Source organism: Planktotalea sp. (assembly GCF_050633725.1).
Classification (GTDB): domain Bacteria; phylum Pseudomonadota; class Alphaproteobacteria; order Rhodobacterales; family Rhodobacteraceae; genus Planktotalea.
Genome location: NZ_JBOEHB010000014.1, coordinates 1 through 45,659 on the forward strand (window position 1 = coordinate 1; position 45,659 = coordinate 45,659).

Here is a 45,659-nt window from a genome sequence, read left to right on the forward strand (position 1 = left end):
CTTCGGACAGGAACACATATTTACCATGCAGCTCCATGCCCGGCTCATAAGAATCGCCCGGCGTTCCATCAGCGTTTTTGCCAAACTCGCCCGCGACGACGCCTTTCAAAGCACCGTTGTCATCATAAACCAGCTCAGAACACGCCATGCCGGGGAAAATCTCCACCTCTAGCGCTTCAGCTTGCTCAGCCATCCAGCGACAGACATTGCCCATCGACACAATGTAGTTGCCGTGGTTGTTCATCAACGGTGGTAGCACAAAGTTCGGAATGCGAACCTGACCCGCTTCGCCGAGCATGTAGAAATTGTCTTCTTTCACAGGCACATTCAGCGGCGCGCCCTTGTCTTTCCAATCCGGAATCAAACGATCAAGACCAGATGGATCCAGAACAGCGCCGGACAAAATATGCGCGCCCACTTCCGAGCCTTTTTCCAGCACGACAACCTGCAAGTCGGCGTCCAATTGTTTCAAACGGATCGCAGCAGAAAGTCCTGCGGGGCCCGCGCCCACAATTACTACGTCATATTCCATCGCCTCACGTGTCATTTCGGACATGGTGGCTCCTTTTTCTGTGCTAGAAATTCTGTTCCGCAGAGGCGTAGCAAGGCCATGCAGAGAGGGTCAATCGCAACTCAGCGTAAATTGTGCCTTTTAGGCAGAAAAACCAACCTTCTCGCCTGATTATTGCATAATGCGCATCATCACTTGCAATTCCCTGCTTGCTCGGGGCAATCTGAGTGCTGAAAACTTTGATATCCACAGCGCCGGTTTGACCGGCGTTTTCTGTCTCACAACAGAGTAAACTAGACGGGGTTTACCCATGGAAAAGATACCGATGACCAAATCGGGGCACACAGCGATTGAGGTCGAGCTAAAAAACCTCAAAACCGTTGAGCGCCCAGCCATTATTGCAGCCATCGCAGAAGCGCGAGAGCACGGCGATCTCTCCGAGAACGCTGAATACCACTCTGCGCGCGAAAAACACAGCTTCATCGAAGGACGTGTAAAGCAACTTGAGGGCATTTTGTCTTTGGCCGCGGTCATTGATCCCACGACGCTAAACGGCCCGATCAAGTTCGGCGCGACAATCACTATGGTTGATGAAGACACCGACGAAGAAAAGACTTGGCAGATTGTGGGCGAACACGAGGCCAATGTGGAAGCTGGCTTGCTAAACATCAAATCGCCAATTGCGCGCGCTTTGATCGGCAAAGAAGAAGGTGATAGCGTCGAAGTGCGTGCGCCTGGCGGCAACAAGTCATATGAAATTCTGACGATCGAATATATCTAGGTCACCAAGTGACAAGAGCGAAAGTAGTGAGCATGGCTGACGGCTCTGACGGAAAATCAACCCCCTTGGGCATCTATGATCGCCCAGCGAAATCCCCGATCACGGGGATTGAAATGATCGCAATTGCGCTAAGCGCTTTGTGGTTAATCGGGGCGGCTGTCTTTTTCCTGACATTGCCAAGCGATGCTGCACCTGAGGGAACAGGCGGCCTTCGCTTTTTGATGACGATGCTCGCCATTTTCATGCCCGTTGCGATGATCTGGGTTGCCGCAACCGCTGCACGCTCCAGCCGAGTGATGCGCGAAGAAAGCCAACGCCTGCAAGCGGCCATTGATGGCATTCGCCAAGCCTATGTTGCCCAAAGCCAAGGCCGCAGCCTCGCGGGCGAGCCATCTGTGACACGCAAGCTTGATGAAATTGCCGCCGCCCAGCGCAAGACCGAGACGACCCTCGCGACCTTCTCGACCAAGCGTGACACGTCGCCCATTCGCAAACCTGCTCCAATCGAGCCTGAACATGGCGATCCAAACGAGCAACCAAGCCTCGCGCTTGGCACTCAAGCCGAAGAAATGGCACCGCCACTTGAGCGCGAAGCCTTGATCCGTGCGTTAAATTTCCCTGAAGACGCCGAAGATAAGGCAGGTTTTGATGCGCTGCGCAAAGCTCTGCAAGATCGCAAGGCGGCGCAATTGATCCAAGCGGCGCAAGATGTGCTAACGCTGCTCAGCCAAGACGGCATTTACATGGACGATCTGCGCCCCGATGCCGCGCGCCCCGAGATTTGGCGCAGCTTTGCCGCGGGCGAGCGTGGCCGCTCTATCGCAGCGCTTGGCGGCATTCGGGACCGCTCGTCCCTTGCCCTCTCCGCCGCGCGGATGAAGCAGGACACGATTTTCCGCGACGCAGCCCACCACTTCCTTCGCAGGTTCGACAAAAGCTTTTCCGAATTTGAAGAAATCGCATCCGATTCTGAAATCGCCGCACTCTCAGCCACCAGAACGGCCCGCGCGTTTATGCTTCTTGGTCGCGTTGCTGGCACATTTGACTAACCCTTAGAACGACCCATAAGGGATGTAGCGCACGGGCATTCCAAGCGTCACGTCTAAAGCGCCATCTGGTAATTCAACCAGACCTTCAGCCCAACTCAGTCCACTGATCCGCCCCGATCCTTCGGAGGCGAAAACTTCGACCTTTCCACCGCGAATACGCGCGCGCAAAAACTCGCGCCGCCCCGGTTTCTTTCGTTTTTCGAATCCAGCGGGCACCAAAAATCCTGTCGGTTCTGACCAGCCCGCCCCTGCCAGCAGGTTCAACGCAGGGCGCGCAAAAACCAAGGTGCAAACCAGCGCCGCAACAGGGTTTCCGGGCAAGCCAAAGATCGGCGTGCCGTCCCAGATGCCAAGCGCGAGGGGACGGCCCGGTTTCAATGCGATCCGCCACAGCGCGAGCGAGCCAGTCTCAGCCAAAAGCGCCGACATATGATCTTCATCGCCCGCTGACGCGCCACCCGACGTCAAAATCGCATCACAGCCCGCAGCGCCCTCGTCCAGCATTGCGCGCAGTTTCGCGCGATCATCAGGCGCGCGGCCAAGGTCAACCGCTTCAAATCCCCATGCGCGCAGCTGCGCCAGTAGCATAGGGCGGTTGGCATCATAAATTTGCCCATCCATAGCGGGGGTGCCAGCCTCAACCAGCTCATCTCCCGTCGAAAGAACCCCGACGCGCAAAGGCTCATAGACCTGCACCTCGCCCACGCCAACCGCGCTTAGAATAGCTATGTCCGCAGGCGTCAAAACGCGCCCTACTTGCAACACCGCCTCGCCGGTCTCGACATCTTCGCCCGCGCGCCGCGTGTTACTGTTCGGTTTGATTGGCCCGTTAAACGCAATGCGCGCACCGTCCGTGTTCACGTCTTCTTCCAAGACCACCGTATCTACACCTTTCGGAAGCGTGGCACCGGTCAAAACCCGCAGAGCAAACCCATGTGCGACAGCGCCCTCAAAAGGAACCCCCGCCGCCGAGCGCCCTTCAACAAGCGGCAATTCATGTGGCGGCGTGCCTAAAGCCGCATGCGCAAATCCATAGCCATCCACAGCTGTATTCGGCTCAGGCGGGTTAGATCGCAGCGCATGCACATCCTGCGCCAAAATCAATCCAGAAGCTGCGTTGACAGAGTTCACCCTAGTCGCGGCAACGGGCTGTAACTTCTCCCGTAGCGTTGCCAAAGCCACATCCACGGGCGTCCAGTCCACGCCACTTGGCAAGGCAAAACAATCGTTGCTTAGCGTCGGCGCCACCAGTTTCGCACCGCTGTCATGGGCCATTGTGCTCATCGCGTCACTCCACTGGCCTCGAAAGCCCCAAGTCATTCAACAGAAAATCGGCAATCTGTGCAGTGTCATCCAGATCAAACACAGGCCGATCCACATCAAGCGGGCTATCCGCCGCAAAGGCACGCACGGTCTCATCCGCAATCAACGCGTTGCCCGTCTCCGCGCGATGCGCTTCGATCTTGGGATGTTTGTCGCGCTTGTACCCTTCAATCAAAACCAGATCGACAGGGGCCAGCTTGGCCAATAACTCAGCCAACGTCGGCTCATCTTCGCCCGTCAGTTCATGCATCAAAGCAAAGCGATTGCGCGAGGCCAATAGCACCTCCCGCGCCCCCGCCGCCCGATGACGAAAGCTGTCTTTTCCGGGGTGATCCACGTCAAAACTATGATGCGCGTGTTTCACGGTCGACACAGAAAACCCGCGCGAGGTGATCTCTTCGACCAAACGCTCCATCAGCCCTGTCTTCCCCGCGTTCTTCCAGCCGACAACTCCGTAGATATTCATAATAGTTCCTCGGCGCGCGCCAAATCTTCGGGCGTATTGACGTTAAAGAAAGGATCAAAGGGCGCGTTCGAAAACAACGCATCACGCCCGCCATGCCCATCGCTCCACTGCACAACCTTGCGCACACCGCCCGTCAACGCTGCGCGTAAATCATCGCGCAGTGCGACAGGCCACAAACCAAACGTCGGATGTCGATTGCGCCTGCGTTTCGGATCAGGCGTCGCAGCCAAAACCAAAGGATGGCGTATTCCATCCGCTTCCTGCATCAGCACCGGCACCAGATCGCAAGGAAAAAACGGTGTGTCAGCGGCAGCCGTCACAATGCTCTCCGCGCCCTGTTCTGCGGCCCAATCAAGTCCTGCAAGAACACCCGCCAAAGGCCCGACAAACCCGTCAATACTATCTGCTATGACAGGCAGGCCAAACGACGCGAACCGTGCGCCATCGCCATTTGCATTCAGAGCAATACCGGCAACCTGTGGCTCAAGCCGCGCGATAACCCGCGCAAGCAGGCTTTGCCCGCCAAGCATCAACTGCCCCTTGTCGCCGCCGCCCATGCGCCGCGCTTGCCCGCCTGCAAGGATAACTCCAAGTGGTTGCTTCATGCCGCACCCTTCCGGCCCGCGCGCTTCGGCTCGTCCTTCACCGCAGATAAATCAGCGTCCCAAACAATCCGCTCAGCCCCCGCAAGACACTGAAACCGCTGCCCGCGCAAACGCCCGATCAACGTCATGCCAACTTGCTGGGCAATCTCAACGCCCCAAGCCGTAAAGCCAGAACGCGACGCAAGCACAGGAATGCCCATATGCGCGCATTTTATCACCATTTCAGAGGTCAAACGCCCAGTGGTATACAGGATCTTATCCTCAGCACTGGCACCATTTTGAAGCATCCAACCCGAGATTTTATCAACCGCATTATGACGCCCCACATCTTCCATATACACCAAGGGCTGATCTTCGCAGCACAGCACCGTGCCATGAATGGCGCCCGCGCTTAAGTATAACGATGGCGTTTTGTTGATCTTCGCCGACAACGCATAAAGCCAACTCGTGCGAAGCTCTGCCAGCGGCAAGCGCTTGCCCTCAAGCCCTTCCATCATATCACCAAAAACCGTGCCAACTGCGCAGCCAGAGGTGCGGGTCTTCTTCTTCAGCTTTTCCTCATGATCCGTTGCGCGCTCTGTGCGCACGACAACCACATCAAGCTCTTCATCAAAATCTATTCGCGTAACAGCGCCTGCGCCCTCCAGCATCCCTTGATTGCGCAAAAATCCCAGCGCGAGATACTCTGGATAATCCCCAATCGTCATCGCAGTGACGATTTCTTGAGAATTCAAATAGATCGTCAAAGGACGCTCTTCGACGACGTTTTGCTCAAGTCGCGCGCCGGTTTGATCAATTCCGACAACCTGCCGCGTCAAGCGCGATCCCGTCATATCCGGAGCGATAAGATAGCCTGTCACGTCGCGTTTCCCTCTTTTCGACCCTTGGCGAGATTGCAAAACCCCATAGCGCGCGATAGCTGCACTTCATGTGCAAGATGTAAAGGCAGACGATGGCAACTTCCAAGGTCAAAACCGCCTATCGCCAAGGTTTTCGGGATGGATCACCTTTTGTTTTGGTGATCGTGCCGTTTGCGACCCTGTTTGGCGTTCTCGCTACCGAAGCTGGCTTGAACGTCTTTGAAACCCTGTCTTTTTCCGTTGTCGTCATCGCAGGTGCAGCCCAGTTCACGGCCTTGCAACTGATGCTAGAAGACGCGCCGACGCTGATCGTTCTGGCCTCAGCTCTTGCGGTCAATCTGCGCATGGCGATGTATTCCGCATCTCTTACGCCGCATATCGGCGGCGCACCGCTCTGGCAAAGGGCGCTTGCCGCCTATTTCACAGTCGATCAAAGCTACGCTGTTTCGATCACCAAATTCGAAGACAGTCCGGAAATGGGTACCGCCGAAAAAATAGCCTACTTTTTCGGAACAGTGACCCCTGTTTGCCCACTCTGGTGGGTTTTCACCCTCGTCGGCGCGCTGATTGGCGAAGCGATCCCCGCCTCTTTCGCGCTCGACTTTGCTGTTCCAATTACATTTCTTGCGATTATCGCACCCGCGCTGCGCACATCTGCGCATGTTGGAGCAGCGATCAGCGCCGCCGTGCTTTCGCTCTTTCTGTTCAGTGTTCCCTATAACCTTGGAATCCTGCTCGCTGGCATCGGTGGAATGATGGTGGGCGCGCGCATAGAAGCGGCGAAGGAGGCCAAAAATGATTGATCGCACAGAACTCTGGATCGTTATCATTGGCCTCGGCGTCGGAAGTTTTGCACTTCGTTTTGCCTTCACAGGCCTCGTTGGCGATCGCCAATTGCCAAACTGGCTCATGCGCCATCTAAGATACACAGCCGTTGGCATTCTTCCCGCAATCATCGCCCCTGCGGTGCTTTGGCCTGCCGCAACAGGCGGCGCATATGATGCCCCGCGCATCGGTGCCGCAGTAGTCACGCTTGCGATTGGTCTCATTTGGAAAAACGTCGTCGGCGCGATCATCGGCGGCGTTGCCACGCTCTATACCCTGCAATACCTCATCAACTAAGCATTAAGGTTAACGCCCCCCTTCTTTGGTCCTTAAATATCTCGGGGGTCTGGGGGCTGGCCCCCAGTCTTGACTGTGATCCGGGAACTATCCCCAACCTATACTACGCAACCAGCGTTTCCGCTTTCTTGAGATCAACAGAAACCAACTGGCTCACGCCTTGCTCCGCCATCGTTACCCCGAACAAACGATCCATACGCGCCATGGTCACAGCGTGGTGCGTAATGATCAAAAACCGTGTGTCGGTGCGGCGGCACATCTCGTCCAACAGGTCGCAAAAACGCGTCACATTGGCATCATCAAGCGGCGCGTCCACCTCATCGAGAACACAGATCGGCGCGGGGTTGGCCAAGAAGACAGCAAAGATCAGCGCCATCGCTGTCAAAGTCTGCTCACCACCTGACAAAAGCGATAGGGTCGACAATTTCTTACCGGGAGGCTGACACATGATCTCCAGACCCGCCTCAAGCGGATCATCACTTTCCACCAACACAAGGTTCGCCTCACCGCCGCCAAACAAATGCGTAAAGAGCAAGGAAAAGTTGCTGTTCACCTGCTCGAACGCAGTCAACAAACGCTCGCGCCCTTCTCGGTTCAGACTTGCGATGCCACCGCGCAACGTTTTGATCGCTTCTTCCAGATCTGCCTTTTCACCAAAAAGCGCATCATGCTCGACCTGCACATCCTTGCTGTCTTCCTCAGCGCGCAAATTCACCGCGCCCAAAGCATCGCGCTGACGCTTCAAACGGTTCACATCCGCTTCAATCGCCCCCGACTCTGGCATCTGATCTACGTCGACCTGCAATGCCTCAAGCAAATCAGCAGGGCTTGTCTCCATTTCTTCGGCAATCCGCTCGGCTGCATAGGTCACCGTGCCGCGCGCTGCATCTGCGCGCGCTTCTGAACTGGCTCGCGCTTCACGCGCCTCTGATGCCGCGCGCTCCGCATCACGCTCGGCTTGCTCTGCATCACGCTGAGCGCTCTCAGCCACCGCCAAAGCGTCACTCGCTGCATTGCGCCGCGTCTCTGCATCGCCAATCGCGCCGCTTAGCTCTTCACGTTTTTCCGCAATTTCAGCGGGGGCCGCGCTTGCTTCACCCAGATCAATCTCGGACGCCGACTTGCGATCCGCCAATTCCGCAATCCGCTTTTCTGCGGTTTCCAAACGATGCCGCCAGCCGCTGACTTCCTTCGTCACCTCTTGCGAGCGCTTCAATCGCGCATCGCCCTCGCGTCGCAGCTCATCATGGTTTGATCGCCGCGACATCATCGTGATCCGCGACGCTTCAACGGTCATCTTAATGTCTTCAACCGCTGCGCGCTCCGCTTCCAGATCGCCCAACTCCGCAACGGCCCGCTCGGCCTCTTGCACCTGCGTGCGCGCGGCCAACGCGTCTTCTTCATGGCGCGTCACGGCCAATCCCAGACTCTCGAGCTTGCCCTCGGCCAAATTGCGATCCGCCTCTGCGCGCGACAGCGCGCGGGCAGCCTCATTCACCAAACGATCCGCTTCTTTGCGTGCATCTCGCGCGTCTCGATCCGCCCGCGTCAGCTCCGCCAAACGCGCGGTCAACGCATCATGCGCGCGCTGCGCAGCATCCACCCGCGTACTCGCACGCTCCATTTCCTGCTTGAGCACTTCCAAACGGTTAAGCTGCTCCAAGCGAAGCGCCGCCGCCGACGGCGCATCCTCCGCCCAGGCGCGATACCCGTCCCAACGCCACAGATCCCCTTCAAGCGACACCAGCCGCTGACCGGGCTTCAGCGCCCCCTGCAAACGCTGCCCGTCATCCGCATCAACAAGCCCGATTTGCGACGCGCGGCGCTCCAGAACATCAGGCACAGACACATGGCGCGCCAAAGACGTCACACCATCAGGCAAGGGCTGTCGCCCCTCATAGCTCGGCAAAATCCGCCAACCTGACGGTCCATCGCTCTCGACTTCTGGCGCGCGCAGATCATCTGCTAACGCCGCGCCCAGCGCCTTTTCAAAGCCCTGCTCCACCTGCAAGCGATCCAAAATCTGACCGCCCTCGGCCGTGTCACGCTGAAGCAACTTCGCCAAAGCGGTCACTTCCGCGCGCAGCGCATTCGCTTCGCCCTCGGCCTCAGAGCGTTCCGCCCGCGCATCCGCTTCTCGCGCTTGTGTCTCCGCACGGGCAGTTTCCGCCGCCGTCAACGCCGCCTCGGCACGCTCTGCCGTTGCGATCGCTTCGCTTTCCTTACCAACCGCGAGCTGCATATCACTCTCAGCTTTGCCCAACGCCAAACGGCTGTGCTCCACCGCTTCGCGCGCGCTCAAAGCTTCGCCTTCGCTGCGTTCAAGCATTTTACGCGAATCCGTCAACACGCGATACGCCGACTGATGCCGCGCCGCCAGACGTGCCACATCTTCGGTGCGCTCGGCCAAATCCGCCTCGCGATCTTGCAACATCGCCGCGGCTGACCGCGCCTCTTCCGCCGCTGCCTCTAGACGCTCTTCTTGGCCTTCCGAAGCCTTCGCGAGTTCCCGCGCTTCCCAGTCCAGACGTTCGATTGTCTCACCGGCGTCACGGTTCAACGCGCCTTCGCGCTCCATATCTTTGTCCAGCTGAACAATCCGCTTTTGCAGCGTCTCAATCGTTTGAAGCGCGCGCGCCTCTTGATCATTCAGCGTGTCGCGCTGCACCTGCAAGCGTTGCAAAACAGCCGCCGCAATCGCTTCTTCTTCACGCAATGGCGGCAGAGCCCCCTCGCGTTCGACCCGCAGCTTGCCCGCTTGTCGCGCGGCAGCCTCCGCCTGAGCGGTCGCAGATGTGCGCGCGCGCAATTCTTCCTCAGCACTCAACCGCGCATCATCGGCCTCGCGCCAACGACGATACAAAAGCAAACCCTCGGCTTGACGCAACTCATCGCCAATCGCGCGATACCGCGCCGCTTGGCGTGCTTGACGCGCAAGCTGGGACAATTGAGCGGCCAATTGCTCAATCACATCATCCACGCGGCCTAAATTCGTCTCAGCCGCTTTCAGCTTCAACTCCGCCTCATGGCGACGCTGATACAGCCCCGAAATACCCGCCGCTTCTTCCAGAATACGGCGGCGGTTCTTCGGCTTGGCGTTAATCAACTCAGCAATCTGGCCCTGCCGCACCAGCGCAGGGGAATGCGCACCAGTCGAGGCATCGGCAAACAGCATTTGCACATCGCGCGCGCGAACGTCTTTACCGTTGGTCTTATAGGCACTGCCCACATCACGGGTGATCCGCCGCACAATGTCCAATGTGTCCAGATCGTTAAACCCCGCAGGCGCGAGCCGTTCAGAGTTATCAATCAACAAACTGACTTCGGCAAAGTTGCGCGCGGGGCGCGTGGCAGCGCCTGCAAAGATCACATCTTCCATGCCGCCGCCGCGCATCGCCGTGGGGCGGTTTTCCCCCATCACCCAGCGCAGCGCCTCAAGCAAATTGGATTTACCGCAGCCGTTCGGGCCAACAACACCCGTCAAACCATCAGCAATAATAAGGTCCGTGGGATCCACGAAACTCTTAAAACCCTGCAATTTGAGTTTGGAAAAGCGCACGTTTGGCTGCTCTTTTTGTTGATTCTTTGGCTTTTGACTGTGCTTAGCCACATCAAGCCTGTCAACGCGAGCAGCGCTCTATATGGGCCACCTCAGCGAGTTATCCACAAGATATTGAGTGAATCGTTCAATTATGGCGCGAAAACCTGCTTCGCTTTGTCCACATCGCGTGTCGCAATCGGCCTTGACCAGAACGATGATTCAGGGCCATCTAAGGACATGCATGGTACCCGCGCATCGGCGCAAAGCGTCAGCGGGTCAAATGGGAATGTGGAAATGGTGACCCAAACAGGGGCCAAAAGCCACAGCCGCCCCCGCGACTGTAAGCGGCGAGCGTGTTGGCACCAAGTCACTGGATCGCATGATCTGGGAAGACGCCAAAACGCCGTGACCCGCGAGCCAGGAGACCAGCCTTGCATGTGAAGGACCCATTTTCGCCGTCGGGTGTGACGGCACAAGGAGAAGAAACATGACGACACAAACACAATCCATCGTACGCGCAGACAGCTCTGCTCTTGGCCTCGCAATCGCGGTTCTGACAGGTGTTTTCCTGCTGGTCGCGTCTGGCATGGCGCAAGCGACAGTTCTGCACGACGCGGCGCACGATCAGCGTCACGCAATGGCGTTTCCCTGCCACTAAGGCAGCGGCTTAACACCCCATGACCAAAAATTTACTGTCCAGCGCGGTGCTCGCTGGCGTTGTAGCAGGGCTGATCGCCGCCTTGCTGCAATTTTATTTTGTGATCCCGACTTTGCTGGAGGGAGAGCTTTATGAATCCGGTGCGCGGGTTCATTTCGCAACCGATGGATCGACCCAATCTGACAAGGGTGCGCCTTCGCTCGGCGGTGATTTCACCCGCCATGCGATGACCGTTGCGTTCAATCTGGTGACATTCACCGGATATGGTTTGATCCTTCTGGCCTTGATGCTGTTTGCCCATGAAAAGGGCCACGCGCTGACACCGCGCACTGGCATTCTCTGGGGTCTTGCAGGTTTTGTCGCGGTGCAACTTGCCCCCGCCATTGGCCTGCCGCCTGAATTGCCCGGCACCCCCGCCGCAGAAGTCGCACCGCGCCAGATGTGGTGGGCTCTGACCATCATCGTCACCGCTGTTGGCCTTGCGCTCATGGCGTTTGGGCGCGGACCTATCGCCTTGCTGAGCATCCCCTTAATCGCCGCGCCGCACATCATCGGCGCGCCGCATCTGGATACCTATTTCGGCATCGCACCGCCTGAACTCTCGGCGCATTTCGTCACGCTTAGTCTTGGCGTTGCGCTCGCAGGGTGGACCGCGCTTGGCTTCCTCTGCGCATGGTTCTGGACCAAGGCAAATGACGCTTAGCGCCTCAACGCGGCACACGCCCCGTCAGGCAGTGCCGCAAGCGACCAGCGGGGCGGGCATCTGTGATGGTGCCCCCCTCGGCCTCTGCATAAAGGCGCACCAAAGCCGCCGCATCGTCCAAATCCTGCGCAGGATCGAGCGAATGGAACAGATAAACGTCCCGCCCCTCGCCCCGCAGCGCCAAGGAGACAGGGCGATCGCACTGATTCATGCACGAGGTCGTCTCAACACTCACGCCGCTCGGCACCAAAGCGCGCAAGGCCTCGGCAAAGGCTTCCCCTTGCGGCGACTCGCCCGGCGCGGCACATGTATCGCAAATAATGACACGGGGTCCCATCAACGGCCCTTCCTCGCATACGCTTCCAAATCGGAGTTCTCACATGCCTGCTAAAATTCCTGCCACTGTCATCACTGGTTTTCTCGGCGCGGGCAAGACCACGCTGATCCGTCACATGCTAGAAAACGCCGAAGGAAAGCGCATCGCGCTGATCATCAACGAATTCGGTGATCTTGGCGTGGATGGCGACATCCTCAAGGGCTGCGGCGATGAAACCTGCACCGAAGATGATATCATGGAGCTGTCAAACGGTTGCATCTGCTGCACCGTCGCCGATGATTTCGTGCCCACGATGGAAAAGCTGCTCGCGCGCGAGTACAAGCCGGATCATATCGTCATCGAAACATCTGGCCTCGCCCTGCCCCAACCCCTGATCCGCGCGTTCAATTGGCCCGAAATTTCCACCCAAGTCACCGTCGATGGCGTTGTGACTGTGGTGGATGGCAAAGCCGTTGCCGAAGGCCGTTTTGCCCATAACGTTGCCGCAGTGGATGCCCAGCGCAAGCTTGACGAAAACCTCGATCACGAAACGCCGCTGTCTGAACTCTTCGAAGACCAAATCGCCTGCGCAGATATGATCGTCGTCAACAAATCCGACCTCTTGGGCGAGAGCGAAAGCTCTGAGTTGGCCACCAAACTCAAGTCCGAGTCCCGCGACGGTGTACAAGTGGTCAAAGCCTCCATGGGCGCGCTGCCCGTTGATGTTCTGCTCGGCCAAGGTATCGGCGCAGAGGGCGACATGGACGCCCGTCACGAGGTGCATCACCACCATCATCACGACGAGGATGACCACCACCACGATGATCACGAGGATGATCATCACCATCACCATGACCACGATCACGACGCCTTCGAGAGCTTCGTTGTGGAGCGCGGTGAAATCACCGACGCCACCGCCTTCGCCCAGCAAGTCGCAGACACCATCCGCGCCCACGACATCCTGCGCCTGAAAGGCTTCGCCGCCGTGGCTGGCAAACCCATGCGCCTCACGCTGCAAGCCGTCGGCCCCCGCGTGGACACCTATTTCGACAAACCCTTCGGCAGCGATCCCCGCATCACGCGCCTTGTTGTGATCGGCCAATCTGGCCTCGACCACGCCGCCATCACAAAAGGATTGCAAGCCTAATGCTGATCATTGAACCTACCTCACCCCGCGCCACTGGCGTGCAGAACCTGCTAGAGCAAAGCCACGCGCTCATGCTCTCGCTCTTTGATCCTGAATCCTGCCATTTCCTCGACCTCGACGCGCTGGAGGCGGATAACATCCACCTCTTCGCCGCGCGCGAGGGGGAACAGATCCTCGGTACAGGCGCGCTCGCGATCAAGGACGGCTATGGAGAGGTGAAATCCATGTTCACCGCAGACGCCGCCCGCGGCAAGGGCATCGCCGCCGCCCTGCTGCGCCAGATCGAAGACACGGCGCGTGAGCAAGAGCTGACCCAGCTCAAACTCGAAACAGGCGACACACTGCACGCCGCGCACCGCCTATACGAGCGGCACGGCTTCACCTTTTGCGGCCCTTTCGGAGACTACAAAGAGGCCCCCGAAAGCCTGTTCATGGAAAAAGCTCTGACAGACGACAGCCAGTGATCTTACTTCTTCGCCTCAGCGTTCTTTTTCATCTGCGCGACCATCTCTTCTTTGGTCAAACGCTTCTTGCCGCGCGCACGGCGGGGCGCGTGACCCTTATGATCGTCATGCTTGTTATACGTATTGCTGCCAAAATTCGGCGCGTCTGGGTTCTTGCTGGTCATAGCTCATTCCTTTTGCTTGCCCCCGCAATGCACCAAGCGCGACCTGCGCACAACTGATAGGTTTCTTTCATGCACCTGCTCGCCGCCACGCCTGGTTCCATTGACGACGGCAAAGAACCTGTTGATTTGGGCCAAACCCCTGCGGATGTGGTGATCATTTCGGCGGCAGATACGGAACTCGCCGCGCTCTCTGATGCGCGCGCGCAGATCGAGACGCCCCTAACGCTGCGCCTTGCCTCCATGATGCACCTGATGCACCCCATGTCGGTCGATCTGCACATCGACGAATGCGCCAGCAAATCGCGCCTTGTGATCGCGCGCGTCCTTGGCGGCGTGGGATACTGGAAATACGGGGCAGAGCAATACGCGGCGCAAATGCACGAGGCGGGTGTTCCCCTCGCCCTGCTCCCCGGTGACGACAAACCCGACGAGGAATTGCGCCGCCTCAGCACCGTAAGCGACGAAGACTATGACGCGCTTTGGGCCTATTGCGTTGAAGGCGGTCCGGACAATGCGCAGAACCTGCTGCGCTATGCGAAATCCATGCTGGATGGCGGCGAAAATCCCAGCGCTGCTGCGCCGCTCTTGCGCGCTGGCGTCTATTGGCCGGGCGCGGGCATTTCCAACCTCGACGCCGCGCGCGCGGATTGGACAGACGGCGCGCCTGTTGTGCCGATCATTTTCTATCGTGCCTTGGTGCAGGGCGCGGGCCTGCATCCGATCAACCGCCTGACGCGCGCCTTGCTGAAAGAGGGTCTCAACCCCCTCCCGCTGTTCGTGGCTTCGCTCAAAGATCCCGTCAGCGTCGCAACGCTTCAGCAGGTCTTCACTGACGCGCCGCCCGCTGTCATCCTGAACTGCACATCCTTCGCCGTCGGCTCGCCCCACGCGGGCGATAACGCGCCGAGCAACCCGCTCACCATGCCCGCCGCCAATGACGCGCCAATCTTCCAAACCGTGCTCTCCGCCTCTACCGAAGAAGCATGGGCGAGCGGTCTCACAGGCCTCTCTGGCCGCGACATCGCGATGAACGTGGCCTTACCAGAAGTTGATGGACGAATCCTTTCCAGAGCGGTCTCTTTCAAGGGCGAAGCATATTTCGATGAGGCCACCGAATGCCCCATCGCGACCTATCGCGCGCAGGGGGATCGAATCGGTTTCGTCGCGAAACTTGCCGCCAATTGGGCCAATTTGCGGGTGATTTCCCCTGAAAATCGTCAAGTTTCCTTGGTTCTGGCGAACTACCCCAACAAAGACGGCCGCCTCGCCAATGGCGTCGGCCTCGACACGCCCGCCGCCACCGTGAACGCGCTACATGCGCTCAAAGACAACGGTTACGGCGTGGTTAATAACCCGAGCAACAGCGATGCGCTTATGGCAGAGGTTATGGCGGGTCCAACCAACTGGCTGACGGACCGCGCTGGCACGGAAGGCGGTGAACTCCTACCGCTCGACCTCTACAAACAGCATTTCGCGACGCTACCCCTTGATGTCAGGGATCAGATCACCGACCGCTGGGGCGCGCCTGAGAATGACCCGTTTCTTACGCCTGAGGGGTTCAAGCTCTCGATCCTGAAATTTGGCAACGCGACTGTCGGCATCCAGCCCGCACGCGGCTATAACATTGATCCGACCGACACCTATCACTCCCCCGATCTCGCCCCTCCGCACAATTATCTCGCCTTCTACATTTGGCTGCGTCACGTGCAGGGCTGCCACGCGATTGTGCATATGGGCAAGCACGGCAACCTCGAATGGCTTCCAGGCAAAGCGATTGCTTTGTCCCAAGACTGCATGCCCGAAGCCGTCTTCGGTCCGACACCGCATATCTATCCGTTCATCGTGAATGACCCCGGTGAAGGCACCCAAGCCAAACGCCGCGCGCAGGCGGTGATTATCGACCATCTGACTCCGCCTTTGGCGCGGGCGGAAACCTATGGGCCTTTGAAAGACCTAGAGGCTTTGGTGGATGAATACTATGAAGCCGCTGGCGTTGATCCGCGCCGCATCGACTACCTACGCCGCGAAATCCTGAGCATGACTTCCTCAACGGGTCTCGACAAAGATGCAGGGCTGACCGGCACCGACGAAGACAGTGATCTGGCCAAGCTTGACTCCTATCTGTGCGAGCTGAAAGAAGCCCAAATCAGAGACGGGCTGCATATCTTTGGCACCTCCCCTGTGGACGATCTGGAACGCGACTTGGCAATTGCTTTGGTCCGTGTCCCACGTGGGAATGGAACGGGTGGCGATGCCTCTTTGATCCGCGCTTTAGCGGAAGATTGCGGCGTTGATATTGACCCGCTCGATTGCGAAATGGGCGCAGCTTACAACGGCCCACGGCACAAGTTTCTCGAAAGCATGGGCCCCGACACATGGCGCTCAAACGGCGACACGGTTGAGCGTTTGGAATTGCTTGCCCAACACGCAATTCAATGGAGTGAAACGCCGGAGCATTTCTCGGCCACCGCCCTCGTTTTGGAAACGCTGCACGCTGAAGTCCTACCCAATCTGCGCTCTTGCGGTCCCTCCGAAATGAACGGTCTTCTCAAGGCTCTAGATGGCAAGTTCGTCGCCCCCGCCCCTTCTGGCGCTCCGACCCGTGGACGCCTTGACGTGCTACCCACAGGGCGCAACTTCTTCTCCGTCGATAGCCGCGCGGTTCCGACGCCAACCGCTTGGGCCCTGGGTTGGAAATCCGCCAATCTGCTGATCGAAAAGCACTTGCAAACCCACGGGGATTGGCCCCGCACGATGCTGCTCACCGCATGGGGCACCGCCAACATGCGCACGGGCGGTGATGATATTGCACAGGCCCTTGCCCTCATGGGGGTCAAGCCGAAATGGGACAGTGCCAACCGCCGTGTCACTGGCTTTGAAGTGCTCCCTGAAGGCGTTCTTGGTCGCCCCCGCGTGGATGTCACCCTGCGTATCTCGGGCTTCTTCCGCGACGCGTTTCCTCAGCTTATCTCGCTGGTCGATAGCGCCGCAAAGGCTGTCATGGCCTTAGATGAATCCGCCGATCAAAACCCCGGTGCCGCACGTGCCAAAAGTGAGGGAAATACCTCCCGCGTGTTCGGCTCCAAACCCGGTGCCTATGGCGCGGGCCTTCAAGCGATGATTGACGAACGGCTCTGGGCAGATAAGGCTGATCTTGCTGAAGCCTACCTCGAATGGGGCAGCTATGCTTATGGCGCAGGGAGCGAAGGAAAGCGGGATCGCAAAGGTTTTGAAACGCGTCTGAAACAGACCGAAGCCATTGTGCAAAACCAAGACAACCGCGAACACGATCTGCTCGACAGCGACGATTATTACCAGTTCGAAGGCGGCGCTGCTGCTGCGGTATCCACCCTGCAAGGCCATGATCGTCCGATCTATCACAACGATCATTCGCGCCCTGAACGACCCGTCATTCGCACGCTGGACGAAGAAATCGGCCGCGTGGTGCGCAGCCGCGTGGTGAACCCCAAATGGATCGACGGCGTCAAACGCCACGGCTATAAAGGTGCCTTCGAGATGGCCGCGACGGTTGATTATCTCTTCGCCTTTGCCGCCACCACCGGCGCGGTGCAGAACCATCATTTCGACCTCGTGGAATCGGCCTTCCTTGAGGACGACGACACCCGCGAGTTCATCGAAGAGCACAACGCACCAGCCCTGCAAGAGATGGCAGAGCGATTCCAAGAGGCAATAGATCGCGGGCTTTGGACGCCACGGTCAAACTCTGCCCGTGCGCGGATTGCAGGCCTTTTGGCCCAGTAACCTCCTGAAAATCCGAATTTACGTCGCGTTCAATGCAGTGCGCGCATAGCTGAGGTGCGTCTTTCGCACTTCACATTCCATTTTTTGCATGTATTTATATTCATAATATTGAATATGAATTACTGCGAAAGGAAATCCCATGCAGACCCGTTCCTCAGTCGCGTCGCAAAGCTACGCGCCGCTCTACTTCCTCGCCTCCCTCGGTGCCGGCGGTCTTAGCGTTACGTTCTTCATGTTCCTGATGTTCTGGGTGCCGCATCCCGGCCGCCCCGTCCCGATCTTCAGTGACATCATGAGCGCCTTCCAAACGGGTAGCTTCGCAATGCAAACTGCGATCGTCATCGCGGTTGTCGGCATCGCAGGCTTTACCATCCTGAACCTCAAGTCCCTGATCTGGAACCTGAAAGAATTCTCTGCCTTCAAGAAATCCGAAGGCTATGCGAAATTCGCGAAATCCAACGCAGCCTCTACACAATTGGCGATGCCACTCGCGCTTGCCATGACCGTGAATGCGCTGTTCATCGTTGGCCTCGTTTTCGTGCCGGGCCTTTGGGGCATCATTGAATACCTCTTCCCAATCGCACTTGTTGTCTTTGCATTAATCGCTGGCCTTGCTTTGCGCATGATCGGCAGCTTCATCGGTAACGTGATCGCCGACGGTAGCTTTGACGAAACAGCGAACGGATCTTTCGCACAGGCGCTTCCCGGTTTTGCCCTCGCAATGACTGCGGTTGGCATGTCCGCCCCTGCCGCAATGAGCATGGTCAAAACAACCGTCGCCACGTCTTTGGTGATGTCCACAATCATCGGCGTGATCGCAGCGATCTACGCAACTCTGGCGATCTTTGCTGGTATCCTCGGCATGATCCGTCACGGCGCGGCGCGTGAAGTTGCCCCGACGCTGATGATCACCGTGCCTTTGATGACTGTTCTTGGCATCATGATGCTGCGTCAGAACCACGGCCTTCACACGCTCTTTGACGTGCATGGCGCACCTGCGGAAACAATGATGCTGACAGCCAAATTGCTGGGTGTTCAGTTTGCCTTCCTCGGTCTTGGCCTCGCGGTTCTCAAGATACAGGGCTACTGGAATGACTTCGTGATCGGCGAGAAAACATCCGTTGGTTCCTACGCCTTGGTTTGCCCCTTTGTTGCGCTCTCTGTGATGGGCCACTTCTTCATCAACAAGGGTCTTGTTGCGGCGGATGTAATCACCAAGTTCGGCACCGCGTATTGGGCCTTCACTGCAGTTGCCATCGCAATGCAATTGATCGCAATCGCCATGGTCTTCCGCCTGAACCGCCAGCACTTTAGCGCAGCTCCTGTGAACGCGGTTCCAGCTGAGTAATCTAAGTTTCTATAAATGAGGAAAAGGGCGTTTGAGTTGATCAAGCGCCCTTTTTTCTTTCCCGCTTCTTGCCTATGGTCATCCAAACCTAGCGCGAAAGAGGCACCACATGAGCGATTCAGAACGTCACGCGATGAAGATGGCCAAGAAGAAGGCCGCACGCGACAAGATCATGGCGACCAAGACCGATGAAAAGGGTCTGATCATTGTTCATACGGGCAAAGGGAAGGGCAAAAGCTCTGCCGCGTTCGGGATGATTTTCCGCCACATCGCGCATGATATGAAATGCGGCGTTGTGCAGTTCATCAAGGGCGGGATGAGCACGGGCGAGCGTGATCTGATCCTCGGCAAGTTCTCAGACATTTGTTCATTCCACACGATGGGCGAAGGATTTACGTGGGAAACGCAGGACCGCGACCGCGACACTGAGATGGCGCAGGCCGCTTGGGAAAAGGCCAAAGAGCTGATCCGCGACGAGAGCAACAAAATGGTGCTGCTGGACGAGATCAACATCGCGCTGCGCTATGATTACATCGACGTGAACGAGGTGGTTGAGTTCTTGGCTACCGAGAAGCCGCATATGACCCATGTTGTATTAACGGGCCGCAATGCCAAAGAAGAGCTGATCGAGATCGCCGATCTGGTGACCGAGATGGAGCTGGTGAAACATCCGTTCCGCTCAGGGATTAAGGCGCAGATTGGGGTGGAGTTTTAAGTGCCCAAAACCCGCCTTCTCACTGAATTCGGCCAAGGCGCGAGCCTGAGGCGGCAGGACTACACGCAGGCCGCGAAGCGTGCTCTCCAAGATGCACTTTGGCACAATTCTATCAATCTGGCAGAGCTGTTTGGCAAAGACAAAGACGCGATGTTGATTGATGTGGAGGTGGGCGTGCAGCAGCCGGATCAACTCGACACAGAGGCGCTGAAATCTATCTTTCCCTATGGGCAGATCACCATCAACCCAGCCAAAGGCGGCCTTGATGTGCCGCGCCCTGATGGCAAGCCCACGGTGATTGCAACGGTGGCGATCAATGTTTCCCTCGATTTGGAGCCAGCGATATGAGCGAAGCAACAGATCAACGTTTCATTATCGAAATGGGCAGTGGCAACGATCAGTACGGGATGGATTACACCAAAGCCGCCGCCCGCGCGATTGAGGATGCGATACGACATTCCTCCATCCCCATGCTCGCCGCGCGCAATATCCCCCACACAGATATGCGCGTGCAGGTGACGATCGGCGTGCAAGAGCCCGAAAAGCTCAACACCGAAGCGCTCAAATCCGCGCTTCCGCGTGGCACGGCGACGATCACAGCCACCCACGGGGGCCTAAACGTCGAAAACCCCGACACAGGCGATACTATCGTGATCGCCACCGCCGCCGTTGAGGCCTTCTTGCCCAAACAGGCCTAACTTCATTTTCCTGAATAAACTCCGGGGGTGCGGGGGCTGGCCCCCGCCCGTCGCTTGATGTCACGGGCATGCGGTCATATAACTTGACCAATCTCAGATGAAAGCGCGCGATGCCCTTCCGACCTGTCGAACCCGAAAAGCTCTCTACGGCTGTCATTCACCAAATCGAAGGGCTGATCCTGCGCGGCATTCTGCGCCCCGGCGAGCGCCTTCCGTCAGAGCGTGAACTGTCCGAACGGCTCGGCGTATCGCGCCCGTCGTTACGCGAAGCGATTGCGAGCTTGCAAGACGACGGGCTACTGAGCAGCAAAGCAGGCGCAGGCGTGTTCGTGGCGGATGTTCTTGGCTCTGCCTTTTCCCCTGCCCTCACCCGCCTGTTTGCGCGCAACGACGAAGCGGTTTTTGACTACCTTTCCTTCCGCCGCGACATGGAAGGGCTCGCGGCAGAGCGCGCGGCGCGGCTTGGCTCGGACACTGATTTGCAAGTCATTGATGCAGTCTATCGCAAGATGCAAAGCGCCCACGACAAGATCGCGCCCGAGGCAGAAGCGCAGCTTGATGCGGAGTTCCATCTCGCCATTATTGAGGCCAGCCATAACGTAATTATGCTACACATGATGCGCTCCATGTATCAGCTCTTGCGCGAGGGTGTTTTTTACAACCGCCAGATCATGTTCAAACAGCGCACAACGCGCGACACGCTTCTCGAGCAGCACGCGAAAATCAACGACGCTTTGCAGGCGCGCGACCCGATTGGCGCGCGCGCGGCTGTCGTTGCCCATCTCGGCTATGTCGAGCAAAGCCTGCGCGACGACATCAAGGCGCAATCCAACGAGGCTATCGCGCGCCAGCGCTTTGAGCATGAACAATCAAGGGGATCAAAATGAAAACAGCCATCGTCACAGGCGCCGCGCGCGGCATTGGCCTCGCCACGACCAAGCAATTCCTTGCCAAAGGCTGGCGCGTTGTGATGGTGGATTGGGATGCCGATGAGTTGGGGATAGCGTCCAAAGACCTCTCGGACGTGCTCGCCCTGCCATATGACATTTCCCAACCTGATCAGGTGGAGAAGACCATCGCTGAAACGCTTGCCGCATTCGGCCAGATCGATGCGCTGGTCAACAATGCCGGTATCGCCGATTTCGGCCCTATCGCAGAGACAGACTTCGCCCGCTGGCGCGCCGTTATGGCGATCAACCTCGATGGCACTTTCTTGATGAGTCAGGCGGCAACCGATGCGCTCAAAGCCAGCAAAGGCGCGATTGTGAACATCGCCTCGATTTCTGGCCTGCGCGCTTCGACCCTGCGCGTGGCCTATGGCACCTCCAAGGCCGCAGTGATCCATTTGACCAAACAGCAAGCGGCGGAACTTGGCGAATATGGCATTCGCGCCAACTGCGTCTGCCCCGGCCCCGTGCGCACGAAACTGGCGATGGCCGTGCATACGCAAGAGATCATCGACGCCTATCACGACGCGATCCCGTTGAACCGCTATGGCTCAGAGGACGAGATTGCCTCGGTGATTACGTTCTTGTGCTCGGATGAGGCGAGCTATGTGACAGGGCAAGTGATTGCATCTGATGGTGGGTTTGAGAGTACAGGGGTTGGGTTGCCTGCGCTGAGGGGGTAAATCTCGCAATAAATGGTTCAGATATGATACAACGATATTATCAAACGATGGCGCGGATTTTTTCGGGGCTGATAGTCATCGCCATGCTAGCTTGGTTTCTTTGGCCTCGCGGATCGGCACTACTTGATCGTGAAGAAGCGCTGTTTGCTTTCCTAATTGCACTCGGTGTTTGGATTATGACTGAAGTCAAAGAAAGCGACGAGGTGATCTACCGCGCTGCGACAAAGAACGACATACGTCTAGCACGCGAGTTAGTGTCCTATGCTTCGGACAAATTAAAACATGTCTTAAAAGACCACGATTTTCATAGCTCGATCGAAAAGCGATACCTTTCAGAGGTATTCGCCTTTGATCATGAATACAAAATAGGCATAGTGTTTTTCCAAGACAAACGGGTCGCGCCGCTTCTAGATGACTTCTGCCGAGAACTAGAAATATTCGCCCAATACATCACGCAACACTCTGTATCAGACGATTTCGGACGGGCGAGTATCGTTCCATTTGAGTTAATGGGAGAACGGGAGCGTTTTGAAATAGAGATCGTAGAAGCAAACCGACTTGCAAACAATGCATGGAATAAAATTCTACCACTGATAGGAAAAATAAAAGAACGCATTCCCGAGGCATTTGATGAACCAATCAGCTACGACTGGTTTCGATCAACGATATAGGACTAGAATTACCAGTTTGATGGTTGGGCCAGGATTGGTGGTTTTGTGATATTTCCCCCCCTCCAGCTCCGTCTTAAAAAACGCTCGAACGCATCCATGTCCAGCTCATCGAACCGACCAAAGCTTTGCATCCACACGGAGGCCTCTTTCATCGCGTTGGGTTCGATCTTGCACCACTTCACCCGCCTCCGCTTGTCTTGTCCGATAGAACCCAAACGGGACGCGACGAAGAGAAGCCGATGAAATCGCAAATCTTGGAAACATACTCGGCAGAGGCTGCTTCGGTCCAAACATGAGACAATCGTATAGCGAATTGAGTAACTATAGGGGCTGATCCCGTGGCCGCTGCTGTTGCTAGGCGGGTTTGGACAAGTGCCAAACCTGCTCTATCGGATAGGACTTGGCCCAGTCCGCAGGGACTGCACCGCGCTCGCCTTTGGCCCAGTCAGGGGCGTAGACTTCTTGGTATTTATCCACTTTGAACCCGATCTCGGCAAAGAGCGCCATCCAATCGGCCATGGTCAGGTTGAAGCAAACGCCGCTGGGCTCGAACTCCACTTTCGTCCAATCCGCACCCCACATATCGCGATAGGGGCGGTGAAGCGTTAGATTGGCAGGCGCGCCATCAAGCGGCGAGCAGATAAGTGACAAAGGATGGTTCCCGAGGAAAACCAACTGCCCGCCGGGGCGCAGCAAGCGCCAGGCCTCGCGCAGCCAAAGGTCTGGCGGGCACCAGATCGCCGCGCCGTATTCGGAAATTGCAAAATCGAATGAGGCGTCGGGCAGACCGGTTTCTTCGGCATTACCTTCGATAAACGTGATATCCGTCTCATGCTCTTTCGCAAGTCGGCGCGCAGTTGAGAGTTGCTCGGGGGAGACATCGATCGCTGTCACGGTCGCGCCCCGCCGCGCCATCCAAGCGGAGACATAAGCGGTGCCGCAGCCAAGCTCGATTGCGTCCTTGTCGCTCATGTCGGGTGGGAGCATGTTCAGGGAGGCTTCGGGATTGCCCCAGTTACCCCATTCAGGTGCCTCGGCGCGCCAGAGTTTTTCGCCAACCTCCACCCAATTTGGCGCATCGGCATCCCAGATGCCTTGGTTTGTGGCTACGTGATTGCTGCGCATCGGGGTTTTCTCCGACATTTCAAATATGATGGGCTCGTCGCTACTCTATAACACAGTCCGCAAATAACTCTTACAGGCTCTGGCAAAATCACTGCGATTGGTTTTCTTTCTCTCGTGACTGAAGATAAAAAAGTTAAAGAGACATGACGGCAAGACCTTCGAGTGCAAACCCTGCGATTTTTTCAACGAGCGCCCGCTCTGATCAGCCTAGACTGTTCGAAACAATTACACGCGATTTTCCCAAGCCCTCAAAAACTGCGATCCACATCGACATAATTCTGCGGGTTGGCATTTTCGTAGCAGTTGGCATTGCGTTGCTCGCTAATTCATTTGGTCTGATTTCGAAGGAACCTATGATCGGGCCGTTTCTTACGGTTTCGTTATTTCTTCTGGCAGCTTGGATTGGAAGTGGTACGAATTTCGAAATCGCGCAGGCCGCGGTGAAGAGACCCGCATGGAAATTCGTGCTATTCTTTGTTCTAGCCCATGGTTTGCAAAGATTTTTCTTACCTGGTCTGCTGCCACCCACGGCGTTCCATTTGGCAATCATAGCGATAGCGACTTTGCTTACGGTCTATATGGCTTGGGGCGCGATCACGCTGCTGCGCGATGTCGATGGCACGCAAGTTTCGCGCCAGATCAAAGCCTACTTGAAGACGCTACCTCGATCGAAGCGCAATGCGAGCGAGCGGCAAATCCGCCTTCAGATGATTACACGGCCAGCCTACAAAGCACCCTAAGATGTGCTTGTAAGTTCCGCTTCCAAAAACCTCTCAAACGCGTCCATGTCGAGTTCTTCGAACTGACCGAAGCTTTGCATCCAGACGGAGGCATCTTTCATCGCGTTGGGTTCGATCTTGCACCATTTCACGCGGCCGCGCTTCTCTTGCGAGATGAGGCCCGCCTTGGTGAGGATGACCAGATGCTTGGAAATCGCTGCGAGCGACATCTCGAAGGGTTCGGCAACATCTGTGACCGCCATATCATCCTCAAGCAGCATCGACAGGATCGCGCGGCGGGTGGGGTCGGCCAGGGCCGCGAAGACGGTATCAAGGGCGTTGCTCATGTCCCCCATAAACGCGGCCCGAAGATGATCGTCAACCATTTGGTTGAATAACAAAGACCTGCAATTTCGCGCAATTTTTGCCTGCGCCCAGCTGTCGCACGAGTCGTTGACTGTAATTTTACATATAAATAACAGCTACTTGCCGCATCGCAGCGTTTGCTTGACTCATTGGCTCGCCGCCCTTAGCACATCGTTAAACCTCATAGGTGGGATTTGACCCGTTGACCGAGCCTGAACATCACGACCGTCTCAAGCAATTGGACGACAAGATTGCCAAGGTGAAAGCAACGCAAAGCGGCGGCCCAGCGTCAGAGGAACACTACTCTCAAGCCCAACAAGGGTGGCGGATGGTGACAGAGCTAGTTGCCGGTCTCGGGATCGGTTTTGGCATCGGATACGGGTTGGATACGCTGTTTGGCACCATCCCGATAATGCTGGTGCTGTTTACATTTTTGGGTTTCGCGGCGGGTGTCAAAACGATGATGCGCACCGCACAAGAGATCCAGACGAAACAAGTGGCCGAACAGGCCGACGACGAACAAAGGGGCTGATATCATGGCGAGCGAAACACACGGTGCAGATGCAGCAGCAGAAGGCAGCAGCCTCGTATTTCACCCAATGGATCAGTTCATCATCAAGCCACTTTTCGGCGGCGATGCAATTCACTGGTACACAGTCACAAACGTAACGCTCTGGATGGCGATCACTGTTCTTTGCGTTATCGGCCTCATGGTCATCGGCACATCGCGCCGCGCAATCATCCCGAACCGCTCCCAGTCAATTGGTGAGCTGGCGTATGGTTTCGTTTACAAGATGGTTGAAGACGTCACAGGCAAAGATGGCCTCGCCTACTTCCCATACATCATGACATTGTTCATGTTCATCGTGTTCGCCAACTTTCTTGGCTTGATCCCGATGTCCTTCACAACAACGTCGCACTTCGGTGTTACAATCATCCTCGCTTTCGCGGTGTTCTTCACAGTCACCATCCTTGGTTTCGTCAAGAACGGCGCAGGCTTCCTTGGTCTCTTCTGGGTTTCCAGCGCGCCAATGGCGCTGCGTCCGGTCCTCGCGATCATCGAACTTATCTCTTACTTCGTTCGCCCTGTTAGCCACTCCATTCGTTTGGCCGGCAACGTCATGGCGGGCCACGCGGTTATCAAGGTTTTCGCCGGCTTCGCTGCGATCTCTGTGATCTCGCCGCTGTCTGTTGTCGCGATCACCGCGATGTACGGTCTCGAAGTACTGGTGGCCTTCATTCAGGCCTACGTCTTTACCATCCTGACTTGCGTGTATCTGAAAGATGCGCTGCACCCGTCACACTAACGACCCTAATCACTAACGCAGGGTGCGTGAAATCACGCACCTTACGACCAAATCTAAACTTCCAATCGTAAGGAGAATTATTATGGAAGGCGATCTCGCACACATCGGCGCAGGACTTGCAGCAATCGGTTCCGGCGCAGCCGCTATCGGTGTTGGTAACGTTGCAGGCAACTTCTTGGCTGGCGCTCTGCGCAACCCATCCGCTGCTGCTTCTCAGACAGCAACACTCTTCATCGGTATCGCGTTCGCGGAAGCACTGGGCATCTTCGCATTCCTAGTATCCCTTCTGCTTATGTTCGCAGTCTAAGCCGAACGATCTAATCCTTACGCGCGGGCGGCCTGAGCAACCTCAAGCCGCCCGATGTAGAGAAAAGTTCCGACGGAGGACGAAACATGGCTACCGAAACGACTGGTGCCGTCAGCACATGTGTGGATTCCCATGGCTCAGCCATTGGTATGCCGCAGCTTTGCTTTGAATGGTTTCCAAATCAAATATTCTGGCTCGTTCTCACTCTTGTAGTGATCTTTCTAGTCCTGTCCCGTATCGCGCTGCCTCGCATCGCTTCGGTTCTGGCGGAACGTCAAGGAACGATCACCAACGACATCGCAGCGGCCGAGAACTTCAAAGCCAAAGCAGTCGAAGCTGAAGAAGCTTACAACAAGGCGCTCGCAGATGCCCGTGCAGAAGCACAAAACATCGTCGCAAGCACCAAAGCAGAAATTCAAGCTGATCTCGACGTCGCAATTGCGAAAGCAGATGCAGAGATCGCAGCAAAAGCCGCAGAATCGGAAAAGGCAATCGCCGAAATCCGTGCTGGCGCGCTGGCAAGCGTTGAAGAAGTTGCCAAAGACACAGCCGCAGAGATCGTCTCTGCTCTGGGTGGCAAAGCTTCGGCAAAAGATGTGGGCGCGGCTGTCGCTGCCCGCTTGAAAGGATAAAGTCATGCGCATCAAAGCACTTGCACTCCTCCTGGCCGTTACAGCGCAACCTGCGCTGGCAGCGTCCGGACCTTTCTTCTCGCTCGGCAACACGAACTTCATCGTTCTGCTCGGCTTCTTGCTGTTCATCGCAGTTCTGTTCAAATTCAAAGTCCCCGGCATGCTCGGTGGTCTTTTGGACAAACGCGCCGAAGGCATCCGCGACGAACTTGACGAAGCCAAAGCGCTTCGCGAAGAAGCTCAGGCGCTTCTTGCTTCTTACGAGCGCAAGCAAAAAGAAGTTCAGGAACAAGCGGACCGCATCGTAGCAGCTGCCAAGAAAGACGCGGCAATTGCAGCGGAAGAAGCGAAAGCTGACCTTGAAGCATCCATCGTGCGCCGCCTTGCAGCCGCAGCCGATCAGATCGCATCCGCGGAAGCTGGCGCAGTCAAAGAAGTACGCGACACAGCCGTTGGCGTTGCCATCGGCGCCGCGAACGACGTGATCGCAAAGCAGATGACGGCGAAATCCGCCACATCGCTTATCGACGACGCAATTGGCGAGGTTGCAGCCAAGCTGCACTAAACGCTCCAAACAAGTACACCGATCAAGCCCAGCCTCACCGCTGGGCTTTTTCTTTTTCACCTTCATTTTCCAAAAAACTCCGGGGTTTGGGGCAGCGCCCCAACCGGCCGCGTCAGCGGCACATCCTGCGCGTGCGAAGCACGCACATCTTGACTCCCGCTACCCATGCGCGGAACGATGCGGCATGACATCAAACACACTCCGCGACATCACCGAAAATCCCGACCTTGGCATTATAATGGGCGACGGCACCCGCCTCTCTGCACGAACGTGGATACCTAGGGACGCGAGCGATGCACCCGTTCCCGCAATCCTCGAATTCCTGCCCTACCGCAAACGCGATGGCACGACCGCGCGGGACTGCCTGACCCATCCCTATTTCGCCAAACGCGGCTATGCCTGCATTCGCGTCGATATGCGCGGCAATGGCGATAGCGAAGGGTTGATGGAGGACGAATACAGCGCCCAAGAACTTGCCGACGCCGTGGAAACAATCAACTGGCTCGCGGCGCAGCCGTGGTGCAATGGCAATGTCGGCATGATGGGCATTTCTTGGGGTGGCTTTAACGCGTTGCAAGTCGCAGCCCTTCAACCCGAACCGCTCAAAGCTATCATCACGCTTTGCTCTACCGTCGATCGCTATGCCGACGATATCCACTACAAGGGCGGCTGCCTGCTGAACGAAAACCTCGGGTGGAGCGGGACGATGTGGTCTTATTCCTCCCGCGCGCCTGATCCAATGCTTCGCCCTGATGATTGGCGCGAGATTTGGCTGGATCGGTTAGAAAACGAACCCTTTCTCGCCGCCCATTGGCTCGATCATCAACAGCGCGATAGCTATTGGGAGCACGGGTCGGTCTGCGAAGACTATTCAAAGATCAAAGCAGCCACACTCGCAATTGGCGGCTGGGGTGATGCCTACAAAAACGCGCCGCCTGCGCTTATCGAAAACGTCACTGCACCTGCGAAAGCCATCATCGGCCCATGGGTGCATAAATACCCGCATTTCGCCATTCCCGAACCACGCATTGGCTTCTTGCAAGAGGCGCTGCGCTGGTGGGATCATTGGCTAAAAGGCGAAGACACAGGCGTCGAGGATGATCCGCTCTATCGCCCTTATCTCATGGACGCGGTTGCGCCAAAGTCTTGGCATACGGAACGCGCAGGTCGTTGGCTTGCGATTGACGAGAAACCATCAGAGCTGACACGCGAAATATGGCACCTCGCGCCCGAGACGCTTCAATCAGAACCGACGCAATTCACGGCTACTGTTGCCTCCCCGCAAACATGCGGTGCGCATTCGGGGGAGTACTGCGCAATCTGGCTAGGTCCTGAATTGCCCGATGATCAACGCAGCGATGACGCGATGTCAGTTGTATTCAAGACCGAGCCGCTCGCAGAGCCACGCGACATCGTCGGCGCGCCTCAAATCACGCTGACGCTCAGCGCAGACAAGCCTCAAGCGCAGATTGCTGTTCGCTTGCTTGATATCCAGCCAAACGGAGCCAGCGCGCGCATCACTTATGGCGTGCTTAATCTCTCTCATCATCAAAACCACGCCGAGCCTGCTCCGCTCAACCCAAATCAGCCGATCACCATAACGCTCGATCTGGATCACATTGCCTACCGCCTACCCGCGGGTCATCGTTTGGGCGTCGCAGTTTCCAACGCCTATTGGCCGCTGATCTGGCCCAGCCCCGAGGCGAGCACACTCAGCCTCACTGAAGGCACGCTCGCCCTGCCGCTGCGCCCAAGTGGTACCGAAGACGAATGGGTCTTCGAGCCACCCGAAGCGGATGAGCCATGGAAAGTCGAGACCCTTCGCGAGGGATCAAACAGCCGCAAAACCATCACGGATTGGACCACTGGCACCGTCACATTGGAGATCATCGACGATTTCGGAAAGGTCAAAGACAGCGATCATGGGTTGATCAACGGCTCTATCGCGCGGGAGTGGTGGTCGATCCATCCAGACGATCCACTTAGTGCGCGCGGCAAGACACACTGGAGCGATGAGTTAGAACGCGACGGCATTACCCTACGTACGGAAGCGATGTCTGAAATGCACTCGGACAAGACCCACTTTCATCTTAGCGCTCGCATAGAGGCCTATGAAAACAACGTTCTTATCTTCGAAAAAGACGTGAAACGCAGCATTGCGCGAGACAATCTATAGATGTGCAACCGCCAAGAATGGGATTTAATCCTTGATAGCTGGCCCGCAATCCGCATTGTTAACGGTGCAACACTCAACAACCGCCTGCAAAACTAAGAAGCGGCGGAGAAAATAACAGACTTGGGAGTCTCAAATGCAAGACCAACTTGACTATCTCGCCAAACGCGCAGGCGCTGGTAAGCTTTCACGACGTGAGTTCATGGGCAAAGCGTCCGCACTTGGTGTCAGCGCAGCAGCCGCCAGCACAATGTTTGCAAGCGCAGCGCTTGCGGAAGGTCCGAAAAAGGGCGGCGATCTGAAGATCGGTTCCACAGGCGGCGAGAGCACGAACTCTCTCGATCCAGCGACATATGCAAGCCAAGTTCCCTATCACAACGGTCGCCAATTCGGTGATACACTGGTTGAAGTTGCACCGGACGGTTCCATCGAACCACGCCTTGCAACAAGCGTAGAAAGCACGCCAGACGCTAAAACATGGATGTTCAAGCTGCGTCAGGGCGTTGAATTCCACAATGGCAAGACCATGACAGGCGATGATGTTCTCGCGACGATGGAGCGTCACTCCAATGAGGAATCCAAGTCAGGTGCACTCGGCGTTATGCGCAATATCGAGAGCATGAAAGTTGAGGGCGACACGTTCTCTGTCACGCTGAAAGATGCCAACGCTGACCTTCCTTACCTGATGTCAGACTACCACCTGATCATTCAGCCGGGCGGCGGCATGGACAATCCTGCGGCAGGTATCGGCACAGGCCCATATAAGGTCGAAGTCGATGAGCCTGGCGTGCGTCACATGTACACCAAACATGCCAACTACTGGGGCGATGACGCGCATTTTGATTCGGTTGAGATCCTCGCGATCAACGATGCGACAGCCCGTACAGCGGCGCTTCAGTCCGGTCAGGTTCATCTGATCAACCGTCTTGAGCCAAAAATCGCGGGCCTTCTGTCCCGTGCGCCTGGTGTTCAGGTTCAGTCCACTCCGGGCCGCGGTCACTATGTCTTCATCATGCATGTGGACACAGCGCCGTTTGACAACAAAGAACTTCGCCTCGCGCTGAAGTATGCGATCAACCGCGAAGAAATGGTTGAGAAAATCCTGCGTGGCTACGGCTCTGTTGGGAACGACATGCCAATCAACGCGGCCTACCCACTGTTTGATGAGAGCATCGAGCAGCGCGCTTATGACGTTGAAAAAGCCAAGATGCACTATGCGGCGTCTGGCCATGACGGATCGCCAATCATCTTGCGTACAGCAGATGGTGCCTTCCCGGGCGCGGTTGATGCAGCGCAACTCTTCCAGCAGTCTGCCCAAGCAGCTGGCATCCCGCTTGAGATCAAGCGCGAGCCTAACGATGGCTACTGGTCTGAAGTTTGGAACAAGCAGCCGTTCTGTGCATCCTACTGGGGCGGTCGTCCTGTTCAGGATCAGATGTACTCCACGGCGTATCTCTCTTCTGCGGATTGGAACGACACAAAGTTCAAAAACCCAGACTTTGATGCGAAGCTTCTCGCAGCGAAGGCCGAGCTCGACGGTGCAAAGCGCAAGGCGCTCTACTCCGAGATGGGCCAGCTTGTGCGCGAAGAAGGCGGTCTTATTTGCCCAATGTTCAACGACTTCATTGACGGTGTAAGCGACAAGCTTGCGGGTTGGGACGTTGATCCAAACGGCGAGCTGATGAACGGTCAGGTCACACGTAAGATGTGGTTCGCATAGGGCTTAGTTGAGCATATGCATCCCGTATTGAAACTGGTTTCCCAGCGCTTGGCGCTGGGACTCCTTCTCCTCCTTGCTGCCTCTGCCTTGATTTTTGTCGGCACGCAAATCCTGCCAGGAGACGTAGCGCAATCTATTCTGGGCCAATCCGCGACCCCTGAGGCACTGGCCAACCTTCGCAAAGAATTAGGCTTGAACGAGCCAGCCTTGAGCCGCTATTTCAGCTGGCTCGGCAACGCCGTTACGGGCGATTTGGGCACTGCCCTCACCAACGGCCAAGACATCGCCACAAGCATGGGCAAACGTCTGGGCAATACGCTCTTCCTCGCTTTCTGGGCCGCGATTATTTCGGTACCTTTGGCCATTTTCCTCGGCCTGCTGGCCGTGCGTTACAAAGACCGCTGGCCTGACAAATTGATCTCGGCTGTCACGCTGACATCCATTTCGATCCCTGAATTCCTGATCGGCTATGTTTTGATGTATTTCGTCGGCGTAAAGCTCGGCTGGGCACCCTCTGTTGCAATGATCAACGACTCCATGTCACTAGGCCAAAAGCTCTCCGCTATCGCTTTGCCAGTTACGGTTCTGACGCTCGTTGTTCTCGCGCATATGATGCGTATGACGCGCGCTGCGATCCTCAACGTGATGCAATCGGCCTATATCGAAACGGCTGAACTCAAAGGCCTCAGCAGTTTTCAAGTCATCGCCCGCCACGCTTTTCCGAACGCAATCGCGCCGATTGTGAATGTTGTGATGCTCAACCTTGCCTATCTGGTTGTTGGCGTTGTCGTTGTCGAAGTGGTCTTCGTCTATCCAGGCATGGGCCAATACTTGGTCGATCACGTGGCCAAACGCGATGTGCCAGTTGTGCAGGCCTGCGGTCTCGTATTTGCGGCCGTTTACATCATTCTCAACATGACAGCTGACATCGTGTCTATCTTGGCAAATCCACGCCTGCGGCACCCGAAATAGGAGGAACGGACATGTTCAAGAATATCCCCATATCCGCCCTCATCGGCCTGTTCTTTACCGGCCTTTATTTCTTCGTCGCGATTTTCGCGCCGTGGATTGCGCCTTACGGCATGGCCGAAACAGTCGGTGATGTTTGGGAGCCTGCTTCGTCCAAATATTGGCTTGGCACTGATAGCATCGGGCGCGATCTGCTCAGCCGCATGATCTATGGCGGACGCACCACGATCTTTATTGCGACAGCCGCGACAATCCTCAGCTTCACGCTCGGCTCTGTGCTCGGCCTATTGGCCGCAGTCATGGGCGGCTGGGTCGATCAAGCAATCTCGCGCTTTGTCGATTTGATCATGTCGATCCCGACGTTGATTTTTGCCCTTGTCGTTTTGTCCGTGATGCCTGTGACGCTCCCGGTTTTGATCCTTGTGATGGGTCTGCTGGATTCGACCCGCGTTTATCGCCTCTCGCGCGCGGTCGCGGTCGACATCAACGTCATGGATTACGTAGAAGCCGCCACCCTGCGCGGTGAAGGCCGTGGCTGGATCATCTTCCGCGAAATCCTGCCTAACGCACTCTCGCCACTTGTTGCCGAGATGGGCCTGCGCTTTATCTTTATGGTTCTCTTCGTCTCTACCCTGTCCTTCCTCGGCCTTGGCGTACAACCGCCCAATGCGGACTGGGGCGGCATCGTGAAAGAAAACAAAGACGGCATCGTCTACGGCATTCCCGCCGCATTGGTCCCAGCCTTTGCTATCGCGACCTTGGCCATTTCGGTAAACTTGGTGGCCGATTGGGTGCTCAATAGAACAACCTCTCTCAAAGGAGGGCGCGGATAATGAGCGATCCTTTACTCAAAGTACGTGGTCTCAAAATTGGCGCGACGGTTTATCCGCCAGATGCCAAACCCCATAAGATCGAGATTGTACACGGCGTCGATTTCGAGCTGCAAAAGGGCAAGGTGCTCGGCCTTATCGGTGAATCCGGCGCAGGCAAATCCACCATCGGCCTCTCGGCCCTTGGCTATGGGCGAGGCGGCGTGGAAATCACTGGCGGTGAAGTCTGGGTCAACGGGCGTGACATCCTGAAAGGTGGCATCAAGGGCCTGCGCGAGTTGCGCGGCGCTGAGGTCACTTATGTGGCGCAATCCGCCGCTGCCAGCTTTAACCCCGCGAAAAAGATCATGGATCAGGTGGTGGAAGCCTCTGTCAGCCAAGGCAAGTTCTCGCGCTCTGATGCAGAAGCCAAAGCGCGCGTTCTTTTCGCCAAACTCGGCTTGCCAGACCCTGATAATATCGGGTCGCGCTACCCGCATCAGGTCTCGGGTGGTCAATTGCAGCGCTGCATGACCGCGCTCGCGCTTTGTCCCGAACCCGATCTGGTGATCTTTGACGAGCCGACTACGGCGCTCGACGTGACCACGCAAATCGACGTGCTTGCCGCGATCAAAGAAGCCATTCGCGACACGGGCGTTGCTGCGCTTTATATCACCCACGACCTCGCCGTGGTGGCGCAGGTAAGCGATGATATCATGGTGCTTAAAATGGGCGATATGGTCGAATACGGCCCTGTCGATCAGATCATCAATGCACCACAAGAAGACTATACCAAGGCTCTGGTTTCCGTGCGTTCGATTGATCACGAAGAGAAGGTTCCCAGCGAACCGATCCTGAGTGCTAAGAACATCACTGCGCGCTATCGCGGCACCAAGTTTGATGTGCTGCATGATGTGAGCGTTGATATTTCCCCCGGTCAAACGCTCGCGGTTGTTGGTGAATCTGGCTCTGGAAAATCCACACTCGCACGCGTGATTACAGGGCTATTGCCGCCGAAAGATGGCTCCATCGATTTTGCGGGACGCTCGCTAACGCCTGATCAACCCAGCCGCTCACGCGAAGATCTGCGCGAATTGCAGATGATCTACCAAATGGCCGATGTCGCGATGAACCCGCGCCAGACGGTTGGCACGATCATCGGGCGTCCGCTTGAGTTCTATTTCGGCATGCGCGGTGAAGAGAAACGCAAACGCATCGCAGAGCTACTCGAGGAAATCGAGATGGGAGATGGTTTCATCGACCGCTATCCGGCCGAGTTATCAGGGGGCCAAAAGCAACGTGTCTGCATCGCGCGCGCGCTTGCTGCCAAACCCAAGCTGATTATCTGTGATGAGGTAACTTCAGCGCTCGATCCACTGGTGGCTGATGGCATCCTAAAGCTGCTGCTTGATCTGCAAAAGCGTGAAGATGTGGCCTATCTGTTCATCACCCATGATCTCGCCACAGTGCGCGCCATCGCGGACAGTATCGCAGTCATGTATCAAGGCAAAGTCGTGCGCTACGGCACAAAGTCCGAGGTGCTCAGTCCACCGTTTGATGACTACACTGACCTTTTGCTCAGCTCCGTTCCTGAAATGAAACTCGGCTGGCTCGAGAACGTTATTGCCACACGCAAGATGGAAAGCGCGGGCAACTAGCCCCGCTTCATTTTCCTAAATAAACTCCCGCCGGAGGCTCCCATGGATCGCAAACTGCTCCTCATTATCCTTGATGGCGTTCCGCTGCGAAATTGGACCCGCTTGTTCGGCAATCTGGAAGGCTGGGTCGACAGCGGCGACGCACAGAAATGGACAATGTCCTCTGTTCTGCCGTCAATTTCGGCAAGCTGTTATGCCTCGATCCACACGGGCGTAACGCCGCAAGAACACGGCTGCACAGGTAACGGCAATGTCTTCAGGATCAGCCAACCTGATATCTTTTCCGAAGTGCGCAAGGTAGGTGGAACGACGGGTGCGGTGACCCACTCTTTCTGGTCAGAATTCTTCAATCGCCACCCCTTCGATTATGTGCGCGATATCGAGTACGACGAACCCGAAAGCGAAACGATCAATCACGGCCGTTTCCATTCGATGACAGGCTATGGCCATGCCAACCAAATGACGCCCTCTGATCTGGACCTGTTTGCCACGCTTACCAACCTCGCGGGGCGTTTTGATCTGAACTACGGCATCCTGCACACCTGTACGCTCGACAGCATGGGGCATCGCTTTCAGCACGAAAGCCACGAGATGGATCATGCTTGCTTTGTCATGGACGAAATGCTCGCCCCCTTCATCCCGCGCTGGCGCGAAATGGGGTATGAGGTGATCGTGACCGCCGATCACGGCCAAGACGCGCGAGGCCACCACGGCGCGCGCGATCCGTTGCAGCAAGAATTTGCGCTCTATTACTTTGGCGAGGCACAGGGGCTATCCCCAGAAACACACCTGCATCAACTGCAACTGGCCCCGACGATCTTGTCACGGCTCGGTGCACCAATCCCTAACACGATGAAGGCCAAACCGTTCCTGAGCTAAGAAAACCTTCTGCGAAGGTTTTCGGGCCGAGATTATTCGCAGAATAATCTCTTCAGTAGGGCCACTGTTCCGCCGCCAAAGCGACCACGGCCTGTTTAATACGCTCAAAGCTGGCACTTGAACGCGCCGACATATGACGCGCGCGAAGGTGTCCATGTACCAATCCGACCTCATCAACGCGGTGAACAGGCACGCCCGCCGCTTTCAAAGCCGATTCATAGTCGATGCCATCATCACTCAGCGGGTCGCATTGCGCCGTGTTGATCACGGTGGGTGGCAGCCCTTCGAATGAGGCGTCATGAAGCGGCGCATAACTCGGATCGCCAACAGGTTCGTCCCCTGCAAGCCTCACATGTTTGTAGATCACAATATCATCGCGCGTCAGCATCGGAGCGTCAGCAAATTCAATGTAGGATCCTTTGTCGAAATCCCCGCCAAGCCCCGGATAGATCAAGACCTGCCCGCGTATATCCAAACCTGTGCCGCGCGCCATATGCGACACGGCTGCCGCCAAATTGCCGCCAGCGCTATCACCGCAGAGCACCAGGGGTTTGCCAATCTCGTCAAACACGGCTCGCGTTGCGGCCATCGCGTCCTCAAACATCGCGGGGTGTTTGTGCTCTGGGGCCATACGATAATCAACCGAGACCACATCAAGCCCCGAAGCCGCACAAAGCTCTGCGCAAACGTCATCGTGGCTCTCAAGACCACCGACGACAAAGCCGCCGCCATGAAAATACATCACCAGCGCATCGCCGGCACCTGTCGTGTAATGCCGACAACGCACACCGCCGTAATCACGATCCTTAGCGCTCACCCCGACAGGATAATCCACGCGAAAAGCTGCGCACATTTCATCGTAGATGCGGCGTTGATCCTCGACACCGTAGGTCGCGGTATCAGGGGGATAATAGCTGTTTGTCTTCTCGATAAACGCCCAAATCTCTGCATCAATCAGCTTTCGATATTCGGCCATCGCGCCCTCCGGTTTCTTCGTGTTTCAGCAAAGCGATCAAAGCCAGTACAGTCAAGGCAACACCGCCCAAGATCAATCCGCGCGGTGCACCGTGGCCCAGCGCGATCTCCCAAAGAATTACCCAAGACGGGGTGAGATAAGTATAGGCCATGACCTTGGCTCCTGGCAGGCGCAGGGACGCGTATTGCGTCAGAACAAAGGTCGTGGCAGTGGCAAACACAGCGACATATATGATTGTCAGCCAAACAATCATTGGCAAGGCAGCGTAGTCCGTTGCAGCAATGCTCCCCGCGCTCCAGAACAGCAACAACAACGTTCCGCCGCATGTGGTGCCAAAAGAAAACAGCATCGCGCTTTCGTCGCGATTGAGCAGCCGCACCAAGGGAATATAGATCGCGTGACACACACAGCCCCAAAAGTAGATGATTTCACCTTGACCGATTTGGAACGCGGTAAACGCCGCGAAATCAGCGCGGAAAATCACCCAAAGCGCGCCGATGCCCCCTAACCCAAGCGCTATGGCTATCCGCCTCGTCGTAATCTGTCGAAGGATCACAAAACTGGCCAGCGCGGTAAGCAAGGGCGTCAATGTAAAGACCGCAGCCGCCGATACGGGAGGCGCAGTTTTCAGCCCCTCAAACATCAGCACAAAATAGGCCGCAAAGACCGCACCGAGCAACCCGTAGCGCCAGATCGCCACGAAATTCGCGCGTTTCAGCTCGCCGCGCACAGCGCAAATGCTACCAAGGATCACCGCAGCAATTGCAAAGCGAAACACCGTAACCAGTTCCGGGTCGACGTGAGGCGCGGCCAATGAGCCGAGCGAGAAAGACCCCGCCACGAGCATCGAAAACAACAACATCGCAGCATGGCCGCGCAGAGCGTCGCTCATGTGGTTTCCCACCCTTTGGCCTTTTCTTTGACGAACTTCAAAAACGCCTGAACCTTGGCCGTGCGGTGAAGATCAACATGGGTCACTAACCAAAGGTTGGCGCTCCAATCGGCGATGGGGGACGCGATTTGCACCATGTTGTCATGCCCGCTCGCGTCGGATTCGGTCATGAACCCGATGCCGGCGCCTGCCCTGATCGCCAATTCCATCGCGCGATTATCGGTGGAGCGAAATACTACGTTTTCGCGCGGCACGTGCGTGCGCAGCCATTGGAAAAACGGTGAACGGTTGGTTTCGGAATCGTGGCCAACAAAACGGTGATTGGCGTAGTCATCGACGTTCTTGGGTATACCAAAGCGATCAACATAGCTTTGCGCCGCATAAAGCCCGACCGATTGGCTCACAAAGGGCTGCACCACATTGTCCGGTTGATCAGGCGCAGAGCCTGCGCGCACCGCCACATGGGCCTCGCCGTATTCAAGGCGAAACAGCCGATCACCCGTGAGATAGCGCAGGACAATTTCGGGATAGGCCTGTTGAAACTCGGTCAATGTCGGTGCCATGAGCGGTGCCAAACCGTTCAAAGAGGTCACGACCAATTCACCCGATACCTCGTCCCCCTTGCCTTTGACGCGACTAGACAGCTGGCTAAATTGCTCGTCCGTGGCTTGCGCAACGCGGCACAGGTCTTCACCTGCTTCTGTCGCGGTATAGCCGCGCGCATGGCGCTGGAAGAGCTTCACGCCAAGGCGTTGCTCCAGCGCATCTACATGGCGGATCACCGTCGCATGATGCACGCCAAGCACATCCGCTGCGCCGCTGACCGTGCCCATGCGCGCAATTTGATAGGCGGTGCGTACCTCATCCCAATTGTCCATCTTGCGGCCTTTTGTGCGTAAATTCACGTAGTCACCACACAATCAAAGGTATTGTTCGAAATTGCAATTACACAAAGCTTGGCAAAGCGATCCGCTCGCGCCAAATTGATCGCATGAAAGTCACGCGCAACACATCTGCCCGTCTTATTGTCGAAGATCGCCCTTTGCTGATATCGATCATGCTCGGCGCGGTGTTCCTTGGTACAGCCAGCGGCGCTTTTTTCGCGTTTCTCGCTAAGGAATGGATGGTTGCTGCATTCTTTACCTTTTTTACCGCCTTTGTAGCGCTTTTTCTTTATGTGTTTGTGCGCCGCGTTCAGGTGATTTTCGATCGTTTGAACAACACCATCACCTTTCGATCCCGCAATTTCGCAGGCTACACAGAGGTCGTTCATCCCCTTGGCGATCTGAGTCACGCCATTAAGGAAGGCTATGACACTGCTAGATGCGTGCTGGTCTTTGACAAGGGTATGAGCGCGGGACATCACCCCGTCACCGAATACTTGACCAGCGGACCTGCGCCGCAGCGGATCACCGATGCAATCAACACATGGCTGAAACAGCCAGCGCCTGTTGACTCTGAAGGGCCATCGGCCTAAACGCAGAGCCATATCCGGAAGCCATAAATCTTCCGGTCCTCGATTATGCGAGGATCGCCATCAGTCAGCGCGTTGCGCCCACTGGTGCGATACTCGTTTGGAACATTCGCCGGGCCTACCTACATTGGGTCCAACTTGCAGCAGACTGAAGGGCCAATAGGCATGTTTGAAAATCTATCCGACCGTCTATCCGGCGTCTTTGATCGCCTGACCAAGCAAGGCGCATTGTCCGAGGATGACGTCAAAACCGCGCTTCGCGAAGTGCGCGTTGCTCTTCTTGAAGCTGACGTCTCGCTACCTGTTGCGCGCGATTTCGTTAAGGCCGTGCAAGAAAAGGCGACAGGCCAAGCGGTTACCAAGTCTATCACCCCCGGCCAGCAGGTTGTTAAGATCGTTCACGACGAGCTTCAGCATGTTCTGCGCGGTGAAGGTGAACCGGGCGATCTAAAGATCGACAACGCCCCTGCCCCGATCCTGATGGTGGGTTTGCAAGGCTCTGGTAAGACAACAACGACGGGTAAGCTCGCCAAGCGTTTGACCGAGAAGAATGGAAAGCGTGTGCTGCTCGCCTCGCTCGACATTTACCGCCCAGCGGCGCAGCAGCAGCTCGCGATTCTCGGCACGCAAATCGGCGTTGATACCCTGCCTATCGTGGCGGGCGAATCTGCGGTGCAAATCGCAAAACGTGCCAAGCAGCAGGCGACATTGGGCGGCTATGACGTCTACATGCTCGATACGGCAGGTCGTTTGCAGATCGACGAGACCTTGATGAAAGAGGTCGAAGATGTGCGCGACGCGGTCAACCCGCGCGAAACACTTCTGGTCGTTGACGGTCTCACTGGTCAGGTCGCGGTTGAAGTCGCGGAAGAGTTTGACGGCAAGATCGGCATCTCTGGTGTTGTCCTCACCCGTATGGACGGCGACGGTCGCGGCGGTGCTGCGCTCTCAATGCGCGCGGTCACTGGCAAGCCAATCAAGTTCGTCGGTCTTGGCGAAAAGATGGACGCGCTGGAAACGTTCGAGCCAGAGCGTATCGCAGGCCGTATTCTTGGCATGGGCGACATCGTTGCGCTGGTTGAGAAAGCGCAAGAAACCATCGAGGCCGAGCAAGCCGAGCGCATGATGAAGCGCTTCTCGAAGGGTCAGTTCAACATGAACGACCTCAAGAGCCAGCTTGAGCAGATGATGAAAATGGGCGGCATGGAAGGCATCATGGGAATGATGCCGGGCATGGGCAAAATGGCCAAGCAGATGGAAGGTGCGGGCATTGATGATCGCATCCTCAAACAGCAGATCGCCCTGATCCAATCTATGACCAAACGCGAGCGCGCGAACCCGCAGATTTTGCAAGCCTCCCGTAAAAAACGCATCGCGAAGGGTGCGGGCATGGAAGTGTCTGACTTGAACAAACTTCTGAAAATGCAGCGCCAAATGGGCGACATGATGAAGAAGATGGGCAAGATGGGTAAAGGCGGCATGCTCAAGCAAGCCATGAAGGGCATGATGGGCAAAGGCGGCGGTATGCCAGCTGGCATGGACCCGTCCCAAATGGACCCAAAGGCGATGGAAGCGGCGGCGAAGGCCATGGGCAACAAACTGCCCGGCGGTTTTGGTGGTTTGGGCGGTCTTGGCGGCGGCGCAGGTCTGCCCCCCGGCCTTTCTGGTTTCGGGAAGAAGAAGTAACCCATGAGCCTGACCAACGCCCCACGTCTGGAAACACAGCGATTGCTGATGCGTGGCCCTGAAATGGGCGATGTTGAGCCGTTTGTTGCTTTTTCGGCAGATGAGGCGCGGTCCAAAGGGTTCGGCTACATCCCGCAGCGCGATGAAGCGTGGCGTTGGTTTGCGCTGAATATCGGGCATTGGCATATCCACGGTTACGGTTATTTGACGATTGTCGACAAAGAGACCGGCAAGCCCGCAGGTCTGTGCGGCATTTGGAATCCCGAAGGATGGCCAGAGCCTGAAATGGGCTGGGTCGTCTATGAGGGTTTTGAAGGCAAAGGCATTGCCTATGAAGCGGCGCAAGCCGTGCGTGCTTGGGCATATAGCGCGCTTGGTTTCACGACATTGACCTCGAATATCGTCCCTGACAATGCGCGTTCCATCGCGCTTGCAAAGCGCCTTGGCGCGACCTTTGAGCGTGAATACGAAAACGTGCAAATGGGGCTCGATCACCTCTATCGCCACCCCGGTCCTGAAGACTTGGACGATGGCGGAATGGAGGCCTATTCATGAGCCCACGTCACGAAATAGCGCCAACAGGTATCCCATCCGCGGTTGCCGCCAATGTCGCAGCGCAGATTCCAACGTTGATGTCCGACGCAATCCTGTTGCGCGCACCCAAGGTTGAGGACTTCCCGCTTTATGCCGATGTGCTTTGCACATCGCGCGGCCAGTATATGGGCGGTCCGCTCAGCCGCGACGATGCATGGTGGGACTTCGTGCAACTGGCGTCTGGTTGGATGTTGCACGGTCATGGTGGCTGGACCATCGAAGATGTGGACAGCGGTGAAGCGCTTGGTTTTGTGATCCTTGGGCTTGAGCCGGGCGATGCGCAGATCGAGCTGGGCTTTCTGGTCTCGACAGACAACGAAGGTCTTGGGATTGCCCATGAAGCAGCGCAAATGGCGCGCGCTTTTGCCTTTGAGACGCTGCAACTGAGCGAACTCGCCAGTTATATCCACAAAGACAACGCGCGTTCTATCGCATTGGCAGAGCGCCTCGGCGCGTCGCGCACGGTGCACGAGGGCGACATGCTCGCTTACATCCATTCGAGCGAGGCCGCGCAATGACCTTGTTCAACTTTGACATCCCGAGCATCGAAACAGACCGTTTGATCCTGCGCGAGCCACGCGAGACAGATCTGGATGCGGTTTCCGCGTTCATGGCGTCTGAACGCTCGCACATCATTGGCGGCCCAATGGATCGCGTAGCCTGCTGGAAGCTTATCGCAGGCAGCATCGGTCACTGGGCGTTACGCGGGTATGGGTTCTGGAACATCGAGAACAAAGCGGATGGCGAAATGGTCGGCGCTTGCGGATTTATCTTCCGCGAGGGTTGGTCTGAGCCAGAACTCGGCTGGAACCTGCATGACGGATATGAAGGCCTTGGCTTTGCCTTTGAAGCCGCGCGCGCGGCACGCGATTATGGGGCGACGCACTTCGATCTGGACGGCGTCATCAGCTACATCGACCCAAACAACCACCGCTCAATCGCGCTTGCCACTCGACTTGGCGCAAGCTTCGAAAAAGCCGGAACGCTCGTGGGGCATAACATCCACATTTATCGACACCCGAAACAAGGGGCGGCTGAATAATGGCAGCGCAAAACATTCCCGTTCTCGAAACCACGCGGTTGGTGCTTCGAGGACCAGAAGCCGAAGATTATCCAAACTTCAAGGCGACGTTCAGCAGCTATCGCTCGCGCTATATGGGCGGTCCGCTGAATCAATATGAAGCATGGATGCTTTATGCGGCCGAAATCGGTCATTGGCAGATCCGTGGCTTTGGCATGTGGATGATCCACGACAAGATCACGGACAAGCCGCTTGGCATGGCCGGCGGATGGCAACCGGCCGCGTGGCCCGAAGCGGAAATCGCCTGGATCATCTGGCCGGAAACCGCAGGTCACGGCTATGCGCTTGAGGCGACCCACGCGGCACGCCGCTATTTCTATGGCACCCTCGGATGGGATGGCGCGGTCAGCTATCTTGACCCGAAAAACCTCGACTCGATCCGCCTTGCCGAACGGCTCGGGGCCAAGAAAGACGTCGATGCGCCGACGGTTGATGGCAATGACGTCTGTTACCGCCACCCGTCACCCGCACAGCTTGACCACACCCAGTTGTCCGACGGGATCGCACTTGAGATTGCTCATTACAGCGACCCAAGCTTTAAACCGGAGGGATACGCCCTTGACTGATACCAACGCCAACGATCCCGTCTCGCGCGCTGCCACCCTGCTTAAGGAACACCGCGAAAGCATTGATCGCCTCGACGCGATCCTCGTCTACACGCTGGGCGAACGGTTCAAACACACCCAGGCCGTGGGGAAACTCAAGGCAGAACACGACCTTCCACCGTCCGATCCTGCGCGCGAAGCCAAGCAGATCGCACGGCTTGAAGATTTGGCAAATCGGGCCGATCTGGACCCCGAATTCGCCAAGAAGTTCCTGAACTTCATCATCGCTGAAGTCATTCAGCATCATCGCAAACATCAATCTTAAGGCGGGCCCTTCCCGTCCTATTAGCCATCAACAGGAGATCACACCAATGGCCATGAAAATCCGACTTGCCCGTGGCGGTTCGAAAAAACGTCCCTTTTATCGCATCGTTGCGGCAGACAGCCGTATGCCACGCGATGGCCGTTTCATCGAAAAACTGGGCACCTATAATCCCCTTCTGCCAAAAGACAGCGAAGACCGGGTAAAGATGGACCTTGAGCGGGTTCAATACTGGCTGGGCCAGGGCGCACAAACCACCGACCGTGTGGCACGTATGCTGGAAGCCGCAGGCGTCATGGAAAAGAAAACGCGCTCCAACCCCAAAAAGGCTGAGCCGGGCAAAGCCGCAGTGGAACGCGCCGCAGCCAAGGCCGAAAAACTGGCCGCCCCTGCCGAAGAAGCACCGGCAGCAGAAGAAGCCGCCGCCGCTGAGGAATGATCGGCAACACGCCTGATCATCATCAGATCACAGGTCAGCAAGGCCCCAAGCGGGCCATCTGACCCACCGGGCGGGCGCATATGTGCCCGCCTGTCGCGATCAAGGCAAACCGCCCCATGTTGCTTCACCCGATCCGCACGTTGTTCCTTGTCACAATCGCCTTTGTGGCGGGCATGGTGTATGAACGCACCCGCGAGGCAGAGCGCTGTGTGGATCGCGCGGGCGTTTTGTCGGATCTGCTCTGTGAGGACCAAAAATGAGCGATCTTGTCTGCGTTGGCGCCATCGGCGGATCCTTTGGGGTCCATGGAGAAGTGCGCCTGAAAAGCTTTTGCGCCGACCCGGAGTCTGTGGCGAGTTATGGCCCCCTGACAACCGAGGATGGCCAACAAAGCTTCACGCTCACTCTGAACCGCGCGATCAAAAACGGTTTCGCGGCCAAACTGGACGGCGTGTTGACCAAGGAACAAGCCGACGCGCTGAAAGGCGTGCGCCTATATGCGCCGCGCGATCGTTTGCCTGACTTGCCCGACGACGAATTCTATCACGCCGATCTAATCGGCCTGACGGTGCGTGATACCGGCGGCACGGAACTGGGGCGCGTCAAGGCGGTGCAAAACAACGGCGCGGATGATCTGCTCGAGGTGCAGATCCCCGGCGGATCCCAGACGTTTTTCCTGCCGTTCACCCGCGCTTGCGTGCCCACGGTGGATCTGGCTGGCGGCCGCATTGTCGCGGACCCGCCCGACGGCCTGATCTGATGCGACTGATCGTGCATGCGGGGTTTCACAAAACGGGAACCTCTAGCATTCAACAGACGTTGGCCGCCAATCGTGCGGCCCTGACCCCCGCTTATCGCATCCTGCTCAAGGACGACATGGCGGGCATGACAGAAGCCGCCCGCGCTTATTCCCGCACCCTAGATGATGTCGAATGGTCCCTGTTCCTTTACGAGGCCGCGCAGGTTTTGGGCAACCTTGACCCCGCTGACACCCGCCCGATCCTGATGTCCTGCGAAGATTTGGCCGGGCACATGCCGTTTCGCCATGCACAAACCGATTACGTGGCGGCGCCCCGCATTATGGCCGGGATGATCAGCGTGGCCCAGGACGCATTGGGCGCGGGCGTCGCATCGTTGGAATTTCTGTTTACCACGCGCGCGCCTGCCCCATGGGTCAAAAGCTGTTATGCCCAACATGTGCGCGCCACCCGCATGACCGACGATCTGGACACGTTTCGCAGAACGGCGCTGCCCCATGCGGACCTGAATGCGATGGTCGATCGCATCGCCGCCGCCGTGGCCCCCGCCCGCGTCCACCGCGCCGCGTTGGAGGACATCGCGACCGGCCCGCTTGGCCCTCTGGATGCCCTGCTGGATGTCGCGGAGGTGCCTGCGGACCTGCGCGCCACTCTTGCCCCGCTCCCCCCCGCGAATACATCCGTACCACAAGATTTGCTGACGGAATTGCTGGCCATGAACCGTTCGGACACACCTTGGAAAACGTTGCGGGACGAAAAGAAGGTGCTGATCCGAAAATCACGCCGGGCGCATCGGATGTCCAAACAATGAGGGGCGTGGTTCTGTCCCACGCCACAAACCGCGCGGCGCGATTGACGCCAAAAAAGCAACCTGAAAGCCGAATATGACCGCACCGTCGAAATCACATGGCAGGAAATCCATTCGGGCAACCCTGAAACCGCAGGACCTGATGGATGGCCCCGTGACCCTGGCCGGGGTTTGGACGGCGCAAATCATCACCCTGTTTCCCCAGGCCTTTCCAGGTGTCTTGGGCGAAAGCCTGACCGGTAAGGCGTTAAAGGACGGGCTGTGGCAGTTGGAAACGATTGACCTGCGCCGGTTTGGCGTCGGCAAGCATCGCAATGTCGA

Annotated in this window: 52 protein-coding genes, 1 pseudogene and 1 riboswitch; of the genes and pseudogenes, 40 read left to right on the forward strand and 13 right to left on the reverse strand. The window is 56.9% G+C overall.

The genetic code is table 11. The features are described 5' to 3' along the window. Positions 1-556: NAD(P)/FAD-dependent oxidoreductase (locus ACRBCU_RS12715; protein WP_431365766.1), on the reverse strand; the 556-nt coding region annotated here is incomplete at its 3' end. A gap of 265 nt (positions 557-821) precedes the next feature. Between ACRBCU_RS12715 and greA the strand changes: the two genes are divergently transcribed. Beyond that, positions 822-1,292 carry a transcription elongation factor GreA gene (gene greA / locus ACRBCU_RS12720; protein ID WP_431365767.1) on the forward strand — a complete coding sequence of 157 codons (471 nt, stop codon included), beginning with the start codon at positions 822-824 and terminating at the stop codon, positions 1,290-1,292. A gap of 32 nt (positions 1,293-1,324) precedes the next feature. Next, positions 1,325-2,341 carry a hypothetical protein gene (locus tag ACRBCU_RS12725; protein WP_431365768.1) on the forward strand — a complete coding sequence of 339 codons (1,017 nt, stop codon included), beginning with the start codon at positions 1,325-1,327 and terminating at the stop codon, positions 2,339-2,341. A 3-nt stretch (positions 2,342-2,344) separates the two neighbouring features. On the opposite strand, the gene ACRBCU_RS12730 is transcribed toward ACRBCU_RS12725, so the two are convergent. The 4 genes from ACRBCU_RS12730 to fdhD are packed head-to-tail and all read right to left on the reverse strand — an operon-like array spanning position 2,345 to position 5,568. Next, positions 2,345-3,625 (reverse strand): molybdenum cofactor synthesis domain-containing protein, encoded by a 1,281-nt coding sequence (locus tag ACRBCU_RS12730; protein ID WP_431365769.1) that lies wholly within the window; start codon positions 3,623-3,625, stop codon positions 2,345-2,347. Between the two features lie 4 nt (positions 3,626-3,629). Further along, positions 3,630-4,130 (reverse strand): molybdopterin-guanine dinucleotide biosynthesis protein B, encoded by a 501-nt coding sequence (gene mobB / locus ACRBCU_RS12735; protein WP_431365770.1) that lies wholly within the window; start codon positions 4,128-4,130, stop codon positions 3,630-3,632. Continuing rightward, entirely contained in the window at positions 4,127-4,735 is a 609-nt protein-coding gene (gene mobA / locus ACRBCU_RS12740) for a molybdenum cofactor guanylyltransferase MobA (protein ID WP_431365771.1), read from the reverse strand. The genes mobB and mobA overlap by 4 nt, the downstream gene beginning before the upstream one ends. Beyond that, positions 4,732-5,568: a formate dehydrogenase accessory sulfurtransferase FdhD gene (gene fdhD, locus ACRBCU_RS12745; RefSeq protein ID WP_431365815.1), complete on the reverse strand. Its 837-nt coding sequence runs from the start codon at positions 5,566-5,568 to the stop codon at positions 4,732-4,734. Before fdhD ends, mobA begins: the two co-directional genes overlap by 4 nt. 119 nt (positions 5,569-5,687) lie before the next feature. On the opposite strand from fdhD, the gene ACRBCU_RS12750 reads away from it, so the two are divergent. Then, positions 5,688-6,398, forward strand: coding sequence for an AzlC family ABC transporter permease (locus ACRBCU_RS12750; RefSeq protein ID WP_431365772.1), 711 nt, complete (start codon positions 5,688-5,690; stop codon positions 6,396-6,398). Then, positions 6,391-6,717: an AzlD domain-containing protein gene (locus ACRBCU_RS12755; protein WP_431365773.1), complete on the forward strand. Its 327-nt coding sequence runs from the start codon at positions 6,391-6,393 to the stop codon at positions 6,715-6,717. The genes ACRBCU_RS12750 and ACRBCU_RS12755 overlap by 8 nt, the downstream gene beginning before the upstream one ends. Positions 6,718-6,820: 103 nt before the next feature. Here the strand turns inward: ACRBCU_RS12755 and smc are convergent, their stop codons facing one another. Further along, complete coding sequence (smc, locus tag ACRBCU_RS12760; RefSeq protein WP_431365774.1) at positions 6,821-10,276, reverse strand: chromosome segregation protein SMC; 3,456 nt, start codon at positions 10,274-10,276, stop codon at positions 6,821-6,823. A gap of 207 nt (positions 10,277-10,483) precedes the next feature. Further along, positions 10,484-10,706, forward strand: a riboswitch (cobalamin riboswitch). A gap of 39 nt (positions 10,707-10,745) precedes the next feature. Here smc and ACRBCU_RS12765 point away from each other — a divergent pair. Both ACRBCU_RS12765 and ACRBCU_RS12770 read left to right on the forward strand, forming a co-directional pair. Next, on the forward strand, positions 10,746-10,916 hold the full coding sequence (locus tag ACRBCU_RS12765) for a CbtB domain-containing protein (RefSeq protein ID WP_431365775.1): 171 nt from the start codon (positions 10,746-10,748) through the stop codon (positions 10,914-10,916). A gap of 19 nt (positions 10,917-10,935) precedes the next feature. Next, complete coding sequence (locus ACRBCU_RS12770) at positions 10,936-11,619, forward strand: CbtA family protein (RefSeq protein WP_431365776.1); 684 nt, start codon at positions 10,936-10,938, stop codon at positions 11,617-11,619. Positions 11,620-11,623: 4 nt separating this feature from the next. Here the strand turns inward: ACRBCU_RS12770 and ACRBCU_RS12775 are convergent, their stop codons facing one another. Next, positions 11,624-11,956 carry a DUF1636 family protein gene (locus ACRBCU_RS12775; protein ID WP_431365777.1) on the reverse strand — a complete coding sequence of 111 codons (333 nt, stop codon included), beginning with the start codon at positions 11,954-11,956 and terminating at the stop codon, positions 11,624-11,626. Between the two features lie 43 nt (positions 11,957-11,999). On the opposite strand from ACRBCU_RS12775, the gene cobW reads away from it, so the two are divergent. Beyond that, positions 12,000-13,082, forward strand: coding sequence for a cobalamin biosynthesis protein CobW (gene cobW / locus ACRBCU_RS12780; protein ID WP_431365778.1), 1,083 nt, complete (start codon positions 12,000-12,002; stop codon positions 13,080-13,082). Continuing rightward, positions 13,082-13,546 carry a GNAT family N-acetyltransferase gene (locus ACRBCU_RS12785; RefSeq protein WP_431365779.1) on the forward strand — a complete coding sequence of 155 codons (465 nt, stop codon included), beginning with the start codon at positions 13,082-13,084 and terminating at the stop codon, positions 13,544-13,546. The genes cobW and ACRBCU_RS12785 overlap by 1 nt, the downstream gene beginning before the upstream one ends. 2 nt (positions 13,547-13,548) lie before the next feature. On the opposite strand, the gene ACRBCU_RS12790 is transcribed toward ACRBCU_RS12785, so the two are convergent. Further along, positions 13,549-13,710 carry a hypothetical protein gene (locus ACRBCU_RS12790; RefSeq protein WP_431365780.1) on the reverse strand — a complete coding sequence of 54 codons (162 nt, stop codon included), beginning with the start codon at positions 13,708-13,710 and terminating at the stop codon, positions 13,549-13,551. 69 nt (positions 13,711-13,779) lie between these two features. Here ACRBCU_RS12790 and cobN point away from each other — a divergent pair, with 69 nt between their 5' ends. The 8 genes from cobN to ACRBCU_RS12830 all read left to right on the forward strand — a co-directional run bounded on the left by cobN (position 13,780) and on the right by ACRBCU_RS12830 (position 22,534). Then, positions 13,780-17,472, forward strand: a complete 3,693-nt coding sequence (cobN, locus tag ACRBCU_RS12795) for a cobaltochelatase subunit CobN (RefSeq protein ID WP_431365781.1) — start codon at positions 13,780-13,782, stop codon at positions 17,470-17,472. 139 nt (positions 17,473-17,611) lie between these two features. Beyond that, the gene (locus ACRBCU_RS12800; protein WP_431365782.1) at positions 17,612-18,820 is read left to right on the forward strand and encodes a TsoY family (seleno)protein; all 1,209 of its coding nucleotides are present in this window, start codon (positions 17,612-17,614) and stop codon (positions 18,818-18,820) included. A gap of 109 nt (positions 18,821-18,929) precedes the next feature. After that, a complete protein-coding gene (cobO, locus tag ACRBCU_RS12805) occupies positions 18,930-19,535 on the forward strand; it encodes a cob(I)yrinic acid a,c-diamide adenosyltransferase (protein ID WP_431365783.1) in 606 nt (201 codons plus the stop codon). After that, the gene (locus ACRBCU_RS12810; RefSeq protein WP_431365784.1) at positions 19,536-19,883 is read left to right on the forward strand and encodes a Lin0512 family protein; all 348 of its coding nucleotides are present in this window, start codon (positions 19,536-19,538) and stop codon (positions 19,881-19,883) included. Further along, complete coding sequence (locus ACRBCU_RS12815) at positions 19,880-20,233, forward strand: Lin0512 family protein (RefSeq protein WP_431365785.1); 354 nt, start codon at positions 19,880-19,882, stop codon at positions 20,231-20,233. Before ACRBCU_RS12810 ends, ACRBCU_RS12815 begins: the two co-directional genes overlap by 4 nt. A 110-nt stretch (positions 20,234-20,343) precedes the next feature. Further along, a complete protein-coding gene (locus ACRBCU_RS12820) occupies positions 20,344-21,120 on the forward strand; it encodes a FadR/GntR family transcriptional regulator (protein ID WP_431365786.1) in 777 nt (258 codons plus the stop codon). Next, positions 21,117-21,863, forward strand: coding sequence for an SDR family NAD(P)-dependent oxidoreductase (locus ACRBCU_RS12825; RefSeq protein ID WP_431365787.1), 747 nt, complete (start codon positions 21,117-21,119; stop codon positions 21,861-21,863). Before ACRBCU_RS12820 ends, ACRBCU_RS12825 begins: the two co-directional genes overlap by 4 nt. A 23-nt stretch (positions 21,864-21,886) precedes the next feature. Continuing rightward, positions 21,887-22,534, forward strand: a complete 648-nt coding sequence (locus ACRBCU_RS12830) for a hypothetical protein (protein WP_431365788.1) — start codon at positions 21,887-21,889, stop codon at positions 22,532-22,534. A gap of 354 nt (positions 22,535-22,888) precedes the next feature. On the opposite strand, the gene ACRBCU_RS12835 is transcribed toward ACRBCU_RS12830, so the two are convergent. After that, on the reverse strand, positions 22,889-23,659 hold the full coding sequence (locus ACRBCU_RS12835) for a class I SAM-dependent methyltransferase (RefSeq protein ID WP_431365789.1): 771 nt from the start codon (positions 23,657-23,659) through the stop codon (positions 22,889-22,891). A 143-nt stretch (positions 23,660-23,802) separates the two neighbouring features. On the opposite strand from ACRBCU_RS12835, the gene ACRBCU_RS12840 reads away from it, so the two are divergent. Next, entirely contained in the window at positions 23,803-24,399 is a 597-nt protein-coding gene (locus tag ACRBCU_RS12840) for a hypothetical protein (protein WP_431365790.1), read from the forward strand. Here ACRBCU_RS12840 and ACRBCU_RS12845 read toward each other — a convergent pair. Continuing rightward, a complete protein-coding gene (locus ACRBCU_RS12845) occupies positions 24,396-24,725 on the reverse strand; it encodes an ArsR/SmtB family transcription factor (protein WP_431365791.1) in 330 nt (109 codons plus the stop codon). The genes ACRBCU_RS12840 and ACRBCU_RS12845 overlap by 4 nt on opposite strands. 221 nt (positions 24,726-24,946) lie before the next feature. On the opposite strand from ACRBCU_RS12845, the gene ACRBCU_RS12850 reads away from it, so the two are divergent. The 11 genes from ACRBCU_RS12850 to ACRBCU_RS12900 all read left to right on the forward strand — a co-directional run bounded on the left by ACRBCU_RS12850 (position 24,947) and on the right by ACRBCU_RS12900 (position 35,763). Next, a complete protein-coding gene (locus ACRBCU_RS12850; protein ID WP_431365792.1) occupies positions 24,947-25,276 on the forward strand; it encodes an AtpZ/AtpI family protein in 330 nt (109 codons plus the stop codon). Positions 25,277-25,280: 4 nt separating this feature from the next. Continuing rightward, the gene (locus tag ACRBCU_RS12855) at positions 25,281-26,051 is read left to right on the forward strand and encodes a F0F1 ATP synthase subunit A (protein ID WP_431365793.1); all 771 of its coding nucleotides are present in this window, start codon (positions 25,281-25,283) and stop codon (positions 26,049-26,051) included. Positions 26,052-26,133: 82 nt separating this feature from the next. Beyond that, on the forward strand, positions 26,134-26,358 hold the full coding sequence (locus tag ACRBCU_RS12860; RefSeq protein ID WP_005981269.1) for a F0F1 ATP synthase subunit C: 225 nt from the start codon (positions 26,134-26,136) through the stop codon (positions 26,356-26,358). Between the two features lie 86 nt (positions 26,359-26,444). Beyond that, positions 26,445-26,990 (forward strand): F0F1 ATP synthase subunit B', encoded by a 546-nt coding sequence (locus ACRBCU_RS12865; RefSeq protein ID WP_431365794.1) that lies wholly within the window; start codon positions 26,445-26,447, stop codon positions 26,988-26,990. A 4-nt stretch (positions 26,991-26,994) separates the two neighbouring features. Continuing rightward, positions 26,995-27,555, forward strand: coding sequence for a F0F1 ATP synthase subunit B (locus ACRBCU_RS12870; protein WP_431365795.1), 561 nt, complete (start codon positions 26,995-26,997; stop codon positions 27,553-27,555). 184 nt (positions 27,556-27,739) lie between these two features. Then, a complete protein-coding gene (locus ACRBCU_RS12875) occupies positions 27,740-29,731 on the forward strand; it encodes a CocE/NonD family hydrolase (RefSeq protein ID WP_431365796.1) in 1,992 nt (663 codons plus the stop codon). 133 nt (positions 29,732-29,864) lie between these two features. Then, positions 29,865-31,448 (forward strand): ABC transporter substrate-binding protein, encoded by a 1,584-nt coding sequence (locus ACRBCU_RS12880; RefSeq protein WP_431365797.1) that lies wholly within the window; start codon positions 29,865-29,867, stop codon positions 31,446-31,448. Between the two features lie 15 nt (positions 31,449-31,463). Further along, a complete protein-coding gene (locus tag ACRBCU_RS12885; RefSeq protein WP_431365798.1) occupies positions 31,464-32,420 on the forward strand; it encodes an ABC transporter permease in 957 nt (318 codons plus the stop codon). Positions 32,421-32,431: 11 nt separating this feature from the next. Further along, positions 32,432-33,250, forward strand: coding sequence for an ABC transporter permease (locus ACRBCU_RS12890; RefSeq protein ID WP_431365799.1), 819 nt, complete (start codon positions 32,432-32,434; stop codon positions 33,248-33,250). Beyond that, positions 33,250-34,884 (forward strand): ABC transporter ATP-binding protein, encoded by a 1,635-nt coding sequence (locus ACRBCU_RS12895; protein WP_431365800.1) that lies wholly within the window; start codon positions 33,250-33,252, stop codon positions 34,882-34,884. The genes ACRBCU_RS12890 and ACRBCU_RS12895 overlap by 1 nt, the downstream gene beginning before the upstream one ends. Positions 34,885-34,926: 42 nt before the next feature. Further along, positions 34,927-35,763, forward strand: coding sequence for an alkaline phosphatase family protein (locus ACRBCU_RS12900; protein WP_431365801.1), 837 nt, complete (start codon positions 34,927-34,929; stop codon positions 35,761-35,763). Between the two features lie 52 nt (positions 35,764-35,815). Here ACRBCU_RS12900 and ACRBCU_RS12905 read toward each other — a convergent pair whose 3' ends face one another. From ACRBCU_RS12905 to ACRBCU_RS12915, 3 genes are read right to left on the reverse strand one after another with little or no spacing between them, the layout of a single operon-like run. Continuing rightward, on the reverse strand, positions 35,816-36,739 hold the full coding sequence (locus ACRBCU_RS12905; protein WP_431365802.1) for an alpha/beta hydrolase: 924 nt from the start codon (positions 36,737-36,739) through the stop codon (positions 35,816-35,818). Then, positions 36,714-37,631 carry a DMT family transporter gene (locus ACRBCU_RS12910; protein ID WP_431365803.1) on the reverse strand — a complete coding sequence of 306 codons (918 nt, stop codon included), beginning with the start codon at positions 37,629-37,631 and terminating at the stop codon, positions 36,714-36,716. Before ACRBCU_RS12910 ends, ACRBCU_RS12905 begins: the two co-directional genes overlap by 26 nt. Next, a complete protein-coding gene (locus ACRBCU_RS12915) occupies positions 37,628-38,509 on the reverse strand; it encodes a LysR family transcriptional regulator (protein WP_431365816.1) in 882 nt (293 codons plus the stop codon). The genes ACRBCU_RS12910 and ACRBCU_RS12915 overlap by 4 nt, the downstream gene beginning before the upstream one ends. A 113-nt stretch (positions 38,510-38,622) precedes the next feature. On the opposite strand from ACRBCU_RS12915, the gene ACRBCU_RS12920 reads away from it, so the two are divergent. The 12 genes and pseudogenes from ACRBCU_RS12920 to ACRBCU_RS12975 form a co-directional block, all read left to right on the forward strand. Beyond that, a complete protein-coding gene (locus ACRBCU_RS12920) occupies positions 38,623-39,108 on the forward strand; it encodes a hypothetical protein (protein ID WP_431365804.1) in 486 nt (161 codons plus the stop codon). A gap of 162 nt (positions 39,109-39,270) precedes the next feature. Beyond that, positions 39,271-40,791, forward strand: a complete 1,521-nt coding sequence (gene ffh / locus ACRBCU_RS12925; RefSeq protein ID WP_431365805.1) for a signal recognition particle protein — start codon at positions 39,271-39,273, stop codon at positions 40,789-40,791. A 3-nt stretch (positions 40,792-40,794) separates the two neighbouring features. Beyond that, positions 40,795-41,346, forward strand: a complete 552-nt coding sequence (locus tag ACRBCU_RS12930; RefSeq protein ID WP_431365806.1) for a GNAT family N-acetyltransferase — start codon at positions 40,795-40,797, stop codon at positions 41,344-41,346. Then, the gene (locus ACRBCU_RS12935) at positions 41,343-41,903 is read left to right on the forward strand and encodes a GNAT family N-acetyltransferase (protein ID WP_431365807.1); all 561 of its coding nucleotides are present in this window, start codon (positions 41,343-41,345) and stop codon (positions 41,901-41,903) included. Before ACRBCU_RS12930 ends, ACRBCU_RS12935 begins: the two co-directional genes overlap by 4 nt. After that, positions 41,900-42,427, forward strand: a complete 528-nt coding sequence (locus ACRBCU_RS12940; protein WP_431365808.1) for a GNAT family N-acetyltransferase — start codon at positions 41,900-41,902, stop codon at positions 42,425-42,427. Before ACRBCU_RS12935 ends, ACRBCU_RS12940 begins: the two co-directional genes overlap by 4 nt. Next, on the forward strand, positions 42,427-43,032 hold the full coding sequence (locus ACRBCU_RS12945; RefSeq protein ID WP_431365809.1) for a GNAT family N-acetyltransferase: 606 nt from the start codon (positions 42,427-42,429) through the stop codon (positions 43,030-43,032). Before ACRBCU_RS12940 ends, ACRBCU_RS12945 begins: the two co-directional genes overlap by 1 nt. Next, on the forward strand, positions 43,025-43,336 hold the full coding sequence (locus tag ACRBCU_RS12950) for a chorismate mutase (RefSeq protein ID WP_431365810.1): 312 nt from the start codon (positions 43,025-43,027) through the stop codon (positions 43,334-43,336). Before ACRBCU_RS12945 ends, ACRBCU_RS12950 begins: the two co-directional genes overlap by 8 nt. A gap of 46 nt (positions 43,337-43,382) precedes the next feature. Further along, positions 43,383-43,772, forward strand: a complete 390-nt coding sequence (gene rpsP, locus ACRBCU_RS12955; protein WP_431365811.1) for a 30S ribosomal protein S16 — start codon at positions 43,383-43,385, stop codon at positions 43,770-43,772. 80 nt (positions 43,773-43,852) lie between these two features. Continuing rightward, positions 43,853-44,032 (forward strand): hypothetical protein, encoded by a 180-nt coding sequence (locus tag ACRBCU_RS12960; protein ID WP_431365812.1) that lies wholly within the window; start codon positions 43,853-43,855, stop codon positions 44,030-44,032. After that, entirely contained in the window at positions 44,029-44,532 is a 504-nt protein-coding gene (gene rimM / locus ACRBCU_RS12965) for a ribosome maturation factor RimM (RefSeq protein ID WP_431365813.1), read from the forward strand. The genes ACRBCU_RS12960 and rimM overlap by 4 nt, the downstream gene beginning before the upstream one ends. Beyond that, on the forward strand, positions 44,532-45,341 hold the full coding sequence (locus tag ACRBCU_RS12970) for a hypothetical protein (RefSeq protein WP_431365814.1): 810 nt from the start codon (positions 44,532-44,534) through the stop codon (positions 45,339-45,341). Before rimM ends, ACRBCU_RS12970 begins: the two co-directional genes overlap by 1 nt. Positions 45,342-45,414: 73 nt before the next feature. Next, positions 45,415-45,659: pseudogene (locus ACRBCU_RS12975) on the forward strand (tRNA (guanosine(37)-N1)-methyltransferase TrmD); the annotation flags it as partial.

Excerpts from the sequence above, each read along its gene's own strand:
- greA (WP_431365767.1), top strand. The coding sequence starts at position 822 with ATGGAAAAGATACCGATGACCAAATCGGGGCACACAGCGATTGAGGTC.
- ACRBCU_RS12725 (WP_431365768.1), top strand. The coding sequence starts at position 1,325 with ATGGCTGACGGCTCTGACGGAAAATCAACCCCCTTGGGCATCTATGAT.
- ACRBCU_RS12730 (WP_431365769.1), bottom strand. The coding sequence starts at position 3,625 with ATGAGCACAATGGCCCATGACAGCGGTGCGAAACTGGTGGCGCCGACG.
- mobB (WP_431365770.1), bottom strand. The coding sequence starts at position 4,130 with ATGAATATCTACGGAGTTGTCGGCTGGAAGAACGCGGGGAAGACAGGG.
- mobA (WP_431365771.1), bottom strand. The coding sequence starts at position 4,735 with ATGAAGCAACCACTTGGAGTTATCCTTGCAGGCGGGCAAGCGCGGCGC.
- fdhD (WP_431365815.1), bottom strand. The coding sequence starts at position 5,568 with ATGACGGGATCGCGCTTGACGCGGCAGGTTGTCGGAATTGATCAAACC.
- ACRBCU_RS12750 (WP_431365772.1), top strand. The coding sequence starts at position 5,688 with ATGGCAACTTCCAAGGTCAAAACCGCCTATCGCCAAGGTTTTCGGGAT.
- ACRBCU_RS12755 (WP_431365773.1), top strand. The coding sequence starts at position 6,391 with ATGATTGATCGCACAGAACTCTGGATCGTTATCATTGGCCTCGGCGTC.
- ACRBCU_RS12765 (WP_431365775.1), top strand. The coding sequence starts at position 10,746 with ATGACGACACAAACACAATCCATCGTACGCGCAGACAGCTCTGCTCTT.
- ACRBCU_RS12770 (WP_431365776.1), top strand. The coding sequence starts at position 10,936 with ATGACCAAAAATTTACTGTCCAGCGCGGTGCTCGCTGGCGTTGTAGCA.
- ACRBCU_RS12775 (WP_431365777.1), bottom strand. The coding sequence starts at position 11,956 with ATGGGACCCCGTGTCATTATTTGCGATACATGTGCCGCGCCGGGCGAG.
- cobW (WP_431365778.1), top strand. The coding sequence starts at position 12,000 with ATGCCTGCTAAAATTCCTGCCACTGTCATCACTGGTTTTCTCGGCGCG.
- ACRBCU_RS12785 (WP_431365779.1), top strand. The coding sequence starts at position 13,082 with ATGCTGATCATTGAACCTACCTCACCCCGCGCCACTGGCGTGCAGAAC.
- ACRBCU_RS12790 (WP_431365780.1), bottom strand. The coding sequence starts at position 13,710 with ATGACCAGCAAGAACCCAGACGCGCCGAATTTTGGCAGCAATACGTAT.
- cobN (WP_431365781.1), top strand. The coding sequence starts at position 13,780 with ATGCACCTGCTCGCCGCCACGCCTGGTTCCATTGACGACGGCAAAGAA.
- ACRBCU_RS12800 (WP_431365782.1), top strand. The coding sequence starts at position 17,612 with ATGCAGACCCGTTCCTCAGTCGCGTCGCAAAGCTACGCGCCGCTCTAC.
- cobO (WP_431365783.1), top strand. The coding sequence starts at position 18,930 with ATGAGCGATTCAGAACGTCACGCGATGAAGATGGCCAAGAAGAAGGCC.
- ACRBCU_RS12815 (WP_431365785.1), top strand. The coding sequence starts at position 19,880 with ATGAGCGAAGCAACAGATCAACGTTTCATTATCGAAATGGGCAGTGGC.
- ACRBCU_RS12820 (WP_431365786.1), top strand. The coding sequence starts at position 20,344 with ATGCCCTTCCGACCTGTCGAACCCGAAAAGCTCTCTACGGCTGTCATT.
- ACRBCU_RS12825 (WP_431365787.1), top strand. The coding sequence starts at position 21,117 with ATGAAAACAGCCATCGTCACAGGCGCCGCGCGCGGCATTGGCCTCGCC.
- ACRBCU_RS12830 (WP_431365788.1), top strand. The coding sequence starts at position 21,887 with ATGATACAACGATATTATCAAACGATGGCGCGGATTTTTTCGGGGCTG.
- ACRBCU_RS12835 (WP_431365789.1), bottom strand. The coding sequence starts at position 23,659 with ATGCGCAGCAATCACGTAGCCACAAACCAAGGCATCTGGGATGCCGAT.
- ACRBCU_RS12840 (WP_431365790.1), top strand. The coding sequence starts at position 23,803 with ATGACGGCAAGACCTTCGAGTGCAAACCCTGCGATTTTTTCAACGAGC.
- ACRBCU_RS12845 (WP_431365791.1), bottom strand. The coding sequence starts at position 24,725 with ATGAGCAACGCCCTTGATACCGTCTTCGCGGCCCTGGCCGACCCCACC.
- ACRBCU_RS12855 (WP_431365793.1), top strand. The coding sequence starts at position 25,281 with ATGGCGAGCGAAACACACGGTGCAGATGCAGCAGCAGAAGGCAGCAGC.
- ACRBCU_RS12860 (WP_005981269.1), top strand. The coding sequence starts at position 26,134 with ATGGAAGGCGATCTCGCACACATCGGCGCAGGACTTGCAGCAATCGGT.
- ACRBCU_RS12865 (WP_431365794.1), top strand. The coding sequence starts at position 26,445 with ATGGCTACCGAAACGACTGGTGCCGTCAGCACATGTGTGGATTCCCAT.
- ACRBCU_RS12870 (WP_431365795.1), top strand. The coding sequence starts at position 26,995 with ATGCGCATCAAAGCACTTGCACTCCTCCTGGCCGTTACAGCGCAACCT.
- ACRBCU_RS12875 (WP_431365796.1), top strand. The coding sequence starts at position 27,740 with ATGACATCAAACACACTCCGCGACATCACCGAAAATCCCGACCTTGGC.
- ACRBCU_RS12880 (WP_431365797.1), top strand. The coding sequence starts at position 29,865 with ATGCAAGACCAACTTGACTATCTCGCCAAACGCGCAGGCGCTGGTAAG.
- ACRBCU_RS12885 (WP_431365798.1), top strand. The coding sequence starts at position 31,464 with ATGCATCCCGTATTGAAACTGGTTTCCCAGCGCTTGGCGCTGGGACTC.
- ACRBCU_RS12890 (WP_431365799.1), top strand. The coding sequence starts at position 32,432 with ATGTTCAAGAATATCCCCATATCCGCCCTCATCGGCCTGTTCTTTACC.
- ACRBCU_RS12895 (WP_431365800.1), top strand. The coding sequence starts at position 33,250 with ATGAGCGATCCTTTACTCAAAGTACGTGGTCTCAAAATTGGCGCGACG.
- ACRBCU_RS12900 (WP_431365801.1), top strand. The coding sequence starts at position 34,927 with ATGGATCGCAAACTGCTCCTCATTATCCTTGATGGCGTTCCGCTGCGA.
- ACRBCU_RS12905 (WP_431365802.1), bottom strand. The coding sequence starts at position 36,739 with ATGGCCGAATATCGAAAGCTGATTGATGCAGAGATTTGGGCGTTTATC.
- ACRBCU_RS12910 (WP_431365803.1), bottom strand. The coding sequence starts at position 37,631 with ATGAGCGACGCTCTGCGCGGCCATGCTGCGATGTTGTTGTTTTCGATG.
- ACRBCU_RS12915 (WP_431365816.1), bottom strand. The coding sequence starts at position 38,509 with ATGGACAATTGGGATGAGGTACGCACCGCCTATCAAATTGCGCGCATG.
- ACRBCU_RS12920 (WP_431365804.1), top strand. The coding sequence starts at position 38,623 with ATGAAAGTCACGCGCAACACATCTGCCCGTCTTATTGTCGAAGATCGC.
- ffh (WP_431365805.1), top strand. The coding sequence starts at position 39,271 with ATGTTTGAAAATCTATCCGACCGTCTATCCGGCGTCTTTGATCGCCTG.
- ACRBCU_RS12930 (WP_431365806.1), top strand. The coding sequence starts at position 40,795 with ATGAGCCTGACCAACGCCCCACGTCTGGAAACACAGCGATTGCTGATG.
- ACRBCU_RS12935 (WP_431365807.1), top strand. The coding sequence starts at position 41,343 with ATGAGCCCACGTCACGAAATAGCGCCAACAGGTATCCCATCCGCGGTT.
- ACRBCU_RS12940 (WP_431365808.1), top strand. The coding sequence starts at position 41,900 with ATGACCTTGTTCAACTTTGACATCCCGAGCATCGAAACAGACCGTTTG.
- ACRBCU_RS12945 (WP_431365809.1), top strand. The coding sequence starts at position 42,427 with ATGGCAGCGCAAAACATTCCCGTTCTCGAAACCACGCGGTTGGTGCTT.
- rpsP (WP_431365811.1), top strand. The coding sequence starts at position 43,383 with ATGGCCATGAAAATCCGACTTGCCCGTGGCGGTTCGAAAAAACGTCCC.
- ACRBCU_RS12960 (WP_431365812.1), top strand. The coding sequence starts at position 43,853 with ATGTGCCCGCCTGTCGCGATCAAGGCAAACCGCCCCATGTTGCTTCAC.
- rimM (WP_431365813.1), top strand. The coding sequence starts at position 44,029 with ATGAGCGATCTTGTCTGCGTTGGCGCCATCGGCGGATCCTTTGGGGTC.
- ACRBCU_RS12970 (WP_431365814.1), top strand. The coding sequence starts at position 44,532 with ATGCGACTGATCGTGCATGCGGGGTTTCACAAAACGGGAACCTCTAGC.